Genomic DNA, 56107 nt, shown 5'->3' on the forward strand with positions numbered 1-56107 from the left:
TGGTGCGGCGATCCGACAAGCCTGGCTCCTACAGGACGGCGTCGTGCACAAAATTCGCATACGACATCACACTGTAGGGGCCGGGCTTGCCCGCGAAGAGGCCGGCCCAGGCGCTGCAAGGCTCAAGAGTCATATGCAAGCTCTCGGCGCATGGCTATCATGCCTGCCTCATTGTGAGTCGAGACCTGCATGTTGACGTTGTTGAAGCTCCTCAAAGATGGTCGATTCCACTCCGGGCAAGCGCTGGGGGCAGCCTTGGGCGTCAGCCGCAGCGCCGTCTGGAAACAGCTCCAGCAATTGGAGGCGGAGTTCGGGCTGGTTATCCATAAAGTCCGTGGCCGGGGTTACCAACTCGCCAGCCCGCTGGTGTTGCTGAGCGAGCTGGAGATAGCCGCCGCAAAACCCTCGGCCTCCTGGCCGGTGCATGTCTACGACACCATTGACTCAACCAATGCCGAGGCGCTGCGCCTGGTGGAGAAAGGTTCCGTTGCGCCATTCATTGTGGTGGCCGAACGGCAAACCGCAGGACGAGGGCGCCGGGGCCGGCATTGGGTCAGTCCGTTCGCGGAAAATATCTATTACAGCCTGTTGCTCAGGATCGAAGGCGGCATGCGTCAGCTGGAGGGCTTGAGCCTGGTGGTCGGCCTGGCGGTTCTAAGCGCATTGCGTGAGCTGGGGATCGCCCGGGCGGGGCTGAAGTGGCCCAATGACGTCCTGGTGGACAACAAGAAGATCGCCGGCATTCTGCTGGAGCTGGTCGGCGACCCGGCGGACGTCTGTCACGTCGTGCTGGGGGTCGGGATCAACGTCAATATGCAGGTTGCCGAACAGGTGGATCAGCTGTGGACATCGGCACGGTTGGAAACGGGCCGTTCGATCGATCGCAACGAGCTGATCGCGAGCCTGGGGGAAAAGCTGCGCTTTTACCTGGAGTGGCACCAGTCCTCTGGTTTCGCGGCTATCCAGGCTGAGTGGGAGCAGAATCATCTCTGGCAGGGGCGCAAGGTTGCCCTGGTCGCGGGAGTGAACCAGGTCGAAGGGATCGTGCTGGGCATCGATCAGCAGGGTGCGCTCCGTCTGCAGGTGGATGGCGTGGAAAAGGTCTTCAGTGGTGGCGAACTCAGCCTGCGCTTGCGCGATGATGCTTGAGTTCGAGGCGGCTAGCGGTTTTAACAAGGGCAGGGCGCATCGGGTGCCCGTCCTGGTATTGGTTGGCTTGGCGGTGGCGTGTCCGCTCGATTGAGGTTCCTATGCGTTGGTTGTTTCTGTTGTTGCTGGTGCTCAATGGTGTCTATTACGTCTGGCACCAGCAGGAAGCGCCCTTGAGGGCCAAGGAAGTCGCTCCTCTTTCGCTGTACCGCAGCGCTCACCAGGATATCCAGTTGTTGAGCGAATCCGATGGCGCCGGCGGGCGTCGTGCGGTCTCTGCGGCGCCGGAGCGCGAAGGCGATTGTGTCTATCTGGGTGCCGTGGCTCGCCAGGATCTGGCGCAGTCCATTGTGCAGCGTCTCCAGGGCAGCAATATCAAGGCGCGGGCAGAGCAGGTGAATGTGCCCGATTCAGCGGGGTACTGGGTACGGATCGCACCTGAAAGCCAGCATTTGCTGGACGATGCCCTGCTGCAGAACCTTGCTAAAGAATTCAATGAGTTAAAACATAAAATAATGCCGTGCGAAGGCATTGCAACTGTCGAATAGTTTGAATAGAATGGCGCCCGCTTCGCAGTGAACACCTCTTGAGGGACTGGCTACGAAGCGGGTCAACGCAGCTAACCTCATAATTTAAATGAGAAAAATGCTTGACAGAAGGTCGACATGATGTAGAATGTCGGCTCGCTTAGGAGGGGTTCCCGAGCGGCCAAAGGGATCAGACTGTAAATCTGACGTCTACGACTTCGAAGGTTCGAATCCTTCCCCCTCCACCATATTTAAGCGTGAGCTGCAAGCTCCGCGGGTATAGTTTAGTGGTAGAACCTCAGCCTTCCAAGCTGATGATGCGGGTTCGATTCCCGCTACCCGCTCCAAGTTTGCTGTTTGTGCACCGTGTTTCGCTCTTGTAGCTCAGTTGGTAGAGCACACCCTTGGTAAGGGTGAGGTCAGCGGTTCAAATCCGCTCAAGAGCTCCATAACAACAAGGCAGATATGCAAATATCTGCCTTTGTTTTAATGGCTGATGTAGCTTGCTTAATTCTTCTCCTGAGGGTGATTTCGATGGCTAAGGAAAAGTTCGAACGTAATAAGCCGCACGTCAACGTGGGGACCATTGGTCACGTCGACCATGGTAAAACTACGCTCACTGCTGCCTTGACTCGCGTTTGCTCCGAAGTGTTCGGTTCGGCCAAGGTCGACTTCGACAAGATCGATAGCGCCCCAGAAGAAAAAGCTCGTGGCATCACCATCAACACCGCTCACGTTGAATACGATTCGGCTGTGCGTCACTACGCACACGTTGACTGCCCAGGTCACGCCGACTACGTAAAAAACATGATCACCGGTGCTGCGCAGATGGATGGCGCGATCCTGGTTTGCTCGGCCGCTGATGGTCCGATGCCGCAAACCCGTGAGCACATCCTGTTGTCCCGTCAGGTAGGCGTTCCCTACATTGTGGTCTTCCTGAACAAGGCTGACCTGGTAGATGATGCCGAGCTGCTGGAGCTGGTTGAGATGGAGGTGCGCGATCTGCTGAGCACTTACGATTTCCCAGGTGACGACACGCCGATCATCATTGGCTCCGCGCGTATGGCGCTGGAAGGCAATGATGAAAATGGCATGGGTACTTCGGCTGTCAAGAAGCTGGTTGAGACTCTGGATAGCTATATTCCCGAGCCTGAGCGCGCAATCGACAAGCCGTTCCTGATGCCAATCGAAGACGTGTTCTCGATCTCCGGTCGCGGTACCGTTGTGACGGGTCGTATTGAGCGCGGTATCGTTCGTGTTCAAGATCCGCTGGAAATCGTAGGCTTGCGTGACACTGCTGTCACCACCTGCACCGGCGTTGAAATGTTTCGTAAACTGCTCGACGAAGGTCGTGCAGGTGAAAACTGCGGCGTTCTGCTGCGCGGCACCAAGCGTGACGATGTCGAGCGTGGCCAGGTACTGGTCAAGCCGGGTTCGGTCAAGCCGCACACCAAGTTCACTGCAGAAGTTTACGTGCTGAGCAAGGAAGAAGGCGGTCGTCATACGCCGTTCTTCAAGGGCTACCGTCCGCAGTTCTACTTCCGTACGACTGATGTGACTGGTAATTGCGAGCTGCCGGAAGGCGTCGAAATGGTAATGCCAGGTGACAACATTCAGATGACTGTCACTCTGATCAAGACCATTGCGATGGAAGATGGCTTGCGTTTCGCTATCCGTGAGGGCGGTCGTACCGTCGGCGCGGGTGTGGTGGCGAAAGTAATCGAATAAGTAGTTGAAATGCCTCTCTCAGGTCGACATAATGGTCGGCCTGATTCAAGTTTTAGGTCAGTAGCTCAATTGGCAGAGCGACGGTCTCCAAAACCGTAGGTTGGGGGTTCGATTCCCTCCTGACCTGCCAGATTCACTCGGTGTGTCTGGCTTTCTTTTCACAGGATTCTCTTAGATGACCTCCAACGCTGAAGCCCAAGGCTCTCGCTTCGATCTTCTCAAGTGGCTCGTCGTAGTCGCTTTGGTGGTGATTGGTGTTGTTGGCAACCAGTACTATCATGGTTCGCCGATCCTGTACCGCGTACTGGCTCTGCTTGTCATCGCTGCTGTAGCTGCCTTTGTAGGCCTGCAGACCGCGAAAGGCAAGTCGTTCTTCGTGCTGGCAAAGGAAGCTCGTACCGAGATTCGTAAAGTCGTATGGCCGACTCGCCAAGAAACCACGCAGACCACGTTGATCGTGGTGGCTGTTGTTCTGGTAATGGCGTTGCTGTTGTGGGGGCTTGATTCCCTGCTCGGCTGGCTTGTTTCCTCGATTGTAGGCTAAGGGTGTCCCGTGGCTAAGCGTTGGTACGTTGTGCATGCTTACTCGGGTTACGAGAAGCATGTGATGCGCTCGTTGGTCGAGCGCGTAAAGCTGGCAGGCATGGAAGATGGCTTCGGCGAAATTCTGGTCCCTACTGAAGAAGTAGTGGAGATGCGTAACGGCCAGAAGCGCAAGAGTGAGCGTAAGTTCTTCCCTGGCTATGTGCTGGTACAGATGGACATGAACGAGGGAACTTGGCACTTGGTCAAGGACACTCCTCGGGTGATGGGTTTCATCGGCGGTACCGCCGACAAGCCTGCACCGATCACCGACAAAGAGGCAGAAGCGATTCTGCGTCGCGTCGCTGACGGCAGCGACAAGCCGAAGCCGAAGACACTGTTCGAGCCGGGCGAAGTCGTACGTGTTACCGATGGTCCGTTCGCTGATTTCAACGGCACCGTCGAAGAGGTCAACTACGAAAAGAGCCGCATCCAGGTGGCCGTGCTCATTTTCGGACGCTCTACTCCGGTAGAGTTGGAGTTTAGCCAGGTCGAAAAGGTCTAGCTGAACAAGCATCCCAACCCCACAGTCCAAGGCTGTGGGGTTTTGTCGTCACTGGGATAAACGCGCAAGTAACCGGGGAGCCTTTCGAGGCGCTAGAACCCGTAATTGGAGTGCCTCATGGCCAAGAAGATTACCGCTTACATCAAGCTGCAAGTGAAGGCCGCCCAGGCCAACCCTAGCCCACCCGTCGGTCCAGCTCTGGGTCAGCACGGCGTGAACATCATGGAATTCTGCAAAGCCTTCAACGCCCGTACCCAGGGTCTTGAGCCAGGTCTGCCGACGCCTGTGATCATCACTGTTTACAGTGACCGCAGCTTCACTTTCGAAACCAAGTCCACCCCGGCTTCGGTTCTGCTGAAAAAGGCCGCCGGCCTGACCAGCGGTTCCGCTCGTCCGAACACCGTTAAGGTTGGCACCGTGACCCGTGCTCAGCTGGAAGAAATCGCGAAAACCAAAAACGCGGATCTGACTGCAGCTGATATGGATGCAGCCGTGCGTACCATCGCCGGTTCTGCTCGTAGCATGGGCCTTAACGTGGAGGGTGTGTAATGGCTAAGCTGACCAAGCGCCAAAAGGCTATCGCCGGCAAAATCGAAGCAGGCAAGGCCTACAACTTTGTAGAAGCCGCTGCTCTGCTGTCCGAGCTGTCGACTGTCAAGTTCAGCGAGTCGTTTGACGTTGCTGTAAACCTGGGCGTTGACCCACGTAAATCCGACCAGGTCGTACGTAGCGCTACTGTGCTGCCACACGGCACTGGCAAGACCGTTCGCGTTGCTGTGTTCACCCAGGGTCCGGCTGCTGAAGCTGCTCTGGCTGCCGGCGCCGATCGCGTTGGTATGGACGACCTGGCTGCCGAAATGAAAGGCGGCGACCTGAACTATGACGTCGTTATTGCTTCCCCGGACGCAATGCGTGTTGTAGGTCAACTGGGTCAGATCCTCGGTCCACGTGGCCTGATGCCTAACCCTAAAGTCGGTACCGTAACTCCAGACGTCGCCACCGCGGTGAAAAACGCCAAGGCCGGTCAGGTTCGTTATCGCACCGACAAGAACGGTATTATCCACACCTCCGTTGGCAAGATCGGCTTCGACGCCGTCAAGCTGAAGGAAAACGTTGAAGCCCTGATCGCTGACCTGAAGCGTATCAAGCCAGCTTCCTCGAAAGGTATCTACGTCAAGCGCGTTACCTTGAGCACCACCATGGGTCCAGGCCTGGTCATCGACCAGAGCTCGCTGGAAGCGTAAGACGCGCATTGGCGCAAGCGATTGCGCCAATCGAAAAAAAAATTGGGGTCCCTGCCTGGCGGGGGCTATCCAAGACCGTAGGCGGCGCAAGCCTTAAACCTCAAGCCTACGCAGATGGTGCTCCCGGTTCCTTACCGAATCAGACACCAAAACGACATCCGGCTTCGGCCAGATGAAACGGTAACAAGCAGGAGTTAAACCCGTGGCAATTAAACTCGAAGACAAGAAGGCCATCGTCGCTGAAGTCAACGAGGCTGCCAAAGTCGCTCTGTCCGCTGTCGTGGCTGATGCCCGTGGCGTAACAGTAAGCGCGATGACCGGACTCCGTAAAGAGGCCCGCGAAGCTGGCGTGTACGTACGTGTCGTACGTAACACCCTGCTCAAGCGCGCTGTTGAAGGCACCGAGTACTCGGTCCTCAACGACGTGTTCAAAGGCCCGACCCTGATTGCTTTCTCCAAGGAACACCCGGGCGCTGCTGCTCGTCTGTTCAAAGAGTTTGCAAAGGGTCAGGACAAGTTCGAGATCAAGGCAGCTGCGTTCGAGGGCAAGTTCCTCGCAGCCAATCAGATCGACGTACTGGCAACCTTGCCGACCCGTGACGAAGCAATCTCCCAGCTGATGAGCGTGATTCAAGGCGCTACCAGCAAGTTGGCTCGTACTCTGGCGGCTATTCGCGACCAGAAAGAAGCTGTCGCAGCCTAAGGCTGAGCACTTCTTTTCGCGTATTTTTGTTTATTTCGATGGTCGCGTAGGCCGTCCCCCAATTCAGGAAATACAGTAATGTCTATCTCCCAAGAAGATATCCTCAACGCCGTAGCTGAAATGTCGGTTCTGCAGGTTGTTGAGCTGATCAAAGCTTTCGAAGAAAAATTCGGTGTTACCGCTGCTGCTGCTTCGGCAGGTCCTGCTGCTGCTGCCGCTGTTGTTGAAGAGCAAACCGAATTCAACGTCATGCTGCTGGAAGCTGGCGAGAAGAAAGTTAACGTGATCAAGGCAGTACGTGAACTGACCGGTCTGGGCCTGAAAGAAGCCAAGGCTGTAGTTGACGGCGCTCCTGCCCTGGTTCTGGAAGCTGTTGCCAAAGACGCAGCTGACAAAGCCAAAGCAGCACTGGAAGAAGCAGGCGCTAAAGTCGAGCTGAAGTAAGCTCTGACCTTGCGTCTCCAGCCCGAGCGTTAAGCGACAGGCTGATGGCTGGTGGCTCTTGCCACCGGCCTTTTTCCGTTACTGGCGGCCGACTCGGTCGGTGCCTTTGACGTGCTTCAACCACCCGATGCGGTGGCGCAAACCATGGGGTTTGCACGATTTTCTGGCTGCTCCCGTCGGGGAGGGGCCAAACAAGCAGGTGACCAAGCTGGGGAACGCTGATGGCTTACTCATATACTGAGAAAAAACGTATCCGCAAGGACTTTAGCAAGTTGCCGGACGTCATGGATGTGCCGTACCTCCTGGCCATCCAGCTGGATTCGTATCGTGAATTCTTGCAGGCGGGAGCGACTAAAGATCAGTTCCGCGACGTGGGCCTGCATGCGGCCTTCAAATCCGTTTTCCCGATCATCAGCTACTCCGGCAATGCTGCGCTGGAGTACGTCGGTTATCGCCTGGGCGAACCGGCATTTGATGTCAAAGAATGCGTATTGCGCGGTGTGACTTACGCCGTACCTTTGCGGGTAAAAGTGCGCCTGATCATTTTCGACAAAGAATCGTCGAACAAAGCGATCAAGGACATCAAAGAGCAAGAAGTCTACATGGGTGAAATCCCCCTGATGACCGAGAACGGTACCTTCGTTATCAACGGTACCGAGCGCGTGATCGTTTCCCAGCTGCACCGTTCCCCGGGCGTGTTCTTCGACCACGACCGCGGCAAGACGCACAGCTCCGGCAAACTGCTGTACTCCGCGCGGATCATTCCTTACCGCGGTTCGTGGTTGGACTTCGAGTTCGACCCGAAAGACTGCGTCTTCGTGCGTATCGACCGTCGTCGCAAGCTGCCGGCTTCCGTGCTGCTGCGCGCACTGGGCTACGCCACCGAAGAAGTGCTGGACGCGTTCTACACCACCAACGTTTTCCACGTGAAGGGCGAAACCCTGAGCCTGGAGCTGGTGCCTCAGCGTCTGCGCGGTGAAATCGCCGTCCTCGATATCCTCGATGACAAAGGCAAGGTGATTGTCGAGCAGGGTCGTCGTATTACCGCTCGCCACATCAACCAGCTGGAAAAAGCCGGGATCAAAGAGCTGGATGTGCCGCTGGACTACGTCCTGGGCCGCACCACCGCCAAGGTCATCGTGCACCCGGCTACCGGCGAAATCCTGGCCGAATGCAACACCGAGCTGAACACCGAGATCCTGGCGAAAATCGCCAAGGCCCAGGTCGTTCGCATCGAGACGCTGTACACCAACGACATCGACTGCGGTCCGTTCATCTCCGACACGCTGAAGATCGACTCCACCAGCAACCAACTGGAAGCGCTGGTCGAGATCTATCGCATGATGCGTCCTGGTGAGCCACCGACCAAGGATGCCGCCGAGACCCTGTTCAACAACCTGTTCTTCAGCCCTGAGCGCTATGACCTGTCCGCGGTCGGCCGGATGAAGTTCAACCGTCGTATCGGTCGTACCGAGATCGAAGGTTCGGGCGTACTGAACAAGGACGATATCGTCGCGGTCCTCAAGACCCTGGTCGACATCCGTAACGGCAAAGGCATCGTCGACGACATCGACCACCTGGGTAACCGTCGTGTTCGCTGCGTAGGCGAAATGGCCGAGAACCAGTTCCGTGTTGGCCTGGTACGCGTTGAGCGTGCGGTCAAGGAGCGTCTGTCGATGGCTGAAAGCGAAGGCCTGATGCCGCAGGACCTCATCAACGCCAAGCCAGTGGCTGCGGCGGTGAAAGAGTTCTTCGGTTCCAGCCAGCTGTCGCAGTTCATGGACCAGAACAACCCGCTGTCCGAGATCACCCACAAGCGTCGTGTCTCCGCACTCGGCCCTGGTGGTCTGACCCGCGAACGCGCCGGCTTCGAAGTCCGTGACGTACACCCGACGCACTACGGTCGTGTTTGCCCGATCGAAACGCCGGAAGGTCCGAACATCGGTCTGATCAACTCCCTGGCCGCTTATGCGCGCACCAACCAGTACGGCTTCCTGGAAAGCCCGTACCGTGTGGTGAAAGACGCCCTGGTCACCGACGAGATCGTGTTCCTGTCCGCCATTGAAGAGGCCGATCACGTGATCGCCCAGGCTTCGGCGACCATGAACGAGCAGAAAGTGCTGATCGACGAGCTGGTAGCCGTACGTCACCTGAACGAGTTCACCGTCAAGGCGCCGGAAGACGTCACCCTGATGGACGTTTCGCCGAAGCAGGTTGTGTCGGTTGCAGCGTCGCTGATCCCGTTCCTCGAGCACGACGACGCCAACCGTGCGTTGATGGGTTCCAACATGCAGCGTCAGGCTGTACCGACCCTGCGTGCCGACAAGCCGCTGGTAGGTACCGGCATGGAGCGCAACGTTGCCCGTGACTCCGGCGTTTGCGTCGTGGCTCGTCGTGGTGGCGTGATCGACTCCGTCGATGCCAGCCGTATCGTGGTTCGTGTTGCCGATGACGAAGTTGAAACCGGCGAAGCCGGTGTCGACATCTACAACCTGACCAAGTACACCCGCTCGAACCAGAACACCTGCATCAACCAGCGTCCGCTGGTGCGTAAAGGTGATCGTGTTCAGCGTAGCGACATCATGGCCGACGGCCCGTCCACCGACATGGGTGAACTGGCTCTGGGTCAGAACATGCGCATCGCCTTCATGGCATGGAACGGCTTCAACTTCGAAGACTCCATCTGCCTGTCGGAACGCGTTGTTCAGGAAGACCGTTTCACCACGATCCACATCCAGGAACTGACCTGTGTGGCGCGTGACACCAAGCTTGGGCCAGAGGAAATCACTGCGGACATCCCGAACGTGGGTGAAGCCGCACTGAACAAGCTGGACGAAGCCGGTATCGTCTACGTCGGTGCCGAAGTCGGCCCGGGCGACATCCTGGTCGGCAAGGTCACTCCGAAAGGCGAGACCCAACTGACTCCGGAAGAGAAACTGCTGCGTGCGATCTTCGGTGAGAAGGCCAGCGACGTCAAAGACACCTCCCTGCGTGTACCAACCGGTACCAAGGGTACCGTCATCGACGTGCAGGTCTTCACCCGTGATGGCGTCGAGCGCGATACCCGTGCCCTGTCCATCGAGAAGAGCCAGCTCGACGAGATCCGCAAGGACCTCAACGAAGAGTTCCGCATCGTTGAAGGCGCGACCTTCGAGCGTCTGCGTTCCGCGCTGGTTGGCCACAAGGCCGAAGGCGGCGCTGGCCTGAAAAAAGGTCAGGAAATCACCGACGAAGTGCTCGACGGTCTGGAGCATGGGCAGTGGTTCAAACTGCGCATGGCTGAAGATGCGTTGAACGAGCAGCTCGAGAAGGCCCAGGCCTATATCGTTGATCGCCGCCGTCTGCTGGACGACAAGTTCGAAGACAAGAAGCGCAAGCTGCAGCAAGGTGATGACCTGGCTCCGGGCGTGCTGAAGATCGTCAAGGTCTACCTGGCAATCCGTCGCCGCATCCAGCCGGGCGACAAGATGGCCGGTCGTCACGGTAACAAGGGTGTGGTCTCCGTGATCATGCCGGTTGAAGACATGCCGCACGATGCCCATGGCACCCCGGTCGACGTCGTCCTCAACCCGCTGGGCGTACCTTCGCGTATGAACGTTGGTCAGATCCTCGAAACCCACCTGGGCCTGGCGGCCAAAGGTCTGGGCGAGAAGATCAACCGCATGATCGAGGAGCAACGCAAGGTCGCTGACCTGCGCAAGTTCCTGCACGAGATCTACAACGAGATCGGCGGTCGTAACGAGGACCTGGACAGCTTCACCGACCAGGAAATCCTCGACTTGGCGCACAACCTCAAGGCTGGTGTGCCAATGGCCACCCCAGTGTTCGACGGTGCCAAGGAAGTTGAAATCAAGGCCATGCTGAAACTGGCAGACCTGCCGGAAAGCGGCCAGATGCAACTGTTCGATGGTCGTACCGGCAACAAGTTCGAACGTCCGGTTACCGTTGGCTACATGTACATGCTGAAGCTGAACCACTTGGTAGACGACAAGATGCACGCTCGTTCTACCGGTTCGTACAGCCTGGTTACCCAGCAGCCGCTGGGTGGTAAGGCGCAGTTCGGTGGTCAGCGTTTCGGGGAGATGGAGGTCTGGGCACTGGAAGCATACGGTGCTGCATACACTCTGCAAGAAATGCTCACAGTGAAGTCGGACGATGTGAACGGTCGGACCAAGATGTACAAAAACATCGTGGACGGCGATCACCGTATGGAGCCGGGCATGCCCGAGTCCTTCAACGTGTTGATCAAGGAAATTCGTTCCCTCGGCATCGATATCGATCTGGAAACCGAATAACACGTGACGCGAATCGAGAGCGGGGCTGTATGGCCCGCTCTCTGCTCCGCCAGGAGGAAAGGCCTTGAAAGACCTACTGAATTTGCTGAAAAACCAGGGTCAAGTCGAAGAGTTCGACGCCATCCGTATTGGATTGGCCTCGCCTGAGATGATCCGTTCGTGGTCGTTCGGTGAAGTTAAAAAGCCGGAAACCATCAACTACCGTACGTTCAAACCTGAGCGTGACGGCCTGTTCTGCGCCAAGATCTTTGGCCCGGTCAAGGATTACGAGTGCCTGTGCGGTAAGTACAAGCGCTTGAAGCACCGTGGTGTGATCTGCGAGAAGTGCGGCGTTGAAGTCGCACTGGCCAAGGTTCGTCGTGAGCGCATGGCGCACATCGAACTGGCTTCGCCGGTTGCCCACATCTGGTTCCTGAAGTCCCTGCCGTCGCGTATCGGCTTGCTGATGGACATGACCCTGCGTGATATCGAACGCGTTCTCTACTTCGAGAGCTACGTCGTTATCGACCCGGGCATGACCACCCTTGAAAAAGGCCAGCTGCTGAACGACGAGCAGTACTTCGAAGCCCTCGAAGAGTTCGGTGATGACTTCGACGCCCGCATGGGTGCTGAGGCCGTCCGCGAGCTGCTGCACGCGATCGACCTGGAACACGAGATTGGCCGTCTGCGCGAAGAAATTCCGCAAACCAACTCCGAAACCAAGATCAAGAAGCTGTCCAAGCGCCTGAAGTTGATGGAAGCCTTCCAGGGTTCCGGCAACCTGCCAGAGTGGATGGTGCTGACCGTTCTGCCGGTTCTGCCGCCAGACCTGCGTCCACTGGTTCCGCTCGATGGCGGTCGCTTCGCGACTTCCGACCTCAACGATCTGTATCGTCGAGTGATCAACCGTAACAACCGTTTGAAGCGCCTGCTGGACCTGTCCGCGCCTGACATCATCGTGCGCAACGAAAAGCGCATGCTGCAGGAAGCTGTGGATGCCCTGCTGGACAACGGTCGTCGCGGTCGCGCCATTACCGGTTCGAACAAGCGTCCTCTGAAATCCCTGGCTGACATGATCAAGGGTAAGCAAGGTCGTTTCCGTCAGAACTTGCTCGGTAAGCGTGTTGACTACTCGGGTCGTTCGGTAATCACCGTGGGTCCGACCCTGCGTCTGCACCAGTGCGGTCTGCCGAAGAAGATGGCCCTCGAGCTGTTCAAGCCGTTCATTTTCGGCAAGCTGGAAATGCGTGGTCTCGCGACCACCATCAAAGCCGCCAAGAAAATGGTCGAGCGCGAACTGCCAGAGGTTTGGGACGTTCTCGCTGAAGTGATTCGCGAACACCCGGTCCTCCTCAACCGTGCACCGACCCTTCACCGTCTGGGTATCCAGGCGTTTGAACCGGTACTGATCGAAGGTAAGGCTATCCAGCTGCACCCGCTGGTCTGTGCTGCGTACAACGCCGACTTCGACGGCGACCAGATGGCCGTGCACGTACCGCTGACGCTGGAAGCCCAGCTCGAAGCGCGTGCGTTGATGATGTCGACCAACAACATCCTGTCGCCTGCCAACGGTGAGCCAATCATCGTTCCGTCGCAGGACGTTGTATTGGGTCTGTACTACATGACCCGTGAAGCGATCAACGCCAAGGGCGAAGGTCGTATCTTCGCCGACCTGCAGGAAGTCGACCGCGTATTCCGCGCCGGCGAAGCAGCCCTGCACGCCAAGATCAAGGTTCGTATCAACGAAACCGTCAATGATCGTGATGGTGGCAGCGTCAAGAACACCCGTATCGTCGACACCACTGTCGGCCGTGCGCTGTTGTTCCAGGTGGTTCCGGCCGGCCTGTCGTTCGACGTCGTCAACCTGCCGATGAAGAAGAAGGCGATCTCCAAACTGATCAACCAGTGCTACCGCGTGGTTGGTTTGAAAGAGACCGTGATCTTCGCTGACCAGTTGATGTACACCGGTTTTGCCTATTCGACCATTTCCGGCGTTTCCATCGGTGTTAACGACTTCGTTATCCCGGATGAAAAAGCCCGCATCATCGGTGCTGCCACCGACGAAGTGAAAGAGATCGAAAGTCAGTACGCCTCCGGCCTGGTTACCCAGGGCGAGAAGTACAACAAAGTGATCGACTTGTGGTCCAAGGCGAACGACGAAGTGTCCAAGGCGATGATGGCCAACCTCTCGAAAGAGAAGGTCATCGACCGTCATGGCGACGAAGTCGACCAGGAATCCTTCAACTCGATGTACATGATGGCCGACTCGGGTGCGCGGGGTTCCGCAGCCCAGATCCGTCAGCTGGCCGGTATGCGTGGTCTGATGGCCAAGCCGGACGGCTCGATCATCGAGACGCCGATCACCGCGAACTTCCGTGAAGGCCTGAGCGTACTCCAGTACTTCATCTCCACTCACGGTGCTCGTAAGGGCCTCGCGGATACCGCGTTGAAAACCGCGAACTCCGGTTACCTGACCCGTCGTCTGGTAGACGTGGCGCAGGATCTGGTGGTGACCGAAGTCGACTGTGGCACTGAGCAAGGCTTGCTCATGACGCCGCACATCGAAGGCGGTGACGTAGTAGAGCCGTTGGGTGAGCGCGTACTGGGTCGAGTGATCGCCCGTGACGTCTTCAAGCCGGGCACCGAGGAAATCATCGTTCCTGCCGGTACCCTGGTTGACGAGAAGTGGGTTGAATTCATCGAGCTGAACAGCATCGACGAAGTCATCGTGCGCTCGCCAATCAGTTGCGAAACCCGTTATGGCATCTGCGCCAAGTGCTACGGCCGTGACTTGGCTCGTGGTCACCAGGTGAACATCGGTGAAGCGGTCGGCGTTATCGCTGCCCAGTCCATCGGTGAGCCGGGTACCCAGCTGACCATGCGTACGTTCCACATCGGTGGTGCGGCAAGCCGGACCTCCGCAGCCGACAGCGTTCAGGTCAAGAATGGCGGTACCGTCCGTCTGCACAACCTGAAACACGTTGAGCGAGTGGATGGCCACCTGGTTGCAGTGTCCCGTTCCGGTGAGCTGGCGATTGCCGACGACTACGGTCGTGAGCGCGAGCGCTACAAGCTGCCGTACGGTGCGGTGATTTCGGTTAAAGAGGGTGACAAGGTCGACGCTGGCGCAATCGTGGCCAAGTGGGATCCGCACACTCACCCGATCGTTACCGAAATGAAAGGTACCGTGACCTACGTGGGCATGGAAGAAGGCATCACGATCAAGCGTCAGACTGACGAATTGACCGGTATGACCAACATTGAAGTCCTCGATGCCAAAGACCGTCCAGCAGCCGGCAAGGACATTCGTCCTGCGGTGAAGATGGTCGACGACAACGGCAAGGATCTGTTGCTGCCAGGCACTGACGTAATCGCTCAGTACTTCCTGCCAGCCAACGCCCTGGTCGGTGTGGCGGACGGTGCGAAAATCGCGATCGGTGACGTTATCGCGCGGATTCCGCAAGAAACTTCGAAAACTCGCGACATCACCGGTGGTCTGCCGCGTGTTGCCGACTTGTTCGAAGCCCGTCGTCCGAAAGAGGCCTCGATTCTGGCTGAAGTCAGCGGCACCATCGCGTTCGGTAAAGAGACCAAGGGCAAGCGCCGTCTGGTCATTACCCCGAACGACGGTAGCGATCCGTACGAGGAGCTGATTCCGAAGTGGCGTCACCTGAACGTCTTCGAAGGCGAACAAGTGAACCGCGGCGAAGTTATCTCCGACGGTCCAAGCGATCCACACGACATCCTGCGTCTGCTGGGTGTGAGTGCGCTGGCCAAGTACATCGTCAACGAGATCCAGGACGTTTACCGTCTGCAAGGCGTGAAGATCAACGACAAGCACATCGAGACCATCCTGCGTCAGATGCTGCGTAAAGTTGAAATCGCTGAATCCGGCGATTCCACCTTCATCAAGGGCGACCAGATGGAGCTGACTCACGTTCTGGTAGAGAACGAGCGTCTGGCGGGCGACGACAAGTTCGTTTCCAAGTTCACTCGCGTTCTGCTGGGTATCACCAAGGCGTCGTTGTCGACCGAATCGTTCATCTCGGCGGCCTCTTTCCAAGAGACCACCCGCGTACTGACCGAAGCGGCCGTTACCGGCAAGCGCGATTACCTGCGCGGCCTGAAAGAAAACGTGGTTGTGGGTCGTCTGATCCCGGCCGGTACCGGTCTGGCCTATCACAGCGAGCGCAAGCGTCGTCGTGAACTGGACAAACCGTTGCGCGTAAGCGCCAGTGAAGTGGAAGCTGCACTGACCGAAGCGCTGAACTCTAGCGGTAACTGAGTTCTGCGGTAGTGAGATCAAGGCCCTGATAGCCTCCGCCAACGCCATCGTGACATTTTTTGTTGCGATGGTCGGTGTGAGGAGATCGGGGCCTTGTCTTGACTGGGGACAAGATCCTCTTTAGACTCTTGTACCCCTAAATTTGGCGGGAACTCGTTCCTGCCATTTTGCTTTTCTTGCAAGACAATAGCGTCGCAAGACAACAGTGGAGCTAGTAGATGGCAACTATCAACCAGCTGGTACGTCAGCCGCGTAAGCGTATCGTCGAGAAATCCGACGTACCTGCGCTGCAGAACTGCCCGCAACGTCGTGGCGTGTGCACCCGTGTGTACACCACCACGCCGAAAAAACCTAACTCGGCACTGCGTAAAGTATGCCGTGTGCGCCTGACCAACGGTTTCGAGGTTTCCTCGTACATCGGCGGTGAAGGCCACAACCTGCAAGAGCACAGCGTGGTCCTGATCCGTGGCGGTCGTGTAAAAGACTTGCCAGGTGTTCGTTACCACACCGTTCGCGGCTCCCTGGATACCTCCGGCGTCAAAGGTCGTAACCAAGGTCGTTCGAAATACGGTACCAAGCGTCCGAAGTAATCGGTCGTTTGCTGCAGTAACTGATTTTTATTTTTTTGAGTCGATAAGAGTAAGGTCGGGCGTACATCCACTGGGTGTCATGTTCCCGGGCTAACCTGAAGACCGTTTGAGGGCTTATCAATGCCAAGACGTCGTGTAGCAGCCAAGCGTGAGATTCTGGACGATCCGAAATACGGTAGCCAGATTCTCGCCAAATTCATGAACCACGTGATGGAAAGCGGCAAGAAAGCCGTGGCCGAACGTATCGTTTATGGTGCTCTGGAAAAAGTTAAAGAGCGCAAAAACGCTGACCCCCTGGAACTCTTCGAGAAAGCACTCGACGCCATCGCTCCGCTGGTCGAAGTGAAGTCGCGCCGTGTAGGCGGTGCTACTTACCAGGTTCCGGTCGAAGTTCGTCCGTCCCGTCGTAACGCTCTGGCAATGCGCTGGTTGGTAGACTTCGCCCGCAAGCGCGGCGAGAAGTCCATGGCTCTGCGTTTGGCTGGCGAACTGTTGGATGCCGCTGAAGGTAAAGGTGCTGCAGTTAAGAAGCGTGAAGACGTGCACCGTATGGCTGAAGCCAACAAGGCTTTCTCGCACTACCGCTTCTAATTTTAGCGTCACTCAATTTGCGAGGGCTTTATGGCTCGTACAACCGATATTAAACGCTACCGTAACATTGGTATCGTTGCTCACGTGGACGCGGGTAAAACCACGACCACCGAGCGCGTCCTGTTTTACACGGGCGTAAACCACAAAATGGGCGAGGTGCACGACGGCGCCGCGACCATGGACTGGATGGTGCAGGAGCAGGAGCGGGGTATTACCATTACCTCCGCTGCGACCACCGCATTCTGGGAAGGTTCTGCCAAGCAGTTTCCCAAGCACCGCTTCAACATCATCGATACCCCCGGCCACGTTGACTTCACCATTGAAGTAGAACGTTCGCTGCGCGTACTCGACGGTGCGGTCGTTGTGTTCTGCGGTACTTCCGGTGTCGAGCCTCAGTCTGAAACCGTATGGCGTCAAGCCAACAAGTACGGTGTTCCACGTCTCGTTTACGTGAACAAGATGGACCGTGCCGGTGCGAACTTCCTGCGTGTTGTTGCGCAGATCAAGCAGCGCCTGGGTCACACTCCAGTGCCTATCCAGTTGGCTATCGGTTCCGAAGACAACTTCCAGGGTCAGATCGATCTGATGTCCATGGAAGCCGTCTACTGGGACGACGCTGACAAAGGTATGGCTGCTCGTCGCGAAGCTATCCCTGCTGAACTGCAGGAGCTGGCCGAAGAGTGGCGCAGCAACATGGTCGAGGCGGCTGCCGAAGCCAACGAAGAGCTGATGAACAAATACCTCGAGGGTGAAGAGCTCACCATCGAGGAAATCAAGGGCGCTCTGCGTCAGCGGACCATCGCTGGCGAAATCGTTCTGGCTGTTTGCGGTTCTTCCTTCAAGAACAAGGGTGTTCCCCTGGTTCTCGACGCTGTTATCGACTACCTGCCTGCACCTGTCGACATTCCTGCCATCAAGGGTTCCGATCCGGATGACGAGACTATCGCCATGGAGCGTCATGCAGACGACAGCGAACCGTTCTCCGCTCTGGCGTTCAAAATCGCCACTGACCCATTCGTGGGTACCCTGACCTTCGCTCGCGTTTACTCGGGCGTGTTGAGCTCCGGCGACGGCGTGATCAACTCGGTCAAGGGCAAGAAAGAGCGCGTGGGTCGTATGGTGCAGATGCATGCCAACACCCGTGAAGAGATCAAGGAAGTACGCGCTGGCGACATCGCGGCCCTGATCGGCATGAAGGACGTCACCACCGGTGACACCCTGTGCTCTGCTGACAAGCCAATCATCCTGGTTCGCATGGACTTCCCGGAGCCGGTTATTTCGGTTGCCGTTGAGCCAAAGACCAAGGATGACCAGGAAAAAATGGGTATCGCTCTGGGCAAACTTGCTCAGGAGGACCCGTCTTTCCGCGTCAAAACTGATGAAGAGACTGGTCAAACGATCATCTCCGGCATGGGCGAGTTGCACCTGGACATCCTGGTTGACCGGATGCGCCGTGAGTTCAACGTCGAAGCCAACATCGGTAAGCCTCAGGTTTCCTATCGTGAGAAGATCACGAAGAATTGCGAAATCGAAGGCAAGTTCGTTCGCCAGTCCGGCGGTCGTGGCCAGTTCGGTCACTGCTGGATTCGTTTTGCGCCGGCTGACGAAGGTCAGGAAGGTCTGCAATTCGTGAACGAAGTAGTGGGTGGTGTGGTTCCTAAGGAATACATCCCGGCTATCCAGAAGGGTATCGAAGAGCAGATGAAGAACGGCGTTGTTGCCGGTTATCCGCTGATCGGCCTGAAGGCTACTGTGTTTGACGGTTCTTACCACGACGTCGACTCCAACGAGATGGCGTTCAAGGTGGCTGCTTCCATGGCGACCAAGCAACTCGCGTCCAAGGGCGGCGGTGTTGTACTTGAGCCGATCATGAAGGTAGAAGTTGTAACACCTGAGGACTACATGGGTGACGTGATGGGTGACCTGAACCGTCGTCGTGGTCTGATCCAGGGTATGGAAGATACGGTTTCCGGCAAGGTGATCCGCGCCGAGGTTCCGTTGGGCGAAATGTTCGGTTATGCGACCGATGTTCGTTCCATGTCCCAGGGTCGCGCGAGCTACTCTATGGAATTCTCCAAATACTCCGAAGCTCCGTCGAACATCGTCGAAGCTCTCGTTAAAAAACAAGGCTGATTCAGCCCTTTAGGCTAGGAGTTAATTGTCGTGGCTAAAGAAAAATTTGATCGTTCCCTCCCGCACGTCAACGTTGGCACCATCGGTCACGTCGACCACGGTAAAACCACGCTGACCGCTGCTCTGACTCGCGTTTGCTCCGAGGTTTTCGGTTCCGCAGTCGTTGAATTCGATAAAATCGACAGCGCGCCGGAAGAAAAGGCTCGTGGTATCACCATCAACACCGCGCACGTCGAGTACAACTCTTCGACTCGTCACTACGCGCACGTTGACTGCCCGGGTCACGCTGACTATGTGAAAAACATGATCACCGGTGCTGCCCAGATGGACGGCGCGATCCTGGTTTGCTCGGCCGCCGATGGTCCGATGCCACAAACCCGTGAGCACATCCTGCTGTCCCGTCAGGTAGGCGTTCCGTACATCGTGGTTTTCCTGAACAAGGCTGACCTGGTAGACGACGCAGAGCTGCTGGAACTGGTTGAGATGGAAGTGCGCGACCTGCTGAGCACTTACGACTTCCCAGGTGATGACACTCCAATCATCATCGGTTCGGCTCGTATGGCGCTGGAAGGCAAAGACGATAACGAAATGGGTACTTCGGCTGTCAAGAAGCTGGTTGAAACCCTGGACAGCTACATTCCAGAGCCAGTTCGTCTGACCGACAAGCCATTCCTGATGCCAATCGAAGACGTATTCTCGATCTCGGGTCGCGGTACTGTTGTGACTGGTCGTATCGAGCGCGGTATCGTTCGCGTTCAAGACCCACTGGAAATCGTTGGTCTGCGTGACACCACCGTCACCACCTGCACTGGTGTTGAAATGTTCCGTAAACTGCTCGACGAAGGTCGTGCGGGCGAGAACTGCGGCGTTCTGCTGCGTGGTACCAAGCGTGACGACGTTGAGCGTGGCCAGGTTCTGGTCAAGCCAGGTTCGGTCAAGCCGCACACCAAGTTCACCGCAGAAGTTTACGTTCTGAGCAAGGAAGAAGGCGGCCGTCATACTCCGTTCTTCAAAGGCTACCGTCCACAGTTCTACTTCCGTACTACTGACGTGACCGGTAACTGCGAGCTGCCAGAAGGCGTTGAAATGGTAATGCCAGGTGACAACATCCAGATGACTGTCACTCTGATCAAAACCATCGCGATGGAAGACGGTCTGCGTTTCGCTATCCGTGAAGGCGGTCGTACCGTCGGCGCTGGCGTCGTAGCCAAAATCATCGAGTAAGCTTTCTCATTGAGATAGCTTCGATGCTTTGAAAAAGCCCCCGCCTTGCGGGGGCTTTTTTATTAGGTTGACACCTATCTGGGGCGTCTATAGAATTGCGCCTCCTTTTAACGGGCGTATTGCGCTCGGTGGGAATAGCAGCCGGAGTCTGAAATCCAATGCAAAATCAGCAAATCCGTATCAGGTTGAAGGCTTTTGACCATCGCCTGATCGACCAATCCACCCAGGAAATCGTGGAAACCGCGAAACGTACTGGTGCTCAAGTGCGTGGTCCAATTCCACTGCCTACCCGTAAAGAGCGGTTCACCGTTCTGGTCTCCCCGCACGTCAACAAAGACGCGCGCGACCAGTACGAGATCCGTACTCATAAGCGTGTACTGGACATCGTCCAGCCAACGGATAAAACCGTTGATGCGCTGATGAAGCTTGATCTTGCGGCAGGTGTGGAAGTGCAGATCAGCCTCGGCTAAGACTCGGTCTTAGTCGTGTAACGCTCTGAAATGGGCGGCCATAGCGGGTGAAAGCCCCGTACACTCATGAGGTTTACAACATGACTATTGGTGTAGTCGGTCGTAAATGCGGTATGACCCGTATTTTCACCGAAGAAGGTGTCTCCATTCCGGTTACGGTCATTGAGATCGAGCCGAATCGCGTCACCCAGTTCAAAACTGAAGAAACCGATGGCTATCGTGCAGTGCAAGTCACTGTCGGCGAGCGTCGTGCTTCGCGTGTTACAGCTGCTCAAGCTGGCCACTTCGCTAAAGCGAACGTTGCCGCTGGTCGTACCGTAATGGAGTTCCGTCTTGAAGACGGCGACTACCAGGCCGGCGATCTGATCAACGCTGAAATCTTCGCCGCTGGTCAACTGGTTGATGTAACCGGTCAGTCCAAGGGTAAAGGCTTCCAGGGTACGATCAAGCGTTGGAACTTCCGCGGGCAAGATAATACCCACGGTAACTCCGTGTCCCACCGCGTTCCAGGCTCTATCGGCCAGTGCCAGACTCCTGGTCGTGTATTCAAGGGCAAGAAAATGTCCGGTCATATGGGCGCTGAGCGCGTGACCGTGCAGTCCCTCGAAGTAGTGCGCGTGGACGCTGAACGCAATCTGTTGTTGGTCAAGGGCGCTGTTCCTGGCGCTACTGGCGGCAACCTGGTTGTACGTCCAGCAGCCAAGGCTCGCGGTTAAGGGGAAGCTGACATGCAATTAAATGTAAATGACGCTCAGGCAATCGAAGTTTCCGAACTGACATTTGGCGGCGAATTCAACGAGACGCTGGTTCACCAAGCAGTCGTGGCCTACATGGCTGGCGGCCGTCAGGGTAGCAAGCAGCAAAAGACCCGTTCCGACGTTTCCGGTGGCGGTAAGCGCCCATGGCGTCAGAAAGGTACTGGCCGTGCTCGTGCCGGTACCATCCGTAGCCCAATCTGGCGTGGCGGCGGTACCACTTTCGCAGCTCGTCCTCAGGATCACTCCCAGAAGCTGAACAAGAAGATGTATCGCGCAGCAATGCGTTCCATCCTTGCTGAGCTGGTGCGTACTGATCGTCTGGTCGTGGTTCAGGATTTCGCTGTTGAAACGCCGAAAACCAAAGACCTGCTGAACAAACTGACTGGCATGAGTCTGACCGACGTTCTGATCGTGTCCGACGCTGTTGATCAGAACCTGTACCTGGCTGCTCGTAACCTGCCACACGTTGATGTCCGTGACGTACAGGGTTCCGATCCAGTTAGTCTGATCGCATACGACAAGGTGTTGATCACCGTGTCGGCCGTGAAGAAATTCGAGGAGCTGCTGGGATGAACCAGGAACGCGTATTTAAAGTTCTGCTTGGCCCGCACGTTTCCGAGAAGGCTACGGTCCTGGCAGACAAGAAAGGTCAGTTCGTTTTCAAGGTTGCGACTGACGCAACCAAGCTGGAAATCAAGAAGGCCGTCGAAAGCCTGTTCAGCGTGAAAGTAGAGCGTGTGACTACCCTGAATGTCCTGGGTAAAAGCAAACGCACTGCTCGCGGTCTGGGCAAGCGTAATGACTGGAAGAAGGCAGTTATCTCCCTTCAGCCAGGCCAAGATCTCGATTTCAGCAGCAGTGCTGAGTAAGGAAGGGGTGCATCATGGCAATCGTTAAATGCAAACCGACTTCCCCTGGCCGCCGTTTTGTGGTCAAGGTGGTCAACAAGGAGCTGCATAAAGGCGCTCCTCACGCACCGCTGCTCGAGAAAAAATCGAAGACTGGTGGTCGTAACAACAATGGCCGTATTACCACTCGTCACATCGGTGGTGGTCATAAGCAGCATTATCGTCTGGTCGATTTCCGTCGCAACGACAAAGATGGCATCTCTGCCACTGTCGAGCGTATCGAATACGATCCAAACCGTACTGCTCACATCGCTCTGCTGCTGTACGCAGACGGCGAGCGTCGCTACATCATCGCGCCTAAAGGCGTGAGTGCTGGCGACCAGCTGATCGCAGGCGCTCTGGCTCCAATCAAGCCGGGTAACGCTCTGCAACTGCGCAACATCCCAGTGGGTTCCACCGTACACGGCATCGAATTGAAGCCAGGTAAAGGTGCACAGATCGCCCGTTCCGCTGGTGCTTCGGCTCAGCTGATCGCTCGTGAAGGTGTCTACGTGACCCTGCGTCTGCGCTCCGGTGAAATGCGTAAAGTGCTGTCGGAATGCCGTGCAACGCTGGGCGAAGTCTCGAACTCCGAGCACAGCCTGCGTTCCCTGGGTAAAGCCGGTGCCAAACGCTGGCGTGGCGTTCGCCCAACCGTTCGTGGTGTTGCCATGAACCCGGTTGACCACCCACATGGTGGTGGTGAAGGTCGTACCTCTGGTGGTCGTCATCCGGTATCGCCGTGGGGCTTCCCGACTAAGGGCGCGAAGACTCGTGGTAATAAGCGTACCGACAAAATGATCGTCCGTCGTCGCAAGTAAATAGAGGGATACGACAGTGCCACGTTCTCTGAAAAAAGGTCCTTTTATCGATCTTCACCTACTGAAGAAGATCGAAGTGGCGGCGGAAAAGAACGATCGCAAACCAGTTAAGACCTGGTCGCGCCGTTCCATGATCCTGCCACAAATGGTCGGTTTGACCATCGCTGTGCATAACGGTCGTCAACACGTCCCCGTTCTCGTGAACGAAGACATGGTCGGCCACAAACTGGGCGAGTTTGCCGGTACCCGCACATATCGTGGGCACGTGGCTGACAAGAAAGCCAAGCGTTAAGGGGTTAGGAAATGGAAGTAGCCGCTAAGTTGTCGGGCGCTCGAATCTCCGCCCAGAAAGCCCGCTTGGTCGCCGACCAGATCCGCGGGAAGAAGGTGGGCGAAGCGCTCAACTTGTTGGCTTTCAGCAGTAAGAAAGCCGCCGAGATCATGAAGAAAGTGCTGGAGTCGGCCGTAGCCAACGCCGAGCATAACGAAGGCGCAGACGTTGATGACCTGAAGGTCAGCACCGTTTTCGTCAACGAAGGGCGTTCGCTGAAGCGCATCATGCCGCGTGCCAAAGGCCGGGCTGATCGCATCGTCAAGCGGTCTTGCCATATCACTGTCAAGGTTGCTGACAAGTAACGGAGTCGAAGAGATGGGTCAGAAAGTACATCCCATTGGCATTCGCCTGGGAATCGTCAAGGAGCACACCTCCGTCTGGTACGCAGACGGTCGGACTTATGCGGACTATTTGCTCGCAGATCTGAAAGTGCGTGAGTACCTCCAAGACAAACTAAAAAGCGCGTCCGTAAGCCGTATCGATATCCATCGTCCGGCCCAAACTGCACGCATCACCATCCACACCGCTCGTCCAGGTATCGTTATCGGGAAGAAAGGTGAGGATGTTGAGAAACTGCGTCAGGACCTGACCAAGCAAATGGGTGTGCCTGTGCACATCAATATCGAAGAGATCCGCAAGCCGGAGCTCGACGGTATGCTGGTTGCCCAGAGCGTAGCTCAGCAGCTGGAGCGTCGTGTGATGTTCCGTCGCGCCATGAAGCGCGCCGTACAGAACGCCATGCGCATTGGTGCCAAAGGCATCAAAATCCAAGTGAGCGGTCGTCTCGGCGGTGCTGAAATCGCACGTACTGAATGGTATCGCGAAGGTCGTGTGCCACTGCACACCCTGCGTGCCGACATCGACTATGCCAACTACGAAGCTCACACCACCTACGGTGTGATCGGTGTAAAGGTTTGGATCTTCAAAGGCGAAGTAATTGGTGGTCGCCAAGAAGAACTGAAACCACAAGCACCAGCGCCTCGTAAAAAAGCTGCTAAGTAAGGGGTACGCCAAATGTTGCAACCAAAGCGTACGAAGTTCCGCAAGCAGATGACAGGCCACAACCGTGGTCTGGCTCAGCGCGGTAGCAAAGTCAGCTTCGGCGAGTTCGCGCTGAAGTCTGTTGCTCGTGGTCGTCTCACCGCTCGTCAGATCGAGTCAGCGCGTCGTGCTCTGACCCGTCACGTAAAACGTGGCGGCAAGATCTGGATCCGTGTGTTCCCGGACAAGCCTATCTCCAAAAAGCCCCTCGAAGTTCGGATGGGTAAAGGTAAGGGTAACGTGGAGTACTGGGTTGCCCAGATTCAGCCAGGCAAAGTCCTGTATGAAATCGAGGGTGTTACTGAAGAGCTGGCGCGTGAGGCTTTTGCCCTGGCTGCTGCAAAGCTGCCGCTCGCCACCGCTTTTGTTAAACGGACGGTGATGTGATGAAAGCGAATGAACTTCGTGAAAAATCAGCACAGCAGCTGAACGAGCAACTGCTCGGCCTGCTGCGCGACCAGTTCAATCTGCGTATGCAGAAAGCAACTGGCCAGTTGGGGCAGTCTCACCTGCTCTCGCAAGTTAAGCGCGACATCGCTCGTGTGAAGACTGTGCTCAACCAGCAGGCAGGTAAGTAATCATGGCTGAAGCCGAAAAGACCGTCCGTACGCTGACTGGCCGTGTTGTCAGCGACAAAATGGACAAGACCATCACCGTTCTGATCGAGCGTCGCGTAAAGCACCCGATCTACGGTAAATACGTTAAGCGTTCGACTAAGCTGCACGCGCACGACGAAACCAACCAGTGCCACATTGGCGACAAGGTCACGATTCGTGAAACTCGTCCGATGGCCAAGACCAAGTCTTGGGCGCTGGTTGATGTTCTCGAACGCGCTGTGGAAGTCTAAGGGCTAGGGGTCGGAGAAATTATATGATTCAGACTCAATCCATGCTCGATGTGGCCGATAACAGCGGCGCTCGCCGCGTTATGTGCATCAAGGTGCTGGGTGGCTCGCATCGTCGTTACGCTGGTATCGGTGACATCATCAAAGTAACCGTCAAGGAAGCAATTCCGCGCGGTAAAGTGAAGAAAGGCCAAGTGATGACTGCTGTCGTAGTCCGCACTCGCCATGGCGTTCGTCGTGCTGACGGCTCCATTATCCGCTTTGATGGCAACGCTGCTGTTCTGTTGAACAACAAGCAAGAGCCGATCGGCACCCGTATCTTTGGGCCAGTGACCCGTGAACTTCGTAATGAGAAGTTCATGAAGATCGTCTCGCTCGCCCCAGAAGTGCTGTAAGGAGATCCGACATGCAAAAGATTCGTCGTGACGACGAGATCATCGTGATCGCCGGCAAAGACAAAGGTAAGCGCGGTAAGGTGCTTAAGGTTCTCGCTGATGACCGTCTGGTCGTCGGTGGTCTGAACCTGGTCAAGCGTCATACCAAGCCTAACCCGATGTCGGGCGTACAGGGCGGTATCGTCGAAAAAGAAGCGCCACTGCACGCTTCCAACGTCGCCATTTTCAACGGCGAAACCAACAAGGCTGACCGCGTTGGTTTCAAAGTAGAAGACGGCAAAAAAATTCGTGTCTTCAAGTCGACCCAAAAAGCGGTTGATGCTTGAACACTGCTAGGTAGAAGACCATGGCACGACTGAAAGAGATTTACCGGAAGGAAATCGCTCCGAAGCTTAAGGAAGAACTTAAGCTGGCGAACGTGATGGAAGTTCCGCGCATTACCAAGATCACCCTGAACATGGGTCTGGGCGAAGCGATCGGTGACAAGAAAGTCATCGAGCACGCTGTGGCTGACCTGGAGAAGATCACCGGCCAGAAAGTCGTTGTGACTCACGCTCGCAAATCCATCGCTGGCTTCAAAGTCCGCGAAGGTTGGCCGATCGGTGTCAAAGTGACCCTGCGTCGCGATCGTATGTATGAGTTCCTGGATCGTCTGCTGTCGATCTCCCTGCCTCGGGTTCGCGACTTCCGCGGCCTGAATGCCAAGTCCTTCGACGGTCGTGGCAACTACAGCATGGGCGTGAAAGAGCAGATCATTTTCCCGGAAATCGATTACGACAAGATCGATGCTCTGCGCGGTCTGGACATTACCCTGACCACCACTGCCAAGAACGATGATGAAGGTCGCGCATTGCTGCGTGCTTTCAAATTCCCGTTCCGCAACTGATTGGAGTAGGAAAATGGCCAAGAAGAGCATGAAAAACCGTGAGCTGAAGCGTCAGCTCACCGTTGCCAAGTACGCCACCAAGCGTGCAGCACTGAAAGCTATCATCGTCGATCTGAACGCAAGTCCAGAAGCACGTTGGGAAGCTTCGGTAGCCCTGCAGAAGCAGCCACGTGACGCAAGCGCCTCGCGCATGCGTAACCGCTGCCGCATCACTGGTCGTCCGCACGGCGTTTACCGCAAGTTCGGCCTCGGCCGTAACAAGCTGCGTGAAGCGGCCATGCGTGGTGACGTACCAGGTCTGGTTAAAGCCAGCTGGTAAGCCACACCGCCCAAGTCACGGTGGTCGGTCTCGCAAGAACCGACCACCGGTGACCTTGAGTTTGAATCAAGCCCCTTTTGGGGCTTGATTCATTTCTGGGGTGTGTCTAGAATGACCGGCTCGCCTGAGCCTGCACTTTTTACGTGTGGAGATACTCGGCGACAGTTGTAGCCGCGAGGCTAATTCTTTTTGTATCAGGAGCGTCTAGCCCATGAGTATGCAGGACCCGTTAGCGGACATGCTAACTCGAATCCGTAATGCCCAGATGGCTGAAAAGTCCGTCGTAAGCATGCCGTCTTCCACGTTGAAGGTGGCTGTAGCAAAAGTCCTGAAGGACGAAGGTTACATCGCGGGTTATCAGATCAGCAGCGAAACCAAGCCGTTGCTATCCATCGAGCTGAAATACTTCGAAGGCCGTCCGGTCATCGAGGAAGTGAAGCGCGTTAGCCGTCCAGGCCTGCGTCAGTACAAGTCCGTTGAGGATCTGCCGAAAGTTCGTGGCGGTCTCGGCGTGTCTATCGTCTCCACCAACAAAGGTGTGATGACGGATCGTGCTGCGCGCGCTGCCGGTGTCGGCGGCGAAGTTCTTTGCACTGTGTTCTAAGGGGGGATAAGCATGTCTCGCGTCGCTAAGAACCCCGTTAAGCTGCCAGCCGGTGTCGAAGTCAAATTCGCAGGCCAACAGCTTTCGGTGAAGGGTGCCAAGGGTACTCTTGAACTGAACATCCATTCGTCCGTTGAGATCGTTGAAGAAGCTGGTGAGCTGCGTTTCGCTGCTCGCAATGGCGATCAACAAACTCGCGCAATGGCCGGTACCACGCGTGCGTTGGTAAACAACATGGTCCAAGGCGTAAGCCAAGGCTTCGAGCGTAAGCTCCAGCTGGTCGGTGTTGGTTACAAAGCGCAAGCAAAAGGCACGGTTTTGAACCTGGCCCTTGGCTTCTCGCACCCAGTGGATTACGAACTGCCGGAAGGCATCACCGCTGAGACCCCTAGCCAAACCGATATCCTGATCAAGGGCATCGATAAGCAGCTGGTAGGTCAGGTGGCCGCTGAGATCCGCGACTTCCGTCCACCAGAGCCGTACAAAGGCAAAGGTGTGCGCTACGCGGACGAAGTCGTCCGTCGTAAAGAAGCCAAGAAGAAGTAGGGCATAGCAAATGACCGACAAAAAAGTTACTCGACTGCGTCGCGCTCGCAAAGCACGCCTGAAAATGCACGAACTCGAAGTCGTGCGTCTCTGCGTGTTCCGCTCTTCGCAGCACATCTACGCCCAGGTCATTTCGGCCGACGGCAACAAAGTCCTGGCAAGTGCCTCGACTTTGGACAAAGAACTGCGTGATGGTGCCACTGGCAACATCGACGCGGCCACTAAGGTTGGCCAGCTGGTCGCTACGCGTGCTAAAGCCGCTGGCGTCTCGCAGGTGGCTTTCGACCGCTCTGGCTTCAAGTACCACGGCCGCGTCAAGGCGCTGGCTGATGCTGCTCGTGAAGCTGGGCTGGAGTTCTAAGTTATGTCAAATAACGACCAAAAGCGCGACGAAGGCTACATCGAGAAGCTGGTTCAAGTTAACCGCGTAGCCAAAACCGTTAAAGGCGGCCGTATCTTCACCTTCACCGCGTTGACCGTGGTAGGTGATGGCAAGGGCCGTGTAGGCTTCGGCCGTGGCAAGTCACGTGAAGTGCCTGCTGCGATCCAGAAGGCTATGGAAGCTGCTCGCCGCAACATGATCCAGGTTGATCTGAACGGCACCACCCTGCAGTACGCCATGAAGTCCGCCCACGGCGCTTCGAAGGTTTACATGCAGCCTGCTTCTGAAGGTACCGGTATCATCGCTGGCGGCGCTATGCGTGCTGTCCTCGAAGTCGCTGGTGTACAGAACGTTCTGGCCAAGTGCTACGGCTCGACTAACCCGGTAAACGTGGTTCACGCCACTTTCAAGGGTTTGAAAGCGATGCAGTCCCCTGAGTCCATTGCTGCCAAGCGCGGCAAAACTGCAGCGGAGATCCGTTGATCATGGCAACTGTAAAAGTAACGCTGATCAAAAGCATGACCGGCCGCATCCCTAACCACAGACTGTGCGTTAAGGGTCTGGGTCTGCGTCGCATCGGTCACACTGTAGAAGTCCTGGATACTCCCGAGAATCGCGGGATGATCAACAAGGCTTACTACATGCTGCGTGTAGAGGGTTAATCGATGAAACTCAATGATCTGAGTCCAGCGCCGGGTTCCCGCCGCGAAAAGCATCGTCCGGGCCGTGGTATCGGTAGCGGTTTGGGTAAGACCGGTGGCCGTGGCCACAAAGGTCAGACCTCCCGCTCCGGTGGCACCATTGCTCCAGGCTTTGAAGGCGGCCAACAGCCGCTGCATCGTCGCCTGCCGAAGTTCGGTTTCGTTTCCCTGAAAGCCATGGACCGCGCAGAAGTGCGTCTGTCCGAGCTGGCCAAAGTGGACGGCGACATCGTCACCGTGCAGTCCCTGAAAGATGCCAACGTGATCAACCAGAACGTACAGCGTGTGAAAATCATGCTGTCGGGCGAAGTGACTCGCGCAGTAACTATCAAGGGCATCGCCGCCACCAAAGGTGCGCGTGCGGCTATCGAAGCAGCTGGCGGCAAGTTCGAGGAATAAATGGCTAAGCAAGGTGCTCTCTCAGCGCTCAGCAAAGGCGGGTTATCCGAGCTCTGGGCTCGACTGCGTTTTCTATTCCTGGCGATTATCGTCTACCGGATAGGCGCGCACATCCCAGTTCCTGGTATCAACCCGGACCGGCTGGCGGACCTGTTTCGACAGAATGAGGGGACCATTCTTAGCTTGTTCAACATGTTTTCCGGCGGCGCGCTGGAGCGGATGAGCATCTTTGCACTGGGGATCATGCCGTACATTTCGGCATCGATCATCATGCAGTTGATGAGCGCCGTCAGCCCGCAGCTGGAGCAGTTGAAGAAGGAAGGTGAGGCTGGTCGTCGTAAGATCAGCCAATACACCCGCTATGGCACCGTCGTCCTGGCACTGGTTCAAGCCATTGGCATGTCCATTGGCCTGGCTAACCAGGGCGTCTCGTTTAGTGCTGGCTTCAGCTTCCATTTCGTTGCGGTGTCCACTTTTGTGGCCGGCGCGATGTTCATGATGTGGTTGGGCGAGCAGATTACCGAGCGCGGTGTTGGTAACGGTATCTCGATGTTGATTTTTTCGGGTATCGTCGCCGGTCTTCCGAGAGCAATCGGGCAGTCTTTCGAGTCTGCACGTCAGGGCGATATCAACATCTTCGCTTTGGTTGCCATCGGTTTGCTGGCAGTAGCGATCATCGGTTTCGTGGTGTTCATTGAGCGTGGCCAGCGTCGTATTGCTGTTCACTACGCCAAGCGTCAGCAGGGCCGCAAGGTCTTTGCTGCGCAGACCAGCCACCTGCCGCTGAAGGTGAATATGGCCGGTGTTATTCCTGCTATCTTCGCGAGCAGCATCTTGCTGTTCCCGGCTTCGCTGGGTGCCTGGTTCGGTCAGTCTGAAGGTATGGGCTGGTTGCAGGACATCTCGCAGTCGATCGCTCCTGGTCAGCCGTTGAATATTCTGCTGTTTAGTGCAGGGATTATTTTCTTCTGCTTCTTCTATACGGCGTTGATGTTCAATCCGAAAGACGTAGCGGAAAACCTGAAGAAGTCCGGTGCCTTTATTCCGGGTATCCGTCCAGGCGAGCAGTCGGCGCGCTACATTGATGGCGTTCTGACCCGTTTGACCATGTTCGGTGCTCTTTATATGACGGCCGTGTGCCTGCTTCCCCAGTTCCTGGTGGTTGCGGCAAACGTTCCGTTCTACCTTGGCGGGACCTCGTTGCTGATCGTGGTCGTGGTTGTGATGGACTTCATGTCCCAAGTACAATCGCACCTCGTTTCGCACCAGTACGAATCCCTGATGAAGAAAGCCAACCTGAAGGGTTACGGCAGCGGCATGCTGCGCTGACCCATAAGGTTCGAGGAGTTGGTGATGAAAGTTCGTGCATCGGTGAAAAAGCTGTGCCGTAACTGCAAGATTATTCGCCGCGAAGGTGTGGTTCGAGTAATTTGCAGCGCGGAACCGCGTCACAAACAGCGCCAAGGCTGAGTGTGATCTGCTAAAAGCCCAGCAGCTAGTGCGCTGCTGGGTTGATTATTTGTTATTACAGCGATATTATCTCGCGCCCTATTTCTTGGCTTCCGGGGCGTAGGTAGCTGTCAATTGGAGTCCCACTGAATGGCCCGTATTGCAGGCGTTAACATTCCAGATAACAAGCACACTGTTATCTCGCTGACCTACATCTATGGTGTTGGTCGCACTACTGCACAGAAAATTTGTGCAGTGACTGGGGTCAACCCAGCCGCAAAGATCAAGGATCTGAGCGACGAGCAGATTGAACAGCTGCGTGGCGAAGTGGCGAAGTTCACCACTGAAGGTGACCTGCGTCGCGAAATCAACATGAAAATCAAACGCTTGATGGACTTGGGCTGCTACCGCGGTCTGCGCCATCGTCGTGGTCTGCCAGTACGCGGTCAGCGTACCAAGACCAACGCGCGTACTCGCAAAGGTCCGCGTAAGCCGATCCGCAAGTAATCGCACCAGCGAATCGACAGGAATCTAGTCATGGCAAAACCTGCTGCTCGTCCTCGTAAGAAAATTAAAAAGACAGTGGTTGATGGCATCGCCCACATCCACGCGTCTTTCAACAACACCATCGTGACCATTACCGACCGTCAAGGTAACGCTCTTTCTTGGGCTACCTCCGGTGGTTCGGGTTTCCGCGGTTCCCGCAAGTCCACCCCGTTCGCTGCTCAAGTAGCTGCTGAACGTGCTGGTCAAGCTGCGCTGGAATACGGCCTGAAAAACCTCGACGTTAACGTCAAAGGTCCAGGTCCAGGTCGTGAGTCCGCTGTCCGTGCATTGAACGGCTGTGGCTATAAGATCGCCAGCATCACCGACGTGACGCCAATCCCGCACAACGGGTGCCGTCCGCCGAAGAAGCGCCGCGTGTAATCCAGGAGATTGTAAAGAATGGCTCGTTACATTGGTCCAAAATGCAAACTGGCTCGTCGCGAAGGCACCGATCTCTTCCTGAAGAGCGGCGTGCGCGCTATCGAATCCAAGTGCAACATCGAAGCAGCACCTGGTATCCACGGCCAACGCCGCGGTCGCCAGTCCGACTACGGCACCCAACTGCGTGAAAAGCAGAAGGTCCGTCGTATTTATGGCGTTCTTGAGCGTCAGTTCAGCGGCTACTACAAAGAAGCTGCCGGCCGTAAAGGCGCAACCGGTGAAAACCTGCTGCAACTGCTCGAATGCCGTCTGGACAACGTTGTATACCGTATGGGTTTTGGCTCGACTCGTGCCGAATCCCGTCAACTGGTATCGCACAAGTCGATCAGCGTTAACGGCAAAACCGTCAACGTCCCGTCCTACCAGGTTCGTGCTGGTGACGTGGTAGCTATTCGTGAGAAAGCTAAGAATCAACTGCGCATTGTCCAGGCTCTCGATCTGTGTGCCCAGCGTGGCCGCGTAGAATGGGTAGAAGTGGACACTGAGAAGAAGTCGGGCGTTTTCAAGAACGTGCCTGCTCGCAGTGACCTCTCCGCCGACATCAACGAAAGCCTGATTGTCGAGCTCTACTCCAAGTAAGGGCTAGAAAATAGGTGCATCCATGCAGATTTCGGTAAATGAGTTCCTGACACCCCGTCACATTGACGTGCAGGTTGTCAGTCCAACCCGCGCTAAGATCACCCTCGAGCCTCTCGAGCGTGGTTTTGGCCACACCCTGGGCAACGCGCTGCGCCGCATCCTGTTGTCCTCAATGCCAGGCTGTGCAGTAGTCGAGGCCGAGATTGACGGTGTGCTCCACGAGTACAGCGCCATCGAAGGTGTACAGGAAGACGTCATTGAAATCCTGTTGAACCTTAAAGGTCTGGCTATCAAGCTGCACGGCCGTGACGAAGTTACGCTGACCTTGTCGAAGAAGGGTTCGGGGGTGGTTACCGCTGCCGATATTCAGCTGGATCATGATGTCGAGATCGTTAATCCCGATCACGTAATCGCCAACCTGGCGTCTAACGGCGCCTTGAACATGAAGCTCACCGTAGCTCGTGGTCGTGGTTATGAACCAGCAGACTCGCGTCAGAGCGATGAAGACGAAAGCCGCAGCATCGGTCGCTTGCAGCTCGACTCTTCGTTCAGCCCGGTTCGCCGTATCGCTTACGTGGTGGAAAACGCCCGTGTCGAGCAGCGTACCAACCTGGACAAACTGGTTATTGATCTGGAAACCAACGGTACCCTGGATCCTGAAGAGGCTATCCGCCGCGCTGCAACCATCCTGCAACAGCAGTTGGCTGCGTTCGTCGACCTCAAAGGTGACAGTGAGCCAGTGGTTATCGAGCAAGAAGACGAGATCGATCCGATCCTGCTTCGCCCGGTTGACGATCTGGAACTGACTGTACGTTCGGCCAACTGCCTTAAGGCGGAAAACATCTACTACATCGGCGACCTGATTCAGCGTACCGAAGTAGAGCTGTTGAAGACTCCGAACCTGGGCAAGAAATCCTTGACTGAAATCAAGGACGTTCTGGCCTCCCGCGGTCTGTCCCTCGGCATGCGCCTCGACAACTGGCCGCCTGCAAGTCTTAAGAAGGACGACAAGGCGACTGCCTGATCGTCGTAATCACCGAACGTAGTGTTTGGTAAGGAATGAACCATGCGTCATCGTAAAAGTGGTCGTCACCTGAGCCGCACCAGCTCGCACCGCAAGGCCATGTTTCAAAACATGGCGGTGTCGCTGTTCGAGCACGAGCTGATCAAAACGACTCTGCCAAAAGCCAAAGAACTGCGTCGCGTTGCTGAGCCGCTGATCACTCTGGCCAAAGTAGATAGCCTGGCTAACCGCCGTCTGGCTTTCGACCGTACTCGTTCGAAAGCTATCGTTGGTAAGCTCTTCAACGACCTGGGCAAGCGTTACGCTACCCGTGAGGGTGGCTACCTGCGCATCCTCAAGTGCGGTTTCCGCACTGGCGACAACGCGCCTATGGCGTACGTCGAGTTGGTTGATCGTGCTACTGCCGGCGAAGCTGTATCTGCCGAGTAAGACGTCAGTCTGAAACAAGAAACCGGGCCTAGTGCCCGGTTTTTTGTTGCCTGCTATTAAGCAATTGACCTTCGATAGCGTATTTCTATGGGTGACAATTACTTAATGAATTTGTCCCCGTCATATTGATGGTCAATACTCCCTCTCAGCCGATTAGCCGGCAGCACCAAGACCGAGAGAGGAAGGACAAGCATGAGCCAGAACAAAACGCTGACCACCGCCAGCGGTGCGCCCGTTGCGGACAACCAGAATTCCCGTTCCGCCGGCCCCCGTGGCCCGCTGCTGCTCGACGACTTTCACCTGATCGAGAAGCTCGCCCACTTCAACCGTGAAAACATCCCTGAGCGCCGTGTACACGCCAAGGGCTCGGGTGCCTACGGGACCTTCACCGTTTCCAAGGACATCACCCAGTACACCAGCGCCAAGCTGTTCGAGTCCGTGGGCAAGCAGACCCCGACCTTCCTGCGCTTCTCCACCGTGGGTGGCGAACGCGGTTCGGCTGACACCGAGCGCGATCCACGGGGTTTCGCCCTGAAGTTCTACACCGAGGAAGGCAACTGGGACATCGTCGGCAACAACACGCCGGTGTTCTTTATCCGCGATCCGCTGAAATTTCCCGACTTTATCCACACCCAGAAACGCCTGCCGCAAAGCAACCTGAAAAGCGCGCAGATGATGTGGGACTTCTGGTCGCACTCGCCCGAGGCGTTGCACCAGGTCACCATCCTGTTCTCGGACCGCGGGATCCCGGACGGCTACCGTCATATGCACGGCTTCGGCAGCCACACCTACAGCCTGATCAACGCCAAGGGCGAGCGTCACTGGGTGAAATGGCACTACAAGACCAAGCAGGGCATCAAGAACCTGGCACCGGCCGAGGCGGCACGCCTGGCGGGTACCGATCCTGACTACGCCCAGCGTGATCTGTTCGGCGCCATCGAACGCGGCGATTTCCCGAAATGGAGCGTGTGCATCCAGATCATGACCGAGGCTCAAGCCGCGGCGCATCACGAGAACCCCTTCGACGTGACCAAGACCTGGTCGCAGAAAGAGTTCCCGTTGATCGAAGTCGGCGAGCTGGAGCTCAACCGCAATCCGCTGAACTACTTCGCTGAAGTCGAGCAGGCCGCTTTCGCTCCGAGCAATATGGTGCCGGGTGTTGGCCTGTCGCCGGACCGCATGCTGCAAGGGCGTGTCTTCGCCTATGCGGATGCCCACCGCTACCGTGTCGGCACCAATCACCAGCAACTGCCGGTGAACGCCCCACGCAGCCCGGTCAACAGCTACCAGCGTGACGGCTCCATGGCCTTTGGCAGCAACGGTGGCGCCGCGCCGAACTACGAGCCCAACAGCTACGTCGACGCGCCCAAACAGGCTCCTCGCTACGCTGAGCCGGCCTTGGCCCTCAGTGGTGCGGCGGATCGTTACGATCACCGCGAAGATACCGACTACTACAGTCATGCCGGTGCCTTGTTCCGGCTGATGAGCGCCGAGCAGAAAGCGCTGCTGATCAGCAATATCGCCGGTGCGATGGCGGGTGTTTCCAGCGATGTGGTCGAGCGTCAGTTGCAGCACTTCTTCAAGGCTGATCCGGCTTACGGAGAAGGCATCGCCAAGGCCTTGGGCGTAGTGCTGAACTAAGTCTAAACGAGAAGCAGAACCGCCCTCACTCAGGGCGGTTTTTGCGTTTTTTAGGCTGCTTTTCTCGGAAAATCTTCACTTTGTTTGCGTTTTTCCAGTGACCTTGCAGTCAGCTTGGTTCAAAATACAGCCTTTCAAGCAGGGAGATGTAGGGCTATGCAAGGTAACCAGGTCGTAGTCGATTACCTCAACACGTTGCTGACCGGTGAGCTGGCGGCACGTGATCAATATTTCATCCATTCGCGGATGTACGAGGACTGGGGCTTCAGCAAGCTCTACGAGCGCATCAATCACGAAATGGAAGAAGAGGCACAACACGCCGATGCGCTGATGCGCCGGATCCTGATGCTGGAAGGCACGCCACGCATGCGCCCGGACGACCTGGACATCGGTACCACGGTGCCTGACATGTTCGCCGCCGACCTGCGCCTGGAGTACAAGGTGCGTACCGCGCTGTGCAAGGGCATCGAGCTCTGTGAAGTGCACAAGGATTACGTCACCCGCGAGATCCTGCGCCAGCAGTTGGCCGATACCGAGGAAGATCACACCTACTGGCTGGAGAAGCAGTTGGGGCTGATCAAGTCCATCGGTTTGCAGAATTACCTGCAATCGCAGTTCTGAGACAGCGATTTCAGCGACCACAAAAAAGCCCCTGTCATCATTCAATGACAGGGGCTTTTTCATTCCGCCGGTTTACGCCCGATCGCGCAGCAACAGCGGCTTCAGGTAATGCCCGGTGTGAGACTGCGACATCTCCGCCACTTGCTCCGGCGTGCCAACGGCAATGATCTGCCCGCCCTTGGAGCCACCTTCAGGCCCAAGATCCACCAACCAGTCGGCGGTCTTGATCACATCCAGGTTGTGCTCGATCACCACCACGGTATTGCCGTGGTCGCGCAGGCGGTGCAGCACGTCCAGCAGTTGCTGGATATCCGCGAAGTGCAGGCCGGTGGTCGGCTCGTCGAGGATATACAGGGTCTTGCCGGTATCGCGCTTGGACAGTTCGCGGGACAGCTTGACCCGCTGCGCCTCGCCACCGGACAGGGTGGTTGCCGACTGCCCCAGCTTGATATACGACAGGCCCACATCCATCAGCGTCTGCAGCTTGCGCGCCAGGGCCGGCACCGCGTCGAAGAACTCCCGCGCCTCCTCGATGGTCATCTCCAGCACCTCGTGGATGCTCTTGCCCTTGTACTTGATCTCGAGGGTTTCGCGGTTGTAGCGCTTGCTCTTGCACACGTCGCACGGCACATAGATGTCCGGCAGGAAGTGCATCTCCACCTTGATCAGGCCATCGCCCTGGCAGGCTTCGCAGCGGCCGCCCTTGACGTTGAACGAGAAACGCCCCGGACCGTAACCCCGTGAACGGGACTCCGGTACGCCAGCGAACAGCTCGCGGATCGGCGTGAACAGGCCGGTGTAGGTGGCCGGGTTCGAACGCGGGGTACGACCGATGGGGCTCTGGTCGATATCCACCACCTTGTCCAGGTGTTGCAGGCCGTTGATGCTGTCGTGGGCCGCGGCTTCCAGCGTCGTCGCGCCGTTCAGCGCGGTAGAACTCAGGGGGAACAGGGTGTTGTTGATCAGCGTCGACTTGCCGGAACCGGACACGCCGGTCACGCAGGTCAGCAGACCCAACGGGATCTCCAGGTCGACGTTGCGCAAGTTGTTGCCGCGAGCGCCCTTGAGCGTCAACACCTGCTTCTTGTTACGCGGTGTGCGCTTGGCTGGTACTTCGATCTTCACCCGGCCGGACAAATACTTGCCGGTCAACGAGTCAGGGTGGGCCATGACCTCGGCCGGTGTGCCTTCGGCGACGATATGGCCGCCATGCACGCCTGCACCCGGGCCGATGTCGACCACATAATCGGCCAGGCGAATCGCGTCTTCATCGTGCTCGACCACGATCACTGTGTTGCCGATGTCGCGCAGGTGCTTCAGGGTGCCGAGCAGGCGGTCGTTGTCCCGCTGGTGCAAACCGATGGACGGTTCATCGAGGATGTACAACACCCCCACGAGGCCGGCGCCAATCTGGCTGGCCAGGCGAATGCGCTGCGCTTCGCCACCGGACAGGGTGTCGGCGCTACGATCCAGGGACAGATAATCCAGGCCGACGTTGACCAGGAACTGCAGGCGCTCACGGATTTCCTTGAGAATCTTGTCGGCGATTTCCCCGCGGCGGCCGGTCAGCTTCAGCACGCCGAAGTATTCGCAGGCATCGCCGATCGGCAGGTTGGTCACCGCCGGCAGGGTCTTCTCGCCCACCCACACGTGCCGCGCCTCGCGACGCAGGCGGGTACCACGACAATCCGGGCACGGTTGGGTACTGAGGAACTTGGCCAGCTCTTCACGCACGGTGGCCGATTCGGTTTCGCGGTAACGACGCTCCAGGTTCGGCACGATGCCTTCGAACGGGTGGGAACGCTTGACGATATCGCCGCGGTCGTTGAGGTACTTGAAGTCGACGTTCTGGCTGCCGCTGCCTTGCAGGAGCAACTTCTGTTGGTCCGCCGGCAACGTGTTGAACGGCACTTCCAGACTGAAGCCATAGTGGGATGCGAGCGACCCAAGCATCTGGAAGTAATAGACGTTGCGCCGGTCCCAGCCGCGTATTGCCCCTTCGGCCAGGGTCAGCTCACCATTGACCAGGCGCTTGATATCAAAGAACTGCTTGACCCCCAGGCCGTCACAGGTCGGACAGGCGCCAGCCGGGTTGTTGAAGGAGAACAGCTTGGGTTCCAGCTCACTGATGGCATGACCGCAGATCGGGCAGGCGAAGCGCGCGGAGAAGATCATCTCCTCGCCGGGTTCGTCGTCCATCGGTGCTACCAGGGCGATGCCGTCCGCCAGCTTCAGCGCGGTCTCGAAGGACTCGGCCAGGCGTTGTTGCAAATCGCCACGAACCTTGAAGCGGTCGACCACCACATCAATGGAATGCTTCTTCTGCTTGTCGAGCTTGGGCACTTCGTCCAGCTCGCAGAGCCGACCATTGACCCGGGCGCGGACAAAACCTTGCGCCCGCAGCTCTTCGAACACCGACAGGTGCTCGCCCTTGCGCTCGCGAATCACCGGCGCCAGCAGCATCAGCTTGGCGCCTTCGGGCTGGGCCAGCACCAGGTCGACCATCTGGCTGACGGTCTGGGCCTCCAGCGGGATGTCGTGGTCCGGGCAGCGCGGGGTGCCTACGCGGGCATACAGCAGACGCAGGTAGTCGTAGATCTCGGTGATGGTACCGACCGTCGAACGCGGGTTATGCGACGTCGACTTCTGCTCGATGGAGATCGCCGGCGACAGGCCTTCGATGGTGTCGACGTCGGGTTTTTCCATCATCGAGAGGAATTGCCGGGCATAGGCCGACAGTGATTCCACGTAACGGCGTTGCCCTTCGGCGTATAAGGTGTCGAAGGCCAGGGACGACTTGCCGGACCCGGACAAGCCGGTGATCACGATCAGCTTGTCCCGGGGCAGGGTCAGGTCGATGTTCTTCAGGTTGTGGGTTCGAGCCCCACGAATCAGGATCTTGTCCAAGATGGCCTCGCACGGCGGGCGGTAAACGCAAGAGTATAAGGCTAAATACTGGATGGATGCACACTATCGGCCGACAGTATTTCAGTCTTGCATGACAGCTCGCGACAAAGCGTCGCCATGTATCCCCTCTATCGATGGGACTGGTAGAATCGCCGCCGGTTCACACGAGGTTTTTCCATGCACGATCCCCACAGCGAACGCATGAGTGGCAGCGAGACCCGCGCGGCAAGCGGTCTGGCCCTGGTGTTCGCTTTCCGTATGCTTGGCATGTTCATGGTGTTGCCGGTTCTGGCTACTTACGGGATGGATCTCGCGGGGGCGACACCGGCCCTGATCGGCCTGGCCATCGGCGCCTATGGCCTGACCCAGGCGGTATTCCAGATTCCCTTCGGGATCATTTCCGACCGCATCGGCCGACGCCCGGTGATCTACCTCGGGCTGGTGGTCTTCGCCCTGGGCAGCTTGCTGGCGGCCAACGCCGATTCGATCTGGGGCGTGATCGCCGGCCGGATCCTGCAAGGTGCCGGGGCGATTTCCGCGGCGGTCATGGCGCTGCTCTCGGACCTGACCCGCGAGCAGCACCGGACCAAGGCCATGGCGATGATCGGCATGACCATTGGTCTGTCGTTCGCCGTGGCGATGGTGGTCGGCCCCTTGCTGACCCGCGCCTTCGGTCTGTCCGGCCTGTTCCTGGCCACTGGCGGCATGGCGCTGCTGGGGATCCTGATCATCGCCTTTATGGTCCCGCACTCAACGGGGCCGTTGCAGCACCGTGAGTCCGGCGTGGCCCGTAAGGCGTTGTTGCCGACCCTCAAGCATCCTGACCTGTTGCGCCTGGACCTGGGGATCTTCGTCCTGCACGCGATGCTGATGTCCAGCTTCGTTGCCTTGCCCCTGGCCCTGGTGGAAAAAGCCGGGTTGCCCAAGGAGCAGCACTGGTGGGTGTACCTGACCGCGCTGCTGATTTCCTTTTTCGCCATGATCCCGTTCATCATCTATGGCGAGAAAAAACGCAAAATGAAACGAGTTTTACTCGGCGCCGTGACGACCTTGATGCTCACTGAGCTATTCTTCTGGGAGTTCGGCGACAGTTTGCGGGCGCTGGTGATTGGTACCGTGGTGTTCTTCACCGCGTTCAATCTGCTGGAAGCTTCGTTGCCGTCGTTGATCAGCAAGGTTTCACCGGCGGGCGGCAAGGGCACGGCGATGGGGGTGTATTCCACCAGCCAGTTCCTCGGCTCCGCGCTCGGCGGGATCATGGGCGGCTGGATGTTCCAGCATGGCGGTTTGTCGGCGGTTTTCCTTGGATGCGCCGGTCTGGCTGCACTCTGGCTGGCCTTTGCTGTTACCATGCGCGAACCACCCTATGTGACGAGCCTGCGCGTGCCGTTATCGCCTGAAGCGATCCGCGAAGCCGGTCTGGTCGAGCGCCTCAAGGCGATCGTAGGGGTAACCGATGCAGTCATGGTGGCCGAAGAGGCTGCCATTTACATCAAATTGGACACCGAATTGTTGGATCGCACGACCCTTGAGCGCCTGGTCAATGAACCGGCGCCCCAAGCGTGCGAAGCCTAGGAGAACGTTATGGCCCGTGGGGTTAACAAAGTCATATTGGTCGGCACGTGCGGCCAGGATCCTGAGGTTCGCTTCCTGCCTAACGGCAACGCCGTGACCAACCTGAGTCTGGCGACCAGCGAACAGTGGACCGACAAGCAGACTGGTCAGAAGGTCGAGAAGACCGAGTGGCACCGTGTGTCGATGTTCGGCAAGGTCGCCGAGATTGCCGGCGAGTACCTGCGTAAAGGTTCGCAGGTCTACATCGAAGGCAAGCTGCAGACCCGCGAGTGGGAAAAAGACGGCATCAAGCGCTACACCACTGAAATCATCGTCGACATGCAGGGCACCATGCAACTGCTGGGTGGCCGTCCACAACAGGGCGACCAACAAGGCGGCGGCTACGACCAGTCCGCGCCACGCCAACAGGCTCCGCGTCCACAGCAGTCGCGCCCACAGCAGTCGGCCCCGCAGCAATCGCGCCCGGCGCCACAGCAGGCCGCACCGCAGCCGGCTCCGGATTTCGACAGCTTTGATGACGATATTCCGTTCTAGGACTTACCTGAGACTTTTCTGTAAAGTTTAGGTCTGGAGCCCCCGCATTGCGGGGGTTTCTCGTTAGTAAGACCCGCAAGTGCCGGGGATTGATCAAATGGTTAGCTGTTGCTAATTTGCCAGCGAGGGCTCAATAAGAGCATTGCTGTTCGGTGTCACGGTGTCTATTGACCGACAGTGCGGATTGCAGGACGTCACCATCCTGCGGTAGCGGCAACCAGGCAACAACGGTTGGCTTGCGACCCAGTCTCTTGAGACTAGCTAAGTAAGCGCTGCGACTACCAGCCCTCTAGACTTTTCTAAAAGGCGCCCGACGGGCTAATGCCATTCAGCTAAGGCCGAATACCGTCCCTGCGTGAGCCGGGTTGCCGACGATGGAGTCCGCAAGGTCGCCACCGGAACAGAAACACGATTCTCAGAAAGGCAAAAGCCCGGTTGTTAACCGGGCTTTGCAGGTCCCTCTAGGGGGATAAAACTCAAGTGCCTCAAGGGCTACGTGAAAAATTCTATGGCTGGTTGACGCGCATGTCAATTTTCTTTGAGCAATGCCCCAGCGTTTACAGCTTTTATTACGGCTTTCTGAATGAGAGTCACCACCTCCCGGGATAGCACCTGCTCCAGGTGCCCACGCATAGCCCTGGGCTTGAAGAGGCGTTGTTTGCTGACCTGTTCAATGAGGTCGGCTTTTGCCCACCTGGTTTGTTGCTTAAAGTAAGGCAGCTCGTCTATCAGCTCGCTCCCCAGCTCGACATGCAAACCACGGCTGAGCTTCCCCATGTCCTTTGTTGTCGACAGCGGCACGACTATGCAGGCATTAGGGTCAATCCGCGCATTTAGCACGACAACCAAACGGTTCTTGATCATTTCTGGCTTCAAGCGATAGTCGTAGCTCTTGAAAGCTATGTCACCGTCTTCATCGTACTGGTAGTCCCCATAGTTGCACTCCAGAATCTGCCCTATCTTGGGTTCAAATCTAATAGCCATCAACGGTCCTTAACATGGGGCACCGCCAGATCGACATGATGCTCCAGCTCCACGCTGTCTGAGCGAAGCTGGATCTGCAACTGGGTACCGTTCGGTGTTGCGCAACCCGTGATGCCCGGGGCGATACATTTCTGGTGCGTAGCCAAAACTCTGATGCTCAGTCTCTGGGTGCAGAATGAAGTCGTCTTGATGAAGATCCTTTGTATAGACCGACGATGCGACTGGGGCGTGGGGTTTTGACACGTAGCGCTCCCTGGCGGTGGCTTTATGGTGCCAAGGCTCTGGGCAGCCCTTGTGGAGGTGCCCACTAGGTATGCGACACGTGGCGAAAGCGCTAGTCAAAAGCCCGTGGCTATTAATGTCACGGGCTTTTTTATTGCCTGTTATTACCCGCTTACACCGACGCCCCGCGCAACATTCCCTGCGTCAAATCATCGATGACCGCCTTGCCCATCTCGCCCAGGTAATGCGAAGCCCAGGCATAACGTTCGCCATCGCTTTCCAGGGCAGCATCGAGGGAGAGTGCTTTGGCGCAGTAGAGCAGGAGGGACGCGTGCTCCATGGCTTCCAGAATGGGAACGCCAGGGTTTACGCGAAATAGTTCACGACCTTGGGAGCCGCACTGGGAGAAGGTGATGACGCCGAGTGTTTTGTTTGGTGGGGGATTGGTCATTGGACACCTCCGGCATGGGCCAGGGTGCTGGCTGTTTGAAGGTAAGTCTTTGCTTGAGTGAAACCGTCCATGCGCTAACTCCTATACCTGGGGAAATAGCCGCCACGTTCGTTTCCAAGCGAGTGGGTGGCAGCTGTACGCAGGTTGGAAAACCGGGGGTATAGGTCCCGGCAGGACCGAAGTCCTCCCACGCACAGCCGCCATTGCACGACATTGCAGACAAAGAAACAGCGCCTGCCATCGTGGTTGGGGCGCTGGTGCGCCTATACCCTCAATTCGGGTTTCCAAGCCCGGCCGCTGAATTGGCAGCGACAGGGAAAAGGTAGCGCGCACGATGAGGAGCTGCAATGTGACTGGCGGGGGGTATTTAAGTCGAAAAGTTTCAACTGGCATAGAGGGTTGTTCAGTGATCTTCTACTCACCCACTTCCCGCGAAGCCTTGCCCAAGGTTTCCCACAACTCGCGCATGGTCGGGTTCTGATTGGCCAGCGAACAATAAGCGCGAATCTCCAGACCGGTGTTCCATTCATTGCCCCCGGCTTTCACCAGTTGCCCGTTATCCACGGCTGGCGCAGCGGCGCTCTGCGGTAGCCAGGCCACTCCATACCCTTCGATGGCCATCTGCATCAGCAGCATGGTCATGTCGGCCTCGTAGCAACGGGTCAGTTCGCAAGGCGTGGCCGCGTTCTTGAGGATCAGGTCGGCCACGCGTCCGAGAAAGGTCGTGGCGGTGTAGGCCAGGTAGGGGACCGGTTTTCCAGCCTTTCCGGGCAGTCGATACAGAGGTTTACCACTACGGTCCGGTGCACAGAACGGCAGGAAGGCGTCCCGGCCCAGGGGCAGGCTGGCGAACTTGTCAGCGTCGATCAGGATCGGCGCCTGGGGGTGGTGGTAAACGATCATCAGGTCGCAATTGCCTTCCGCCAGGGCAATCACCGCGTCGTGGATATTCGCCGCGACCACCCGCACGTTGAACGGCTCGTGGTGCTTTTGAAATTGCGCCAGCCATTTGGGCAGGAAGGTGATCGACAGGCTGTGGCCTGCCGTGATCTGAATCGAACGCCCAGGCATTTTTTCGTCCTGGCGCAAGGTTGAGCGCAATTCCAGCAGCGCCGCCAGCGCCTCGCGGCCTTGTTCGCAGAACAGTTGGCCGGCTTGAGTCAGTTGTACCGGGTAGGTGCCGCGGTCGACCAGCTGCGCGCCGACCCAGTCTTCCAGCGAGCGGATACGCCGGGACAGCGCCGACTGGGTGACGCAGCGAACTTCGGCGGCCCGGGAAAAATTCTTGTGTTGCTCGATCGCGAGCAGATCGTCCAGCCACTTGATTTGCATGCTGCCCACCTTGGTCGCGGTGATCACGAGTCTACGTCAGTGCCTGTCGGGCTTCTCCGGATTTTTCATAACTATTCCAAAAGCGCATCGGGTGATGGCGATTACTCATCATCTGCTGGGCGGGCTCACCCTAGAATCGGGCCATGGACACGGAACCTGTAGGAACGGCCGGTCGACGCTCGATTGCCCGCGAAGGCGTTCTTGAGGCCGCCAAAAGCTTCGCGGGCAAGCCCTGCTCCTACAGGACCGAGGTGTTTGTGAGTTATGCATTTGGGCGCGGCGCCGCAGAGCGGCCGGGCCGACGATTCTTTTCCTGCCAAGCAAAAAAACCGACAACAGACTTGAGGGAAACACCATGAGCAAAAACAGATTACCCCGTCATATCGCCATCGGCATCGCCGCCGGGGTCCTGGTCGGCTGGCTGTGCCATCACTTCGCGGCGGACGCCAAGTCGGCCAAGGACATCGCCGCCTACTTCTCGATGGTCACCGATATCTTCCTGCGAATGATCAAGATGATTATCGCGCCCCTGGTGTTCGCCACCCTGGTGGGCGGTATCGCCAGCCTCGGCAGCTCACGCTCGGTGGGGCGTATCGGTACCCGCGCCATGGCCTGGTTTATCAGCGCGTCGCTGATCTCCCTGCTGATCGGCATGCTGCTGGTCAACCTGTTCCTGCCCGGCGCCGGGATGAACCTGCACGTCGATCACGTTGCGGTTGCGGCCCAGGTGGTGAATACCGGCGATTTCAGCCTCAAGGTGTTTGTCAGCCATGTGTTCCCGCGCAGCATTGCCGAGGCCATGGCCAACAACGAAATCCTGCAGATCGTGGTGTTCTCGCTGTTCTTCGGTTTCGCCCTGGCGGGGCTCAAGCAGGCCGGTTTTACCCGCATCACCAGCCTGGTGGATGAACTGGCCAAGGTGATGTTCAAGATCACCGACTACGTCATGGCCTTCGCGCCCATTGGCGTGTTCGCCGCCATTGCCAGTGCAATCACCACCGAAGGCCTCGGCCTGTTGCTGGACTACGGCAAGCTGATCGCCGAGTTCTACCTGGGTATAGCCATTCTCTGGGCGGTGTTGTTCGGCGCCGGTTACCTGTTTCTCGGGCGTTCGGTGTTCACCCTCGGCAAGCTGATCAAGGAGCCGATACTGTTGGCGTTTTCCACCGCCAGCAGTGAGTCCGCCTACCCGAAAACCATGGAGGCCCTGGAGAAGTTCGGCGCACCGAAACGTGTCTCCAGCTTCGTCCTGCCCCTGGGTTACTCGTTCAACCTCGACGGCTCGATGATGTATCAATCCTTTGCCATCCTGTTTATCGCCCAGGCCTACAACATCGAGCTGAGTTTCACCCAGCAGTTGCTGATTCTGCTGACGCTGATGGTCACCAGCAAAGGCATGGCCGGTGTCGCCCGGGCTTCGGTCGTGGTGGTGGCTGCGACTTTGCCGATGTTCAATCTGCCTGAAGCCGGCCTGTTGCTGATCATCGGTATCGACCAGTTCCTCGACATGGCGCGAACCGCGACCAATGTGGTGGGCAACAGTATCGCGACCGCAGTGGTTGCCCGCGCCGAACAGGAATATGAGTCCGAGGAGCAGCAGGACGAGTTGCCCGTCGCCCATTCCGTCGCGTTGACGCGTACCCCAGCGACCACGGTTTGAGAACCTCGACCATGAACACCCAAGGCAAAAAATCCGAAACGCCGCCAGTCGCCCGCAAGCTGGGCATCGTCGGCGGCCTCGGCTCCCTGGCCGGCGGCGATCTGTTCTTCAAACTGGTCAAGTCCAGGGCGGTGCTGGCGGACCAGGGGCGCTATCACTTCCTCTTCGAACAGCATCCGTTCAAGGACGTGCTGCTGCCCCTGGACCGCGAGGCGAGCATGACCGCGCGCAAGTTCTATGTGTTCCGGGTCTGCCAGTCATTCGAGGCGGGTGGGATCGACGCGGTAGTGCTGCCGTGTTTCGCCAGCCAGACGTTCCGTGAAGAGATCCAGCAGGAACTGGGGATTCCGGTCCTCGACCTGATGGCGGCCCTGGCCGAACACATTCGCCGGATCGCCGAGCCGGGCACGCGACTGGGCGTTCTGGCCTCGGACTATGTGCGTCACTCCGGTTTGTTCGAGCGCTATCTGGGCGGGGATTTCCAGCTGGTCTATCCCCCCGAATCGGATCAACGCGGCCTGATGGACGCCATGTATGGTCTCAACGGCATCAAGGACGGCTATCTGCAAGGTGTTCCGCTGGAAGGTGTGTACCAAGCTAGCCTGTCGCTACAGGAACTGGGCGCGAATCTGATCGTTCCGGGGTTGACCGAGCTTTCGCTGGTTTGCGCCGATTTGCAGCGGCGCGGCCTGAGGGTGCTCGACATCAACGAGATCTATGCCGCCGCCGTGACCACTGCCGACGATGAGCCGCCACATGCGCCATTCAAACTGGGAGTCGTCGGCGGTGTCGGTCCGGCGGCCACCGTGGACTTTATGGCCAAGGTGGTCCGTCACACCCCGGCGGGACGCGACCAGGACCATATCAAGATGGTGGTGGAGCAGAATCCGCAGATCCCGGACCGCACGGCCAATCTGTTGTTCGACGAAGCCGACCCGACCCTGGCGCTCTATGCCACCTGCAAGCGCCTGGAAAGTGCCGGCGCGCAGGCTATCGCGATTCCGTGCAACACCGCCCATGCCTTCGTCGAGCGGCTCCAGCCTTATTTGCGGGTGCCGATCATCAATATGCTCAGTGAAACCGTCGAGGCGATTGCCCACCAGCACGGCAGTGGCAAGCATATCGGCCTGCTCGCCACCTCGGGCACGGTGCAAAGCCAGGTCTACCACCAGGCCGCCCGCCATGCCGGCTTGCCCTTGCTGATTCCCGGCTTCGATTATCAGGAGCTGGTGATGAGCGCGATTTATGGCGAGCGTGGCATCAAGGCCGGGTTCACCGATGGCCTGTGCAAGGAGCAGTTGCTGCTGGCGGTCGAGCACCTGTGTGAGCTGGGCGCCGAGGTGATTATCCTCGGCTGCACGGAGTTGCCCCTGGTGCTCAGCCATTGCGACGACTTCCAAGTGCGCGGTCACCGTGTGGCGCTGGTGGACCCGACTTCCGTTCTGGCGCTGCGCTGTGTCAGCCTGGCGACCTCGAGCCGATCTGCACGGATAACCTATTGCGGCTGAAATGCTATCGCCGGCAAGCCGCCTCCTACAATGGGTCGCGTTGGGTGTTATCTACAGGCCTCAGGCGCTCCAGCGCTCCCGATACTCCAGCAGAAAATCGACAAACGCCTTCAACCGCAACGGCACATGTCGACCATGGGGATAGAGCAGGGTGAACGGCCGCGAGCGCCCGGCGAAAGGCTTGAGCACTTCCACCAGCGAGCCGTCGGCCAGTTCCTTTTCGACAATGAAACGATAGGTCTGGAACAACCCGGCACTGTTCTTCGCCAGTGTCACTCCGCCCAATACATCATCGGAGCAGCAGTAGCTGCTCTCGGCCAGCAGCTCCCGCTCCTTGCCCTCGGCATCCTTGAACAACCAGGCAATCCGCCGACCGCTGCTGGGCAGTTCGAACTGGATGCACTCGTGCTGTGGCAGGTCTTCCAGGGTTTGCGGCGTGCCGGCTCGTTGCAGGTATTCAGGCGTGGCGATCACCACCAGCGCGGCGTCTTCCAGGTGCCGGGCGATCAGCCCCGAGTCGGGCAGCACCCGAACGCGGATCGCCAGGTCGTAGCCTTCTTCGACGAAGTCGATATTGCGGTTGCTGATATGCACCTCGACCTTCACCGCCGGATGGCGCTCACGAAAGGCCGGTAGCAACGGCAGGATACGGTGATGGGCGTAAGGCGTCGGGATGCTGATGCGCAAGGTGCCGGCCGGTTCCTGTTGCTTGCCCATGACTTCCCGTTGCGCTTCGGTCAGTTGGGTCAGGGCCTGCTTGCATTGTTCGAAGTAGCCGCGGCCGCCCTCGGTCAGGCGTACGCTGCGGGTGGTGCGGGTGAACAGGCGCACGCCGAGGCGTTCTTCCATGCGCGAGACCGAGCGACTCACCGCCGCCGGCGTGACCCCGGCCATCTGGGCGGCGGCGGTGAAACTGCCGGCCTCGGCCGCCAGGCAAAACAGCTCGATGCTGCCGAGCATGAGGTCGTCGAACTGTCGTTGCATGATTGATTACACTGGGGGATCAAATGAGGTACGGGCATCCGTATTTATCAAATGAGTGTGGGGCAATAAAGTGAGTTCCACCAGCGCGTCGCCAAACCTTCTTTCAACCACTGGAGCACAGCATGCCTTTTGTCAGCGTTCGTATTACCCGTGAGGGCGTGACCCGCGAGCAGAAAGCCCAGGTCATCGCCGAAATCACCGAGACCCTGCAACGGGTGCTCGGTAAACCGCCGGAGGTGACCCATATCGTGATCGAGGAGGTGGATACCGATAACTGGGGGCATGCCGGCTTGAGCGTCACGGAGCACCGCAAGTCCAAGGAATAAAATCGGGTCCAATAGGGGGGCGAACCGATTCGCGTCTGCCGAGCATCAGGACGCGGTTAACCACGGTCTGTAGGAGCAGGGCTTGTCGGGACGCCGCATCGCCGCGAAGCTTTTGGCGATCTTGAAGGCCTCTTCGCTGGCAAGCCAGGCTCCTACAAGGGAGCGTGTTTCCAAGGTGAGTCTTGTGGTGTGGGGGCTGGCCTCAGTGGCCAGCTACCACCCGCGCCGAACCATCAGCAGGCTCGGCATACACCGGCCCCAGTCGATCCAGTCGACCGCTCCAGGCCGTCAGTGCCAGGGCCACCAGCACCACCAATCCGCCAATCCAGGTGGTATGGATCAGGCCCAGGTTGGCGACGATCAGGCCACCGATCCAGGCCCCGCCGGCAATGCCGAGGTTGAAGGCGGCGATATTCAGGCCCGAAGCCACATCCACCGCATGGGGTGTGTGATGTTCGGCCTGGCGCACTACATAGATCTGCAGGCCCGGCACATTGCCGAAGGCCACCGCGCCCCAGGCCAGCACGGTCAGCAGGACCAGCCACGGATTGCCGGCGGTGAAGGTCAGCACGAACAGCACGACCGCCAGCAGCAGGAAGATCAGCTTCAGCGCGCCAATGGGACCGCGTTTGTCCGCCAGTTTCCCGCCCCAGATATTACCCACCGCCACCGAGATGCCGTAGACCAGCAGTACCAGGCTGACGGTGCCGGGCTGAAAGCCGGAGATGTCCTGAAGGATCGGCGCCAGAAAGGTAAAGGCGATAAAGGTGCCGCCATAACCGGCGGCGGTCATCGCATACACCAGCAGCAGACTCGGTTGCTTCAACACTTGCAGTTGTTGCAGCAGTGAGGCCGGCTTGTTGTGCGTGATGTTCTTCGGCACATAGATCAGGCTGCCGATAAAGGCGATCACACCCAGGGCGGACACGGCGAGAAAGGTTTCGCGCCAACCGAAATGCTGGCCGATAAAAGTCCCCAGGGGTACGCCGGTGACCAGGGCCACGGTCAGGCCGGTGAACATGATGGCGATCGCACTGGCGGCCTTTTCCTTCGGCACCAGGCTGGTGGCGATGGTCGAACCGATGGAGAAAAACACCCCGTGGGCCAGGCCGGTGACGATGCGCGCGAGGATCAGCGACTCGTAGCTCGGCGCTTGCCAGGCCAGCAGGTTGCCGAGGGTGAACAGCACCATCAGCGACAACAGCAGGAGTTTGCGCGGGACCTTGCCGGTGAGGGCGGTCAGCACCGGGGCGCCGATGGCGACACCCAGGGCATAGAGGCTGACCAGCAGGCCGGCGGAAGGCAGGTCGACACCGAGGTCGGCGCCGATGGTGGGTAACAGGCCAACGATGACGAACTCGGTCGTCCCGATGGCAAAGGCGCTGAGGGTCAGCGCCAGCAAGGCAATGGGCATGGCTGCAACTCCGGTAGGTTTGATCAGGAGCGCAGTGTCGGGGTTTCACTTGTGCGGAAAAATACAGGTAAAGGCACAACATATTTGATCTGTAGGCAAATATTCATACGATATCGAACCGTCCAAATACCTATCGGGACGAACAAACGAACTTTGCCGCCCCATTGGCACTCAGTCTCTTACAGAGATGGCTGATGAGGTGTCCGGTTTTGTCCCGACTCAATACGACGCTACTGCTAACCCTGTTGCTCTTGTGTGCCTGCGCTGGGGCCGGGGCCGCCACGGCGCTGCCGCTGCCTGCCAGCGCACCCGCCAGCACGCCCGCCAAACCCGAGGTGCTGGTGCAGGGCGGATTGCTCGGCACCCTCAGTTCGAGCATCGACGAGGCGCAGAACCAGCTCGACCTCAATGGTCACCTGCTCGATACCTGGCGCCTGCGTGCCGACCGGGCGGCCGATGAGGTGGACCAGCTGGTCAGCCAGACCCACGAACGTTCGCCCTGGCGGGTGGCTGGCGACTTCCTGCTGCTGTCGCTGGTGTGGCTGGGTAGTTTCGCGGCCTTGAACACGGCAGGACGTCTTGTCGCCCGGCGTATCAACCGGCATCGTTGGTTACAGCCCCGTGAGCGCAGCCAGTCGGTGCTGGGTTACGCCTTGCCCTACTTGCTACCGGCGTTGCTCTCCCTGCCGTTGACCCTCTACGTCAGCCATTTTCTGCAAGCCTCGGTGGGGCGAGCGCTGGCGTTGTGCCTGTCCTACGCCACCAGCAGCGGTATTTTCACCAGCGCGGTGCTGCTTGGCCTGACGATATTGTTCGATTTCGGCCACAAGCGCCCGGCGGTGCGGATCATTCGCGCCGACAGCCCGCGCCAGTTGTTCGAGATCGGTTTCCTGGCCGCCTTGAGCGATGCCCTGACCAGCCCGCAGATTGCCTTGCAACTGGGTGGCAATATCACCAGCAGCATTGCCGTGTTCACCGGGCTGTTCGCCTCCATCCTGTTCGGCGTGCTGGTCTTCAGGTTGCGGCGACCGGTGGCGCACCTGATCCGCAATCGCCCGTTGAGCCAGCGCCTGAAGCAACCGGCGCTGCAGGAGTCGCTGCGGATCTTTTCCGGGCTCTGGTACTGGCCGATCCTGTTGATGGTGCTGGTCTCGACGGTCAATCTGATCGGTGCCGGCGAAGACAGCCAGAAGGCCTTGCGCTGCGCCTTGCTGACCACCGTGCTGCTGATTGCCACGGTGTTTCTCAGCACCGTGTTCCAACACCTGTTCAAAGCCCGTGGGGCGGCGTCGATCCAGCGCAGCAGCGTGTACAAGGAGCGCTTGCTCAGCGTACTGCATGCCGTGCTGCGTATTGCCCTGGCGGTGGGCTTTATTGAACTGCTGGGGCGGATCTGGGGTTTTTCGTTGTATGAATTCGCCGAGCAGAACAGCGTGGGCCGGGCCATCAGCGATTCCCTCAGTCGCATCGGCCTGATCCTGCTGGCGACCTGGTTGCTCTGGGTGGTGCTCGACACCGCGATCCAGGAATCCCTCAAGCCGCCGATCAACCGCCGCGCTTCGCGCCAGCCGAGCATGCGGGCAAAAACCATCCTGCCGCTGCTGCGCAATGCGTTGAAAGTGATCCTGCTGGTGATCGGTGCGATCACCACCCTGGCCAACCTGGGGATCAATGTCGCGCCCCTGTTGGCCGGTGCCGGGGTGGTGGGGCTGGCTATCGGTTTCGGTTCCCAGCAGTTGGTCCAGGATGTGATCACCGGGCTGTTCATCATCATCGAGGACACCCTGTCCATCGGCGACTGGGTGGTGCTCGATTCCGGTCATGCCGGTACGGTGGAGGGCCTGACCATTCGCACCTTGCGCCTGCGTGACGGCAAGGGGTTCGTGCACTCGGTGCCGTTCGGCCAGATCAAGGCGGTGACCAATCAATCGCGGCAATTCGCCTTTGCGTTTTTCTCGGTGCAGTTCACCTACGACACCGATGTCGACAAGGCCACCGAGTTGATTCGCGAGGCCGGGCGCTCGATCAGCGAGGACGCCCTGCTCAAGTTCAACCTGCAAGGTTCGCTGGAGGTGTTCGGGATCGATCGCATGGACCTCAACGGCGTGGTGCTGACGGCGCAGTTCCGCACGATCTCGGGCGGCCAGTACAGCGTGAACCGGGCGTTCAACGAGCGGCTGAAGAAGCTGGTGGACCAGAGTCCGTGGGTGCATTTCGCGCAGACTTATCCACAGCCGGTGATGCTGGCGCCGAGGGTGCCGACGGTAGAGCAAGAGCCCGCGCCCCCAGGGGCCGTGTAGGCGTTTTCAGAGACGGTACTGGGTCAGTTTTTTTCGGACTTCGGCGGCGGCTACCTGATCCAGTTCCAGCCAATATGACTGCTGCCCGGCGATCTCTGCCGCAGCCGGAACACCGTCGCGATACACCAGGCGATTCCCCGCCAGCGCCGGCACCTTGGCGCCCGGCAGCAAGGTCCCCGCCAGATTCAACGGATCGGCGCCGCACACCGTGATCAGGCTACCGTCCGCAGGGCGCCGACGCACTTCGCGCAACAACGGAATCGCCTCTGGCAAGGCAAACTGCTCACCCGCCAGACCGCTGATAAAACGCCCACCACGAATCTCGCCGCGGGCTTCCAATCGATGAAAGGTACGCAGCAATTCCCGCCAACTCGGTAACCAGTCCGCCTCACGCTCCAGCAAGCGCCAGAACACCACGCCGTAACGCCGCAGCAAGGTCATGGCGATATGTTCCAGGGTTTCGGCTGGCACTTGACCACCCGTCGGCACGACTACTGCGGAGCGCCGCAGCAAGGCCCAGCGTCCGGCATCGTCCATCCCGCCGACAAACGCCCCACGCCCACGCCGAGCACCGCGGGCCTGGCGTTTACTGGCCGGAGTGATCAGCGCCCGTAAGCCGGCAAAGCTGTCGGCATTTACCCAACCGGCGCCGACCAACTCCTGCAAGGCGGTTTCCAGCTCGGTGGGCAGCAGATGCGCCTCGTGCAGCAACTCATCGAAAAACAGCGCGCCCTGTTGCGTCAGCGCGGCATGAACCTTTTGCGTGCGCGGCGACAACTCTTCCACCGCCGTCTGTTCCGTCAGGCTGCTCCACAGCGCGACCTGGCCCCGGGGCAGCAACACCACCGGCGTACTGCGCGATGCCGCGCTGGCGCTTTTGCCACGGACACCGAGGCGGGCCCAGACCAGCTTGCCCGAGCGACACAACTCATCGAGCCAGGTCGGTGAATACTCCTTGAGCCGCGCGGCCAGCACATCGCGATCCCAGGCCCCGGCGGCAACCGGGTAGCCTTCGAACTGGCTGACGATCATCGCCAGGGCCGCGCTGCCCTGGCCCTGGCAGGCGGGGGAAAGGTGTTGCCAGTCGAACAGGAAACGCATGAAATCCTGTACTGCCACCGGCTCGATTTCCCGGCGCAGGCGCTTGACCGTGTAACGGTGGATGCGCGCCAGCAGGTGACGTTCGCACCACTGTTCCCGAGGTGCCCCCGGACTGAACTGACCGCGCAGCACATAACCTTCGCTTTCCAGCTTCGCCAGGGCCTGGGTCAGTGTGGCGCTGGAGAGCGCCAGGGGCTCGGCGATCTCGGGCAGCGTCAGCGGGGAAAAACCGCTGAGGCGGGCGCGGACCACTTCGACGGCAGCCTCATCGGCCTCCCACGGCTGATCGAAACCCACTGGCGGTTGCAAGGGCGGGTGCCGCAACGCCTGTGGATAAAGTGCTTGCAGGCAGGTCAGGCGTTCCAGGGCGGTCCACAGTGCGTGGGATTTATCGACTTGCAAACGTGTGGCGCGACCTTGTAGCGCGAGCACCGCCAGCCAGGCTGACCACGAGGGATTGGCCAGGGCTTCGGCGTCGGTGATCGCGGCCAGGCTCATCAACGCCTCATGCATTTCATCCTCGCCGTTCGGTGCGGGCCAGGCTTCCTCGGCCACGGCCCGGATGGCTTCGGCATCCAAGGCGCCGAGGTCGTCGGTGCTGGTGGGATCGCTCCAGCGACGGTTCAGCACCGCCTGGGTGCGACGCTCTTCCAGCGGTGCATCGTCGAGAAAGGTGTACGGCCGGGCGCTGAGAATTTCCGCCGCCAGGGGCGAGGGCGCCGGCAGGTCGCGGGCGATCAGCCGCACGTCGCCGGCCTCCATGCGCCGCAACAGGGCCAGCCAGCCTTCGCAGTCCATGGCCTCGTGCAGGCAGTCGTCGAGGGTCTGTTCCACCAGCGGGTGGTCGGGAATCTCGCGCTCGCCGGCAAGGTTTTCCAGGCAGGCGATCTGGTCCGGGAAGACGCAGGCGGTCAGGTCTTCGCTTTTCATCCGCTGGATCTGCGGCGCCACCTTGCGTCCGCCGACAAAACGCGGCAGCGCCAGCGCGACCCCGGCATTCCAGCGCCAGCGCACGCCAAATAAAGGGGCGTCGAGCACGGCCTGGATCAGGATGTGTTCGGCCGTGCGGCTGTTGAGGTAACGCCAGACCTCGTCCAGGGCAAAGCTGTGGCTGGTGGACAGCGACAGCACGATGGCGTCTTCGCTGGCGGCAGCCTGCAATTCGAAGTTGAAGGTGCGGCAGAAACGCTTGCGCAAGGCCAGGCCCCAGGCGCGGTTGATCCGGCTGCCGAACGGTGTGTGGATAACCAACTGGGTACCGCCGGACTCGTCGAAGAAACGCTCCATGATCAGGGTATCCTGCGAAGGCAGGGCACCGAGGCTTTGCCGGGCGCGGGCCAGGTACTCGACGATCTGTTCGGCGCTGGCCGGGTCCAGGCTCAGGGTCTGGCGCAGCCAGTCGAGGCTCGGCTGCAAGTCCCCCGGTGTGGCGCCCAGCAATTTGTCCAGATGGGCCTGCAGGCGCGCCACGGCGAAGGACAGCTCGGCACTGCGCCCCGGTGCCTCGCCGAGCCAGAACGGAATGCTCGGCGGCTGGCCGTGGGCATCCTCGACCCGCACCTTGCCGGTCTCGACCCGCAGGATGCGATAGGAACTGTTGCCCAGCTGGAACACATCGCCGGCGATGCTTTCCACCGCGAAGTCCTCATGCACCGTGCCGATATTCAGGGCCTGGGGTTCGAGCAGCACGCTGTAGTCGGCGTTGTCCGGGATGGTCCCGCCGCTGGTGAGGGCGGTCAGTTGGCTGCCACGGCGGCCGCGCAGGCTCTGGTTCAGGGCATCGCGGTGAATATAGGCGCTGCGCAGACCCTGGCGACTGTTGAACCCTTCGGCGAGCATCCGCAGCAGCGCCTGATAGTGGGCCTCGTCCAGCTCGGCATAGGGCGCGGCGCGGCGGATCAGTTCCAGCAGCGGCTGTTCCTGCCATTCCTGGCAACTGACCTCGGCGACGATCTGCTGGGCCAGCACGTCCAGCGGCGCGCGGGGAATCAGCAAGGTGTCCAGTTCGCCCCGGCGCACGCAGTCGAGCAGGGCGGCGCACTCGATCAGTTCGTCCCGCGAAGTGGCGAACAGCCGACCCTTGGGCGTGCCGCCGACCTGGTGGCCGGAGCGTCCGACCCGTTGCAGAAAGGCCGCGATGGAGCGTGGCGAGCCGATCTGGCAGACCAGTTCCACCTCGCCGATATCGATCCCCAGTTCCAGCGAGGCGGTGGCGATCAGCACCTGCAGTTCGCCGCGCTTGAGCCGTTGTTCGGCATCCAGGCGCTGTTCCTTGGCCAGGCTGCCATGGTGGGCGGCCACCGCCTCCTTGCCCAGGCGCTCGCTCAGGTGCCGGGCCAGGCGTTCGGCCAGGCGTCGGGTATTGACGAAAATCAGCGTGGTGCGGTGCTGCCGGGCCAGTTCGGCCAGGCGTTCGTAGACCAGCTCCCAGACATCGTTGGCCATCACCGCCGTCAGCGGTACTGGCGGCACCTCGATGCCCAGGTCCCGGGGGCGGGCGTGGCCGATATCGATGATTTCGCAGGCGCGCCCCGTGCCCACCAGAAAGCGCGACACCGCGTTGATGGGCTTTTGCGTGGCCGACAGGCCGATACGCAGCAACGACTCGCCACACAATGCCTGCAAACGCTCCAGGCTCAGGGCCAGGTGGCTGCCGCGCTTGCTGGCGGCGATGGCGTGGATCTCATCGACGATCACCGTACGAACAGTGCCC

58 protein-coding genes and 4 tRNA genes (1 of these 62 cut by a window edge) are annotated in these 56107 nt (G+C 58.4%); 55 read left to right on the forward strand and 7 right to left on the reverse strand.

What is annotated here, in order from left to right; all coding sequences use genetic code 11:
* The first annotated feature begins 189 nt into the window (after window positions 1–189).
* The 49 genes from birA to bfr all read left to right on the forward strand — a co-directional run bounded on the left by birA (window position 190) and on the right by bfr (window position 36096).
* Complete coding sequence (birA, locus tag M5B42_RS20060; protein WP_248746818.1) at window positions 190–1149, forward strand: bifunctional biotin--[acetyl-CoA-carboxylase] ligase/biotin operon repressor BirA; 960 nt, start codon at window positions 190–192, stop codon at window positions 1147–1149.
* Window positions 1150–1250: 101 nt separating this feature from the next.
* Window positions 1251–1697, forward strand: a complete 447-nt coding sequence (locus tag M5B42_RS20065; protein WP_103495379.1) for a hypothetical protein — start codon at window positions 1251–1253, stop codon at window positions 1695–1697.
* 142 nt (window positions 1698–1839) lie between these two features.
* Window positions 1840–1924: transfer RNA gene (locus tag M5B42_RS20070), tRNA-Tyr, on the forward strand.
* Between the two features lie 25 nt (window positions 1925–1949).
* A tRNA-Gly gene (locus M5B42_RS20075) sits at window positions 1950–2023 on the forward strand.
* A gap of 26 nt (window positions 2024–2049) precedes the next feature.
* Window positions 2050–2125: transfer RNA gene (locus M5B42_RS20080), tRNA-Thr, on the forward strand.
* 85 nt (window positions 2126–2210) lie between these two features.
* Window positions 2211–3404: an elongation factor Tu gene (tuf, locus tag M5B42_RS20085; RefSeq protein WP_100944345.1), complete on the forward strand. Its 1194-nt coding sequence runs from the start codon at window positions 2211–2213 to the stop codon at window positions 3402–3404.
* 54 nt (window positions 3405–3458) lie between these two features.
* A tRNA-Trp gene (locus M5B42_RS20090) sits at window positions 3459–3534 on the forward strand.
* A gap of 45 nt (window positions 3535–3579) precedes the next feature.
* Window positions 3580–3948 (forward strand): preprotein translocase subunit SecE, encoded by a 369-nt coding sequence (gene secE, locus M5B42_RS20095; protein WP_100944346.1) that lies wholly within the window; start codon window positions 3580–3582, stop codon window positions 3946–3948.
* 9 nt (window positions 3949–3957) lie between these two features.
* Window positions 3958–4491 (forward strand): transcription termination/antitermination protein NusG, encoded by a 534-nt coding sequence (gene nusG / locus M5B42_RS20100; protein WP_003186097.1) that lies wholly within the window; start codon window positions 3958–3960, stop codon window positions 4489–4491.
* Between the two features lie 117 nt (window positions 4492–4608).
* Window positions 4609–5040: a 50S ribosomal protein L11 gene (rplK, locus tag M5B42_RS20105; RefSeq protein ID WP_003176435.1), complete on the forward strand. Its 432-nt coding sequence runs from the start codon at window positions 4609–4611 to the stop codon at window positions 5038–5040.
* The gene (gene rplA, locus M5B42_RS20110; RefSeq protein WP_103495380.1) at window positions 5040–5735 is read left to right on the forward strand and encodes a 50S ribosomal protein L1; all 696 of its coding nucleotides are present in this window, start codon (window positions 5040–5042) and stop codon (window positions 5733–5735) included. The genes rplK and rplA overlap by 1 nt, the downstream gene beginning before the upstream one ends.
* A 202-nt stretch (window positions 5736–5937) precedes the next feature.
* A complete protein-coding gene (rplJ, locus tag M5B42_RS20115) occupies window positions 5938–6438 on the forward strand; it encodes a 50S ribosomal protein L10 (RefSeq protein ID WP_100944348.1) in 501 nt (166 codons plus the stop codon).
* A 78-nt stretch (window positions 6439–6516) separates the two neighbouring features.
* Window positions 6517–6882 (forward strand): 50S ribosomal protein L7/L12, encoded by a 366-nt coding sequence (rplL, locus tag M5B42_RS20120; protein ID WP_100944349.1) that lies wholly within the window; start codon window positions 6517–6519, stop codon window positions 6880–6882.
* A 221-nt stretch (window positions 6883–7103) separates the two neighbouring features.
* Window positions 7104–11177, forward strand: a complete 4074-nt coding sequence (gene rpoB / locus M5B42_RS20125; protein ID WP_100944350.1) for a DNA-directed RNA polymerase subunit beta — start codon at window positions 7104–7106, stop codon at window positions 11175–11177.
* Between the two features lie 64 nt (window positions 11178–11241).
* Window positions 11242–15441: a DNA-directed RNA polymerase subunit beta' gene (gene rpoC / locus M5B42_RS20130; protein ID WP_100944351.1), complete on the forward strand. Its 4200-nt coding sequence runs from the start codon at window positions 11242–11244 to the stop codon at window positions 15439–15441.
* Between the two features lie 218 nt (window positions 15442–15659).
* A complete protein-coding gene (gene rpsL, locus M5B42_RS20135; protein WP_003186084.1) occupies window positions 15660–16031 on the forward strand; it encodes a 30S ribosomal protein S12 in 372 nt (123 codons plus the stop codon).
* A gap of 120 nt (window positions 16032–16151) precedes the next feature.
* Window positions 16152–16622, forward strand: a complete 471-nt coding sequence (gene rpsG / locus M5B42_RS20140) for a 30S ribosomal protein S7 (protein ID WP_103495381.1) — start codon at window positions 16152–16154, stop codon at window positions 16620–16622.
* 30 nt (window positions 16623–16652) lie between these two features.
* Entirely contained in the window at window positions 16653–18755 is a 2103-nt protein-coding gene (gene fusA / locus M5B42_RS20145) for an elongation factor G (protein WP_152742393.1), read from the forward strand.
* A gap of 30 nt (window positions 18756–18785) precedes the next feature.
* The gene (tuf, locus tag M5B42_RS20150) at window positions 18786–19979 is read left to right on the forward strand and encodes an elongation factor Tu (protein WP_178130057.1); all 1194 of its coding nucleotides are present in this window, start codon (window positions 18786–18788) and stop codon (window positions 19977–19979) included.
* A gap of 158 nt (window positions 19980–20137) precedes the next feature.
* Window positions 20138–20449, forward strand: coding sequence for a 30S ribosomal protein S10 (rpsJ, locus tag M5B42_RS20155; RefSeq protein ID WP_003186070.1), 312 nt, complete (start codon window positions 20138–20140; stop codon window positions 20447–20449).
* 80 nt (window positions 20450–20529) lie between these two features.
* Window positions 20530–21165 carry a 50S ribosomal protein L3 gene (gene rplC / locus M5B42_RS20160; protein WP_003194649.1) on the forward strand — a complete coding sequence of 212 codons (636 nt, stop codon included), beginning with the start codon at window positions 20530–20532 and terminating at the stop codon, window positions 21163–21165.
* Window positions 21166–21177: 12 nt separating this feature from the next.
* Window positions 21178–21780 carry a 50S ribosomal protein L4 gene (gene rplD, locus M5B42_RS20165; RefSeq protein ID WP_121135086.1) on the forward strand — a complete coding sequence of 201 codons (603 nt, stop codon included), beginning with the start codon at window positions 21178–21180 and terminating at the stop codon, window positions 21778–21780.
* Window positions 21777–22076, forward strand: coding sequence for a 50S ribosomal protein L23 (gene rplW / locus M5B42_RS20170; RefSeq protein ID WP_002555488.1), 300 nt, complete (start codon window positions 21777–21779; stop codon window positions 22074–22076). The genes rplD and rplW overlap by 4 nt, the downstream gene beginning before the upstream one ends.
* Window positions 22077–22090: 14 nt before the next feature.
* Window positions 22091–22915 carry a 50S ribosomal protein L2 gene (rplB, locus tag M5B42_RS20175; protein WP_103495383.1) on the forward strand — a complete coding sequence of 275 codons (825 nt, stop codon included), beginning with the start codon at window positions 22091–22093 and terminating at the stop codon, window positions 22913–22915.
* 16 nt (window positions 22916–22931) lie between these two features.
* Window positions 22932–23207: a 30S ribosomal protein S19 gene (gene rpsS, locus M5B42_RS20180; protein WP_002555486.1), complete on the forward strand. Its 276-nt coding sequence runs from the start codon at window positions 22932–22934 to the stop codon at window positions 23205–23207.
* Window positions 23208–23218: 11 nt separating this feature from the next.
* Window positions 23219–23551, forward strand: a complete 333-nt coding sequence (rplV, locus tag M5B42_RS20185) for a 50S ribosomal protein L22 (protein ID WP_003103908.1) — start codon at window positions 23219–23221, stop codon at window positions 23549–23551.
* Between the two features lie 13 nt (window positions 23552–23564).
* Window positions 23565–24251: a 30S ribosomal protein S3 gene (gene rpsC / locus M5B42_RS20190; RefSeq protein WP_008065719.1), complete on the forward strand. Its 687-nt coding sequence runs from the start codon at window positions 23565–23567 to the stop codon at window positions 24249–24251.
* A 12-nt stretch (window positions 24252–24263) separates the two neighbouring features.
* Complete coding sequence (rplP, locus tag M5B42_RS20195; protein WP_003232424.1) at window positions 24264–24677, forward strand: 50S ribosomal protein L16; 414 nt, start codon at window positions 24264–24266, stop codon at window positions 24675–24677.
* Window positions 24677–24868: a 50S ribosomal protein L29 gene (rpmC, locus tag M5B42_RS20200; protein WP_002555481.1), complete on the forward strand. Its 192-nt coding sequence runs from the start codon at window positions 24677–24679 to the stop codon at window positions 24866–24868. The genes rplP and rpmC overlap by 1 nt, the downstream gene beginning before the upstream one ends.
* Before the next feature lie 2 nt (window positions 24869–24870).
* A complete protein-coding gene (gene rpsQ / locus M5B42_RS20205) occupies window positions 24871–25137 on the forward strand; it encodes a 30S ribosomal protein S17 (RefSeq protein WP_003194644.1) in 267 nt (88 codons plus the stop codon).
* A 23-nt stretch (window positions 25138–25160) separates the two neighbouring features.
* Entirely contained in the window at window positions 25161–25529 is a 369-nt protein-coding gene (gene rplN / locus M5B42_RS20210; protein WP_011063774.1) for a 50S ribosomal protein L14, read from the forward strand.
* An 11-nt stretch (window positions 25530–25540) separates the two neighbouring features.
* On the forward strand, window positions 25541–25855 hold the full coding sequence (gene rplX, locus M5B42_RS20215) for a 50S ribosomal protein L24 (RefSeq protein ID WP_007896770.1): 315 nt from the start codon (window positions 25541–25543) through the stop codon (window positions 25853–25855).
* 20 nt (window positions 25856–25875) lie between these two features.
* The gene (rplE, locus tag M5B42_RS20220; protein WP_040071276.1) at window positions 25876–26415 is read left to right on the forward strand and encodes a 50S ribosomal protein L5; all 540 of its coding nucleotides are present in this window, start codon (window positions 25876–25878) and stop codon (window positions 26413–26415) included.
* A gap of 13 nt (window positions 26416–26428) precedes the next feature.
* The gene (gene rpsN, locus M5B42_RS20225; RefSeq protein ID WP_100944356.1) at window positions 26429–26734 is read left to right on the forward strand and encodes a 30S ribosomal protein S14; all 306 of its coding nucleotides are present in this window, start codon (window positions 26429–26431) and stop codon (window positions 26732–26734) included.
* Window positions 26735–26945: 211 nt separating this feature from the next.
* Window positions 26946–27338 (forward strand): 30S ribosomal protein S8, encoded by a 393-nt coding sequence (rpsH, locus tag M5B42_RS20230; RefSeq protein WP_003228724.1) that lies wholly within the window; start codon window positions 26946–26948, stop codon window positions 27336–27338.
* A gap of 12 nt (window positions 27339–27350) precedes the next feature.
* Complete coding sequence (gene rplF / locus M5B42_RS20235) at window positions 27351–27884, forward strand: 50S ribosomal protein L6 (RefSeq protein WP_003176412.1); 534 nt, start codon at window positions 27351–27353, stop codon at window positions 27882–27884.
* Between the two features lie 10 nt (window positions 27885–27894).
* Window positions 27895–28245 (forward strand): 50S ribosomal protein L18, encoded by a 351-nt coding sequence (gene rplR / locus M5B42_RS20240; protein ID WP_003186037.1) that lies wholly within the window; start codon window positions 27895–27897, stop codon window positions 28243–28245.
* A gap of 3 nt (window positions 28246–28248) precedes the next feature.
* A complete protein-coding gene (gene rpsE, locus M5B42_RS20245; protein ID WP_100944357.1) occupies window positions 28249–28749 on the forward strand; it encodes a 30S ribosomal protein S5 in 501 nt (166 codons plus the stop codon).
* 2 nt (window positions 28750–28751) lie between these two features.
* The gene (gene rpmD, locus M5B42_RS20250) at window positions 28752–28928 is read left to right on the forward strand and encodes a 50S ribosomal protein L30 (protein WP_010438202.1); all 177 of its coding nucleotides are present in this window, start codon (window positions 28752–28754) and stop codon (window positions 28926–28928) included.
* Between the two features lie 3 nt (window positions 28929–28931).
* Window positions 28932–29366, forward strand: coding sequence for a 50S ribosomal protein L15 (gene rplO, locus M5B42_RS20255; protein WP_103495384.1), 435 nt, complete (start codon window positions 28932–28934; stop codon window positions 29364–29366).
* Window positions 29367–30695, forward strand: a complete 1329-nt coding sequence (gene secY / locus M5B42_RS20260) for a preprotein translocase subunit SecY (protein ID WP_100944359.1) — start codon at window positions 29367–29369, stop codon at window positions 30693–30695.
* A 24-nt stretch (window positions 30696–30719) separates the two neighbouring features.
* Window positions 30720–30836 (forward strand): 50S ribosomal protein L36, encoded by a 117-nt coding sequence (gene rpmJ / locus M5B42_RS20265; protein WP_002555468.1) that lies wholly within the window; start codon window positions 30720–30722, stop codon window positions 30834–30836.
* A 129-nt stretch (window positions 30837–30965) separates the two neighbouring features.
* A complete protein-coding gene (gene rpsM / locus M5B42_RS20270; protein ID WP_003186020.1) occupies window positions 30966–31322 on the forward strand; it encodes a 30S ribosomal protein S13 in 357 nt (118 codons plus the stop codon).
* A 30-nt stretch (window positions 31323–31352) separates the two neighbouring features.
* Window positions 31353–31742: a 30S ribosomal protein S11 gene (gene rpsK, locus M5B42_RS20275; RefSeq protein ID WP_007924177.1), complete on the forward strand. Its 390-nt coding sequence runs from the start codon at window positions 31353–31355 to the stop codon at window positions 31740–31742.
* Window positions 31743–31760: 18 nt separating this feature from the next.
* Window positions 31761–32381 (forward strand): 30S ribosomal protein S4, encoded by a 621-nt coding sequence (gene rpsD, locus M5B42_RS20280; protein WP_017123253.1) that lies wholly within the window; start codon window positions 31761–31763, stop codon window positions 32379–32381.
* 22 nt (window positions 32382–32403) lie between these two features.
* Entirely contained in the window at window positions 32404–33405 is a 1002-nt protein-coding gene (gene rpoA, locus M5B42_RS20285; RefSeq protein WP_003176403.1) for a DNA-directed RNA polymerase subunit alpha, read from the forward strand.
* A 42-nt stretch (window positions 33406–33447) separates the two neighbouring features.
* A complete protein-coding gene (rplQ, locus tag M5B42_RS20290; protein ID WP_100944360.1) occupies window positions 33448–33834 on the forward strand; it encodes a 50S ribosomal protein L17 in 387 nt (128 codons plus the stop codon).
* Window positions 33835–34026: 192 nt separating this feature from the next.
* Entirely contained in the window at window positions 34027–35475 is a 1449-nt protein-coding gene (locus M5B42_RS20295; protein ID WP_248746819.1) for a catalase, read from the forward strand.
* A gap of 156 nt (window positions 35476–35631) precedes the next feature.
* Window positions 35632–36096 carry a bacterioferritin gene (bfr, locus tag M5B42_RS20300; protein WP_248746820.1) on the forward strand — a complete coding sequence of 155 codons (465 nt, stop codon included), beginning with the start codon at window positions 35632–35634 and terminating at the stop codon, window positions 36094–36096.
* Between the two features lie 72 nt (window positions 36097–36168).
* Here bfr and uvrA read toward each other — a convergent pair whose 3' ends face one another.
* Window positions 36169–39003, reverse strand: a complete 2835-nt coding sequence (gene uvrA, locus M5B42_RS20305) for an excinuclease ABC subunit UvrA (protein ID WP_248746821.1) — start codon at window positions 39001–39003, stop codon at window positions 36169–36171.
* A 177-nt stretch (window positions 39004–39180) separates the two neighbouring features.
* On the opposite strand from uvrA, the gene M5B42_RS20310 reads away from it, so the two are divergent.
* A complete protein-coding gene (locus M5B42_RS20310; protein ID WP_103495388.1) occupies window positions 39181–40578 on the forward strand; it encodes an MFS transporter in 1398 nt (465 codons plus the stop codon).
* Between the two features lie 9 nt (window positions 40579–40587).
* Window positions 40588–41112 carry a single-stranded DNA-binding protein gene (locus M5B42_RS20315; RefSeq protein WP_152742149.1) on the forward strand — a complete coding sequence of 175 codons (525 nt, stop codon included), beginning with the start codon at window positions 40588–40590 and terminating at the stop codon, window positions 41110–41112.
* Window positions 41113–41640: 528 nt separating this feature from the next.
* Here the strand turns inward: M5B42_RS20315 and M5B42_RS20320 are convergent.
* From M5B42_RS20320 to M5B42_RS20330, 3 genes are all read right to left on the reverse strand, one after another.
* The gene (locus M5B42_RS20320; protein WP_152742148.1) at window positions 41641–42096 is read right to left on the reverse strand and encodes a type II toxin-antitoxin system PemK/MazF family toxin; all 456 of its coding nucleotides are present in this window, start codon (window positions 42094–42096) and stop codon (window positions 41641–41643) included.
* A 394-nt stretch (window positions 42097–42490) separates the two neighbouring features.
* Window positions 42491–42769 (reverse strand): DUF3077 domain-containing protein, encoded by a 279-nt coding sequence (locus tag M5B42_RS20325; RefSeq protein ID WP_152742147.1) that lies wholly within the window; start codon window positions 42767–42769, stop codon window positions 42491–42493.
* A 414-nt stretch (window positions 42770–43183) separates the two neighbouring features.
* Window positions 43184–44101: a LysR substrate-binding domain-containing protein gene (locus tag M5B42_RS20330; protein WP_152742146.1), complete on the reverse strand. Its 918-nt coding sequence runs from the start codon at window positions 44099–44101 to the stop codon at window positions 43184–43186.
* 355 nt (window positions 44102–44456) lie between these two features.
* Between M5B42_RS20330 and M5B42_RS20335 the strand changes: the two genes are divergently transcribed.
* Window positions 44457–45761 carry a dicarboxylate/amino acid:cation symporter gene (locus M5B42_RS20335; protein ID WP_152742145.1) on the forward strand — a complete coding sequence of 435 codons (1305 nt, stop codon included), beginning with the start codon at window positions 44457–44459 and terminating at the stop codon, window positions 45759–45761.
* 11 nt (window positions 45762–45772) lie between these two features.
* Window positions 45773–47269 carry an amino acid racemase gene (locus M5B42_RS20340; protein ID WP_248746822.1) on the forward strand — a complete coding sequence of 499 codons (1497 nt, stop codon included), beginning with the start codon at window positions 45773–45775 and terminating at the stop codon, window positions 47267–47269.
* A 60-nt stretch (window positions 47270–47329) separates the two neighbouring features.
* Here the strand turns inward: M5B42_RS20340 and M5B42_RS20345 are convergent, their stop codons facing one another.
* A complete protein-coding gene (locus tag M5B42_RS20345; protein ID WP_248746823.1) occupies window positions 47330–48253 on the reverse strand; it encodes a LysR family transcriptional regulator in 924 nt (307 codons plus the stop codon).
* A gap of 122 nt (window positions 48254–48375) precedes the next feature.
* On the opposite strand from M5B42_RS20345, the gene M5B42_RS20350 reads away from it, so the two are divergent.
* Entirely contained in the window at window positions 48376–48579 is a 204-nt protein-coding gene (locus tag M5B42_RS20350; protein WP_100944373.1) for a 4-oxalocrotonate tautomerase family protein, read from the forward strand.
* Window positions 48580–48781: 202 nt separating this feature from the next.
* Here M5B42_RS20350 and M5B42_RS20355 read toward each other — a convergent pair whose 3' ends face one another.
* Window positions 48782–49993: an MFS transporter gene (locus M5B42_RS20355; protein ID WP_248746824.1), complete on the reverse strand. Its 1212-nt coding sequence runs from the start codon at window positions 49991–49993 to the stop codon at window positions 48782–48784.
* A 209-nt stretch (window positions 49994–50202) separates the two neighbouring features.
* On the opposite strand from M5B42_RS20355, the gene M5B42_RS20360 reads away from it, so the two are divergent.
* Window positions 50203–52293, forward strand: a complete 2091-nt coding sequence (locus M5B42_RS20360) for a mechanosensitive ion channel domain-containing protein (RefSeq protein ID WP_248746825.1) — start codon at window positions 50203–50205, stop codon at window positions 52291–52293.
* Window positions 52294–52299: 6 nt separating this feature from the next.
* On the opposite strand, the gene M5B42_RS20365 is transcribed toward M5B42_RS20360, so the two are convergent.
* A protein-coding gene (locus tag M5B42_RS20365) for a DEAD/DEAH box helicase (protein ID WP_248746826.1) crosses the window boundary here: on the reverse strand, window positions 52300–56107 show its 3' portion. It continues 503 nt past the right edge of the window; 3808 of the gene's 4311 nt are visible here — the last part of the coding sequence; the start codon falls outside the window, past its right edge — the gene reads right to left on this strand; its stop codon occupies window positions 52300–52302.

The organism is Pseudomonas sp. MWU12-2037, from assembly GCF_023242345.1.
GTDB classification, from domain to species: Bacteria; Pseudomonadota; Gammaproteobacteria; order Pseudomonadales; family Pseudomonadaceae; genus Aquipseudomonas; species Aquipseudomonas gingeri_D.

Coding starts and splice junctions, on each gene's coding strand:
- birA (WP_248746818.1), top strand. CDS start 190: ATGTTGACGTTGTTGAAGCTCCTCAAAGATGGTCGATTCCACTCCGGG.
- M5B42_RS20065 (WP_103495379.1), top strand. CDS start 1,251: ATGCGTTGGTTGTTTCTGTTGTTGCTGGTGCTCAATGGTGTCTATTAC.
- tuf (WP_100944345.1), top strand. CDS start 2,211: ATGGCTAAGGAAAAGTTCGAACGTAATAAGCCGCACGTCAACGTGGGG.
- secE (WP_100944346.1), top strand. CDS start 3,580: ATGACCTCCAACGCTGAAGCCCAAGGCTCTCGCTTCGATCTTCTCAAG.
- rplK (WP_003176435.1), top strand. CDS start 4,609: ATGGCCAAGAAGATTACCGCTTACATCAAGCTGCAAGTGAAGGCCGCC.
- rplA (WP_103495380.1), top strand. CDS start 5,040: ATGGCTAAGCTGACCAAGCGCCAAAAGGCTATCGCCGGCAAAATCGAA.
- rplL (WP_100944349.1), top strand. CDS start 6,517: ATGTCTATCTCCCAAGAAGATATCCTCAACGCCGTAGCTGAAATGTCG.
- rpoB (WP_100944350.1), top strand. CDS start 7,104: ATGGCTTACTCATATACTGAGAAAAAACGTATCCGCAAGGACTTTAGC.
- rpsL (WP_003186084.1), top strand. CDS start 15,660: ATGGCAACTATCAACCAGCTGGTACGTCAGCCGCGTAAGCGTATCGTC.
- rpsG (WP_103495381.1), top strand. CDS start 16,152: ATGCCAAGACGTCGTGTAGCAGCCAAGCGTGAGATTCTGGACGATCCG.
- fusA (WP_152742393.1), top strand. CDS start 16,653: ATGGCTCGTACAACCGATATTAAACGCTACCGTAACATTGGTATCGTT.
- rpsJ (WP_003186070.1), top strand. CDS start 20,138: ATGCAAAATCAGCAAATCCGTATCAGGTTGAAGGCTTTTGACCATCGC.
- rplC (WP_003194649.1), top strand. CDS start 20,530: ATGACTATTGGTGTAGTCGGTCGTAAATGCGGTATGACCCGTATTTTC.
- rplD (WP_121135086.1), top strand. CDS start 21,178: ATGCAATTAAATGTAAATGACGCTCAGGCAATCGAAGTTTCCGAACTG.
- rplW (WP_002555488.1), top strand. CDS start 21,777: ATGAACCAGGAACGCGTATTTAAAGTTCTGCTTGGCCCGCACGTTTCC.
- rplB (WP_103495383.1), top strand. CDS start 22,091: ATGGCAATCGTTAAATGCAAACCGACTTCCCCTGGCCGCCGTTTTGTG.
- rplV (WP_003103908.1), top strand. CDS start 23,219: ATGGAAGTAGCCGCTAAGTTGTCGGGCGCTCGAATCTCCGCCCAGAAA.
- rpsC (WP_008065719.1), top strand. CDS start 23,565: ATGGGTCAGAAAGTACATCCCATTGGCATTCGCCTGGGAATCGTCAAG.
- rplP (WP_003232424.1), top strand. CDS start 24,264: ATGTTGCAACCAAAGCGTACGAAGTTCCGCAAGCAGATGACAGGCCAC.
- rpmC (WP_002555481.1), top strand. CDS start 24,677: ATGAAAGCGAATGAACTTCGTGAAAAATCAGCACAGCAGCTGAACGAG.
- rpsQ (WP_003194644.1), top strand. CDS start 24,871: ATGGCTGAAGCCGAAAAGACCGTCCGTACGCTGACTGGCCGTGTTGTC.
- rplN (WP_011063774.1), top strand. CDS start 25,161: ATGATTCAGACTCAATCCATGCTCGATGTGGCCGATAACAGCGGCGCT.
- rplX (WP_007896770.1), top strand. CDS start 25,541: ATGCAAAAGATTCGTCGTGACGACGAGATCATCGTGATCGCCGGCAAA.
- rplE (WP_040071276.1), top strand. CDS start 25,876: ATGGCACGACTGAAAGAGATTTACCGGAAGGAAATCGCTCCGAAGCTT.
- rpsN (WP_100944356.1), top strand. CDS start 26,429: ATGGCCAAGAAGAGCATGAAAAACCGTGAGCTGAAGCGTCAGCTCACC.
- rpsH (WP_003228724.1), top strand. CDS start 26,946: ATGAGTATGCAGGACCCGTTAGCGGACATGCTAACTCGAATCCGTAAT.
- rplF (WP_003176412.1), top strand. CDS start 27,351: ATGTCTCGCGTCGCTAAGAACCCCGTTAAGCTGCCAGCCGGTGTCGAA.
- rplR (WP_003186037.1), top strand. CDS start 27,895: ATGACCGACAAAAAAGTTACTCGACTGCGTCGCGCTCGCAAAGCACGC.
- rpsE (WP_100944357.1), top strand. CDS start 28,249: ATGTCAAATAACGACCAAAAGCGCGACGAAGGCTACATCGAGAAGCTG.
- rpmD (WP_010438202.1), top strand. CDS start 28,752: ATGGCAACTGTAAAAGTAACGCTGATCAAAAGCATGACCGGCCGCATC.
- rplO (WP_103495384.1), top strand. CDS start 28,932: ATGAAACTCAATGATCTGAGTCCAGCGCCGGGTTCCCGCCGCGAAAAG.
- secY (WP_100944359.1), top strand. CDS start 29,367: ATGGCTAAGCAAGGTGCTCTCTCAGCGCTCAGCAAAGGCGGGTTATCC.
- rpmJ (WP_002555468.1), top strand. CDS start 30,720: ATGAAAGTTCGTGCATCGGTGAAAAAGCTGTGCCGTAACTGCAAGATT.
- rpsM (WP_003186020.1), top strand. CDS start 30,966: ATGGCCCGTATTGCAGGCGTTAACATTCCAGATAACAAGCACACTGTT.
- rpsK (WP_007924177.1), top strand. CDS start 31,353: ATGGCAAAACCTGCTGCTCGTCCTCGTAAGAAAATTAAAAAGACAGTG.
- rpsD (WP_017123253.1), top strand. CDS start 31,761: ATGGCTCGTTACATTGGTCCAAAATGCAAACTGGCTCGTCGCGAAGGC.
- rpoA (WP_003176403.1), top strand. CDS start 32,404: ATGCAGATTTCGGTAAATGAGTTCCTGACACCCCGTCACATTGACGTG.
- rplQ (WP_100944360.1), top strand. CDS start 33,448: ATGCGTCATCGTAAAAGTGGTCGTCACCTGAGCCGCACCAGCTCGCAC.
- M5B42_RS20295 (WP_248746819.1), top strand. CDS start 34,027: ATGAGCCAGAACAAAACGCTGACCACCGCCAGCGGTGCGCCCGTTGCG.
- bfr (WP_248746820.1), top strand. CDS start 35,632: ATGCAAGGTAACCAGGTCGTAGTCGATTACCTCAACACGTTGCTGACC.
- M5B42_RS20310 (WP_103495388.1), top strand. CDS start 39,181: ATGCACGATCCCCACAGCGAACGCATGAGTGGCAGCGAGACCCGCGCG.
- M5B42_RS20315 (WP_152742149.1), top strand. CDS start 40,588: ATGGCCCGTGGGGTTAACAAAGTCATATTGGTCGGCACGTGCGGCCAG.
- M5B42_RS20320 (WP_152742148.1), bottom strand. CDS start 42,096: ATGGCTATTAGATTTGAACCCAAGATAGGGCAGATTCTGGAGTGCAAC.
- M5B42_RS20325 (WP_152742147.1), bottom strand. CDS start 42,769: ATGACCAATCCCCCACCAAACAAAACACTCGGCGTCATCACCTTCTCC.
- M5B42_RS20330 (WP_152742146.1), bottom strand. CDS start 44,101: ATGCAAATCAAGTGGCTGGACGATCTGCTCGCGATCGAGCAACACAAG.
- M5B42_RS20335 (WP_152742145.1), top strand. CDS start 44,457: ATGAGCAAAAACAGATTACCCCGTCATATCGCCATCGGCATCGCCGCC.
- M5B42_RS20340 (WP_248746822.1), top strand. CDS start 45,773: ATGAACACCCAAGGCAAAAAATCCGAAACGCCGCCAGTCGCCCGCAAG.
- M5B42_RS20345 (WP_248746823.1), bottom strand. CDS start 48,253: ATGCAACGACAGTTCGACGACCTCATGCTCGGCAGCATCGAGCTGTTT.
- M5B42_RS20350 (WP_100944373.1), top strand. CDS start 48,376: ATGCCTTTTGTCAGCGTTCGTATTACCCGTGAGGGCGTGACCCGCGAG.
- M5B42_RS20355 (WP_248746824.1), bottom strand. CDS start 49,993: ATGCCCATTGCCTTGCTGGCGCTGACCCTCAGCGCCTTTGCCATCGGG.